This is a genomic window from Microbacterium sp. NPDC055665, from assembly GCF_053618035.1.
In genome coordinates this window covers 787,922-843,303 of sequence record NZ_JBSHGY010000001.1, presented here as the reverse complement: position 1 = coordinate 843,303, position 55,382 = coordinate 787,922, and the positions used below count along the sequence as shown (strand labels likewise).

Genomic DNA, 55,382 nt, shown 5'->3' with positions numbered 1-55,382 from the left:
GGATCGACGACACGTTGTAGGCGATCGCCGACCCCGTGTACCGCACGTTCGTCGGGAACAGTTCGGGGAGCAGGGCGCCCATCGGTCCGAATGTCGCGCCCATCAGCATGAAACCGAACACGAGGAACGCCTGGGCGAGTGCACCGGTGAACTTCGGGTCGACGGCGGGGAGGAGGAAGGTGTTGAACGTGAAGCCGAACACGATGATGGCGCCGGTGACCCAGAGCAGCAGCTTCCGGCGTCCGACCGCGTCGGCGATCGGGCCGGAGAGCAGCGTGAAGATGCCGAAGAACACCACGCCGATGATCTGCATCAGCACGAAGTCGGTGTAGCCGAAGCCGAGGCCGGGATAGAACTGCGCGGCGAACTTGGTCGGGTCGAACGGGGCACCCGTAGCTTCGGCTGCGGCTTTCGCGGCGGCCGACGCGGTCTCGAGCGACGCGGGCTTGGTGCCGTAGGCGAGCGTGAAGTTCGTCATGAGATAGAACAGCACGTACGTCGCCAGCATGATGAACGTGCCGAGGATGAGCTGCTTCCAGTGGTGACGGAACACGGTCGCGAGCGGGAGCTTGCGGATCACGCCCTTCGTCTCCGCCTTCTTGAACGTGTCGGACTCGACGAGCTTCAGTCGCACCCACAGGCCGATGATCACCATGACGGCCGAGAACAGGAACGGGATGCGCCAGCCCCAGGAGAGGAACGCCTCGGACTTGAGCGCCGGGTTCTCGGAGTGCGGCAGCAGCCAGTTGATCGAGAGGAAGAGGAAGTTGGCGATGATGAAGCCGAGCGGTGCGCCTAGCTGCGGGAAGGTGCCGTACCAGGCGCGCTTGCCCTTCGGGGCGTTCTCGGTGGCCACCAGAGCCGCCCCCGACCACTCGCCACCGAGCGCGAAGCCTTGGGCGAGACGCAGGATCAGCAGCAGGAGCGCCGCCCACCAGCCGATGTCCTGGTAGGTGGGGAGCAGACCGATCACGAAGGTCGCGATACCCATCGTCAGCAGCGATGCCACCAGGGTTGCTTTGCGACCGAACTTGTCGCCGAAGTGACCGAACACGACGGCGCCGATGGGACGAGCGACCATCGCGGCGCCGAAGACCGCGAACGACGAGAGGAGCGAGGTGGTGTCGTCCCCGGTCGGGAAGAACAGCACCGGGAAGACGAGCACGGCTGCTGTCGCATACGCGTAGAAGTCGTAGAACTCGATCGTGGTCCCGACCAGGCTCGCCGTGATGACGCGCGAGCGCGGGTTCGCGGGCGCAGTGGCAGTACTCATGAGGCTCCTCCGTTCAGCCCCTTGGTATACCGGGGACTCGGTGAGTTTACGCCTCCCTGAGTGTTGGCTGTGTACGCGTTTCGCGTGTCATCCGGCGAGCGATGCCGTTGCATAGAGTCGGAGGCGGCGAAAGGCGGGGGAACGATGACGACGAAGATGCTGCTTCTGGCCGACACGCACGTGCCGAAACGGGCCCGGCGTCTGCCCGACGCGGTGCTGCAGGCGGTCGACGAGGCCGACGTGGTCGTGCACGCAGGCGACTGGGTCGACGAGGCCACGCTCGATCTGCTCGAGGCGCGGTCGCGGGTGCTGCACGGCGTGTACGGCAACAATGACGGGCCCGAGCTGCGCGCGCGGCTGCCCGAGGTCGCCCGGTTCATGGTCGAGGGTGTCGACATCGCCGTCGTGCACGAGACGGGGGAGTCCCGCAAGCGCGAGGAGCGGATGGACCAGGCATACTCCGGCGTCGATCTCCTGGTCTTCGGGCACTCGCACATCCCGTGGGACACCGTGTCGCCCTCGGGCATGCGGCTGCTCAACCCCGGGTCGCCCACGGACCGCCGTCGGCAGCCGGCGTGCACCATGATGTGGGTCACGATCGACGGCACCTCCGTGGCCGCGATGCGGGTGGCCTTGTGAATCATCCGCCTGTCTACCGCGCTCCGATGCGCTCGCGGGACGACCGGGTCCCCGACGGGCCCGCCGTGGAGCGCGCGCTCGCGGTCGGCGTCTGCGGCGTGGGCGGTGTGCTGGACGCACCGCCCGCCTCCTTCGCGGACGCACTCGTCTCGGTCGATTCCGCCTACGGCGAGCGGATGGCTCGACGCCTCGAGCGATTCGCGGCGGCACCGGATGGGGCGTTCGTCTGGACACGTGACGACGAGGGGCTTGTGTGGCTGGGCATGCTCGACGGGCCGTGGCGCTACGACACCGCCCCGGCAGCGCGAGACGTCGACCTCGTGCACGTCAGGTCGTGCCGATGGCTCGATGCACCGACGCCACCCGCCGACGTCCCCTCCGCCGTGCGTGCGACCTTTGCCAGGGGAGGGCGCAACTGGCAGCGGATCAACGATGCCGATGTCGGGAGAGAATCGATCGGGCTCTGGTCGCGCACCGGAGGTCGCTCCCGGGTCACTCCTCCGTGACGCCGAGTGCCGGTGCGTCGACGAAATAGGCGGTGGGCGTCAGGATCTGCTCGAGCTCCAGCACCACGAGCCGGTTGCCGCCGGGGCGCGTCGCAGGAGCGGGCACGTAGAGCGTGCGCTGCGGCCCGTTGCGCCAGTAGCGGCCGAGGAAGAAGCCGTTGACGAATGCGTATCCCTTGCTCCATGACGCGGTGTCGAGGAAGAGGTCGCTCGCGGTGTCCAGGTCGAACTCGGCGCTCCAGGCGGTGGGGCCACCGGGCAGCTCGCCGCGCGCGGAATCCGAGGTGAGCAGGTCGGCGATGGCGTCGGCGATGGCGGTGACGTCGAGCGGTGTCGAGCGCCACCCGGTCACGGCAACGCCGTCGAGAGTGATCTCGCCGATCAGTCCCTTCTCCTCGCCGAGCCGGTGGTCGTAATTCACCCGGCCCTGGTCCTCGACCAGGATGCTGAGGGTGCGGCCGGCAGGAATCCGGAGCGCACGGTCGTTTCGTGTACGGGAGAGCGTGCCGACGGCCACACCGTCGACGCTGACCCAGGCGAGGTCGCGCACCTCGTCGATGAGGAGGAGACCGCCGTTCCTGTCCGGAAGGTCTACGTCGTACCGCACCAGGGCGCTCAGATGTCCGAGGGCGTCGAAGGTCTGCGGCTGGGCCGCGACCGCACCGGATCCGGCGGCATCCGTCCACGCCCCGGCGGGGGAGAGCGGGACGTCGAAGGCGGGTGCGGTGCTCGCGGGTGCCGGCAGGTCGTCCGGCACTGGGGCGTACTTCGCGATCACCTCTCGGAAGGCGAAGAACTTCTCCGTGGGGTTGCCGGCCTCGTCGAGCGGCGCGTCGTAGTCGTAGGACGTCACGAGCGGCAGGTAGCGGCCCTTGTCGTTCGCGCCGTTGCTGAGACCGAAGTTCGTTCCGCCGTGGAACATGTAGATGTTGACCGAGGCTCCGGCCGCGAGGAGGGCATCGAGATCGGCTGCCGCAGCGGCGACATCGGTCGTGTGGTGTACTCCACCCCACCAGTCGAACCAGCCGTCCCAGAACTCCGAGCACATCAGGGGCCCGGTCGGCTGATGGCGGCGCAGGGTGGCGAGTCGTTCCGCGCTGCGGGATCCGAAGGAGCCGGTCTTGTGGAGTTCGGGAAGGCTGCCGTCGCTCAGCATCTGATCGACGGGTTGATCCACGGTCGTCAGAGGCACCGTGATGCCGGCGTCCCGTGTGACGGCGACCAGAGCTTCGAGGTAGGCCCTGTCCGAGCCGTACGCGCCGTACTCGTTCTCGATCTGCACGAGCACGACGGGCCCGCCCCGGTCGATCTGGCGCGGCGCGACGATGTCGTACACGCGGCGCAGGTAGGCGCTCACCTCGACGAGGAAGTCGGGCGCGGACGACCGCAGATCATCCATGCTCCCGGTCAGCCACACCGGCAGCCCGCCGTTGTGCCACTCGGCGCAGATGTAAGGACCGGGGCGCACGATCGCATCCAGGCCTTCGGCATGAACGAGGTCGAGGAAGCGTCCGAGGTCGTTCCATCCGGTCGCGTCCCACTCGCCGCGCCGGGGCTCATGAGCGTTCCAGGCGACATACGTCTCGATCGTGTTCAGGCCCATCAGCCGCGCCTTGCGGATGCGGTCCTGCCACAGGTCCGGGTGCACGCGGAAGTAGTGGATGGCGCCGGAGATCACCTGGTGCGGCTGACCGTCGCGGAGGAAGTCGGTGTCGCCGAGAGAGAACGTGGTCACGTGTCGGAGTGCTTTCGATCGAGGGGCTGAGCCGGCCCCGCCCGGAGCCGGCTCAGCCGCGGGTGTTACTTGTTGACGGTGAAGCCCTGCGCGTTGCCGTACTCGACCAGCGCGTCCTGCCAGGCTGTGAGGCCCTCGTTCAGGTCGGTGCCGTTCTGGTACGACTGGCCCACGGTGTCGCCGAAGATGCTGTTCGCGTACACCTGGTAGGGCAGGTAGCTCCAGTCCTCGACCACCTCGTCGGCTGCGGCCGCGAGGACCTCATTGATCTTCTGTCCGCCGAAGTACTCGGGTGCATCGGCGAGGAACTCCTCGCTGGAGAGCTCGGCGGTCGTCGACGGGAAGCCGCCGGACTCGAGGAAGATCGAGATGCTCTCCTCCGAGTTGTTCAGCCACCACAGGAAGCCGGCTGCGAGTTCCGGGTTCTTGCTCTGCGACGTGACGGCCTGACCGCCACCGCCGTTCTCGGCGCTGGCCGGGGTGCCGTCGTAGGTCGGCATCGGCGCGACTCGCCAGTCACCGGCCCCGTCGGGGGCGCCGGTGATGAGGTTGCCGGGCATCCAGGCGCCGATCACGAGGGTCGCGAGGCTGCCGTCACCGAGGCCGCGGAACCACTCGTCGCTCCAGCTGCCGTAGGGCGCGACCAGATCCTCCTCGACGAGGCGGTTCCAGTTCTCCGTCCACTTCTTCGATCCCTCGTCCTGCAGGTCGATCGTGACGTCGGTGCCCGAGGTCTCGAACGGCTTGCCTCCGGCCTGCCAGATCATGGAGGTCGCGAAGCCGGCGTCGCCGGTGTCGTTGGTGATGTAGGCGTCCGGGTTCAAGGCGTGGATCTTCTTCGCCGCCTCGTAGTACTCGTCCCAGGTGGTCGGCACCTCGACGCCCGCGGCGTCGAACACGGTCTTGTTGTAGAACAGCGCCATGGGGCCGGAGTCCTGCGGCAGGCCGTAGATCGCGTCACCGCTGGTGACCGAGTTCCAGGTGGACGCGGTGTAGTCGTCCTCGAAGTCGGCGAAGCCGTACTTCGACAGGTCGGCGAACGCGTCGGTCAGCGCGAACTGCGGGAAGGCGTAGTACTCCACCTGCACGACGTCGGGGGCGCCGGAGCCCGCCTTGATCGCGTTCTGCAGCTTGGTGTACTCCTCGTTGTTGGTCCCGGCGTTCACCAGGTTGACCTTGACGTTCGGGTACTCCTTCTGGAACGCCTCGACCTGGGCCTCGGCAGAGGGGGTCCACGACCAGTACGTGATCTCGCCGCCCTTCTCGAGTGCGGCCTCGACGGAGTCGAAGGAGCCGGAACCGCCGTCGGAGCCGGAGCCGCTGCCGGCGTCGCTGCCGGTGCTGCAGCCGGTCAGCGTCAGTGCTGCCACGGTTCCTGCGGCGAGCACCGCGAGGGCGCGCCGTGTCGGTGAGGGAAGGTGCTTCATTGCTGTGTCCTTTCGAGAGGTGCGATCCAGCATCGGATCGCGAGGGGGTGAGGAAGGAGTGCGGGGCTACTGCTTGACGCTTCCCGCGGTGAGACCTGACTGCCAGAAGCGCTGCAGCAGCAGGAAGGCGATGACGATCGGGATGATCGTGAGGAGCGAGCCCATGATCACGAGGTTGTAGATCGGCTGCGAGCCCGCGCCGATGGCCTGCGCGCTCCACTGGTTCAGGCCGACCGTGAGCGGGTACCACGCCGGATCCGAGAGCATGATCAGGGGCAGGAAGTAGTTGTTCCAGGTCGCCACGACCGTGAACAGCGCGACCGTCACGATGCCTGGTGCGAGCAGACGCATCGAGATCGTGAAGAAGGTGCGGAACTCTCCTGCGCCATCGATGCGCGCGGCCTCCAACAGCTCGGTCGGCACGGACTCGGTGGCGAACACCCAGATCAGGTACAGCCCGAAGGGGCTGATGAGTGAGGGGATGATCACGGCCCAGGGGGTGTTGGTCAGGCCCAGCTCACTGAAAAGCAGGAACGTCGGGACGGCGAGTGCCGTGCCGGGCACGGCCACCGCGCCGAGAACGACGGCGAAGACCGCGCGCCTGCCGAGGAAGCGGAACTTCGCGAGACCGTATCCGGCCATGGTGGCGAGCAGCGTCGCACCGCCCGCGCCGACCACGACGTACAGGAGTGTGTTGCCGAGCCAGCGGAGGAAGATGCCGTCGCGGTACGAGAACGTGGCGACGAGATTGTCGAAGAACGCGAAGTCGTCGGCGAACCAGAGGCCGAAGGAGCTGAAGAGCCCGGCCTGGGTCTTGGTGGAGCTGAACAGCAGCCAGACCAGCGGGACGAGCGTGTACAGCGCGTAGACGATCATGACGATCAGCAGCGTGTTGGACTTACGCGGATTCATCGGATCGTGGCGTCGGCGGGAGGGGCGGGCGAGGGGGAGAGCCATGTCAGCGCACCTCCGACTTCGAGCCGCGCAGCTGCACGACGTAGGCGATGACCGCGGTGATGATGCCCATGATGATGGCGATCGTGGCGGCGTAGTTGAACTGCTGTCCGGCGAACGACAGGTTGTAGGCGTACATGTTCGGCGTGAAGAACGTGGTGATCACGTTCGGAGCCAGGGGACGCAGGATGTTCGGCTCGTTGAAGAGCTGGAAACTGCCGATGATCGAGAAGATCGTCGCGATCACGAGCGCGCCGCGCACGGAGGGGATCTTGATGGAGAAGATCGTGCGCCATGCCCCCGCGCCGTCGAGGGAGGCGGCCTCGTACATGTCGGTCGGGATGGTCTTGAGTGACGAGTAGAAGATCAGCATGTTGTAGCCGACGAACTCCCACGTGACGATGTTGCCGATCGAGAGCAGCATCCATTCCTTCGCGAACGGCGTGATGGCGTCGACGCCGAGGAAGTCGTTGATGTTGCTCGTGAGGCCGAACTGATCGCCGTAGATGTAGCCCCACATCAGCACCGCCACGACGGCGGGCACGGCGTAGGGCAGGAAGATCAGGATGCGGAAGAACGATGCACCGCGCAGACGGGCGCTGTCGAGGGCGAGTGCGGCGCCGAGCGCGAGGAGCAGCATGATCGGCACCTGCACCACGAGGAAGATCAGCACGCGGCCGAACGCCTCCCAGAACTGCGGGTCGGTGAGCGCGCGGACGTAGTTGTCCAGCCCGACGAACGCGTTGCCGCCGATGAGCTTCTCCTGGAAGAAGCTCAGGTACAGCGCGTAGGCGAGCGGTGTCAGGAACACCAGGGCGAAGACGACCATGAACGGCCCGACGAAGGCCCAGCCCTTCCAGTCGCGCTTGTCGCGGCGCCGGACGCCGGGGGCGCCCAGGGCTACGGGGGTTTCAGTCGTCATCGACGATTCCTTCTTACGTTCCGGGCGCAGCGTGCGCCGTGTGTCAACGTCAACATATTCGATGCGCTGCTAGTGTGTCAACGTCAACATATGAGGGGATGGGTGATCGTGATCCCAGCGCAACCGACGGAGACGTCGACACGTCGTCGTGAGCCCTCGATGGAAGACGTCGCGCGGGAGGCAGGTGTCTCCGGGCAGACGGTCTCGCGCGTCGTGAACGCCAGGGGCTACGTCGGCGCCGCCACCCGCGAGCGCGTCGAAGCCGCGATGCACAGCCTCGGCTATCGACCCAACAGCGCCGCTCGTGCACTGAGATCAGGGCGATTCCGCACCATCGGCGTCGTGATGTTCTCGTTCAGCTCCTATGGCAACCAGCGCACGCTCGACGCCATCGCCGTGCGCGCCGCGCAACTCGGCTATGCCCTGACCCTCATCCCCGTGGAGTCGAGTGCCGGCGAGACCGTGGCCGGTGCGTTCCGGCGACTGGAGGAGCACGCGGTCGACGGCATCATCATCGTGATCGAGGCGCACCAGCTCGACGAGGCCGACATCGAGATTCCTGAGGCGCTGCCCGTGGTGTTCGTCGACTCGAACCGCGGTGAGACGCATCCGTTCGTCGACACCGACCAGGCTCAGGGGGCGCGACTGGCCACCGAGCATCTGCTCGAACTCGGCCACGACACGGTGTGGCACGTCACCGGCCCCTCGCGGTCGTACTCGGCGGAGCGACGTCGTGAGGCCTGGCAGGAGACCCTCGAGCAGCACGGACGACCCGTGCCCGAGCCGCTGCAGGGCGACTGGTCGGCGGCCTCGGGCTATGCGGCGGGGCTCGCACTCCGGGAGATCGACGGCGTCACTGCGGTGTTCGCGGCGAACGACCAGATGGCGATCGGCGTGCTCCGCGCATTCCGTGAGGCCGGACGCGACGTGCCCGGCGATGTCAGCCTCGTCGGATTCGACGGATTGCCGGACGCGGCGCAGCTGTGGCCGCCCCTCACGACCGTGCAGCAGCACCCGGAACGGGTCGGCGCACTCGCGGTGGACGCGCTGCTCGCCGAGCTCGACGGCACCGGGAGACAGCAGACGCCGCTGGTGAGCACCGAACTCGTCGTCCGGGAGAGCACGGCGGCGCCGCGCAGACGCTGAGACTCAGCGGACTCGGGAGGCCTCAGCAGAGGCGCGGAGGCTCAGCGGAAGCGGGAGGCTCAGCGCCAGATGACGGCGAGGCCCGCGTTCAGGAGCGCCAGGATGCCGATCAGCCAGAACACGGCGGGCGGCACGGTCGCGCCGCGCTTCTGACGGGCGGAGCCGATGCCCAGCAGGGCTCCGATGATGAGCAGCACGACGAGCTTAACGCCGATCTTGACGTAGTTGAGGTCGTACTCGATGCCCCACGGAGCAGCCAGCGCGAGGCCCGCGACACCGGCGATGGCCAGGCCGTAGTCCATGATCTTGGTGATCTGGCGCTTGCCGCCGAACGCCTGAGCCGCCCACGCTCCGAACAGCACGGCGAAGCCGATGAGATGGACGAACAGCACGATGTGGCGCAGAGTCTCCATGCCCTCACCGTAGGAGGTGCGGGTCGGTCCGCGCTAGCAAGGTCAGGCTGGCCTGCGCAGGTGTACGGCGGGCTCGCCTGCGTCCACCTGTCGGGAGATTGCACGGATGTCGGACGGAAACGCCGATTTCGCCCCTACGCCCGGTCATTCTCCCGACAGGTGGACGGCCGACTCAGCCGCGCAGCTCCCGGACCACGAGCGCGGTGCGCAGCGCGGCGTCGGCCGCCTCGGCACCCTTGTCTTCCTTGGAGCCCTCGAGCCCGGCCCGGTCGAGACCCTGCTGCTCGTCGTCGAGGGTCAGCACGCCGAAACCGACCGGCTTGCCGGCGTCGAGCGCGACGCGGGTGAGGCCGTCGGTGGTCGCGGCCGACACGTACTCGAAGTGCGGGGTTCCGCCGCGGATGATGACGCCGAGTGCGACGACCGCATCGGCGCCGCCGGCGAACGCGGCCTGCGCGGCGAGAGCGAGCTCGAAGGAGCCGGGCACCCGCACGAGGCGGTGCGTGGCCTGAGCGTCGTTCAGCACGCGCTCCGCACCGGCGATGAGGCCGTTCGAGATCGTCTCATGCCAGGTGCCGGCGACGATCACGACGTTCAGGCCGCGTCCATCGATGTTGCCGGTCTCGGGTGCTCCTGCGCCGCTCATTTCTCGTCCTTCCCGTGGGCGAGCGCCTCTGCGAGTTCCGCTTCGCCGATGATGTGACCCATCCGGTCACGCTTGGTCTCCAGGTACTGGTGGTTGTTCGGCCCGACGCCCACGATCAGGGGCACCTGCTCGATCACGTCGAGCCCGAGCTCGCGGAGCTGTTCCACCTTGTCGGTGTTGTTGGTCAGCAGCCGCACCTTCGACACGCCCAGATCAGCGAGGATGCCCGCCGCCGCAGCGTAGTCGCGCGCATCGGCCGGCAGCCCGAGCGCGAGGTTCGCGTCGACCGTGTCGAGGCCCTCCTCCTGCAGGCTGTACGCCCGCAGCTTGTTGATGAGGCCGATGCCGCGCCCCTCGTGACCGCGCATGTAGATGACGACGCCGCCCTGCTCCTCGATCGCATCGAGCGCCGAATCCAGCTGCGGTCCGCACTCGCACTTCAGCGAGCCGAACGCCTCGCCGGTCAGGCACTCCGAGTGCACGCGCACGAGAGCCGTCTCGCCCAGCTCACCCGAGACGACGGCGATGTGGTCGGTGCCCGTGACCCGGTCCTTGTAGGCGAGGAAACGGAAACTCCCGTGGGTGGTGGGGACCGTGGCGTCGGCGCGCAGACTCACACGGCGCCCGCGGTGCGCCGAGGGGGTGGCGCCTTCGGGGTCGATCTCGTTGAGGTGCGCGATGAGCTGCTCGATCGTGATGACCGGCACCCCGTCGCGAGCGCCCAAGTCGATCAGGCCGGGCAGGCGCATCATGCTGCCGTCTTCGGCGACCACCTCGGCGATCGCGCCGACCGGCCGCAGGCCCGCGAGCTTCATCAGCTCGACGGCGGCCTCGGTGTGCCCGCTGCGCTCCCGCACGCCGCCGTCGACCGCGCGCAGCGGCAGCACATGGCCCGGACGGATGATGCTGGTCGCCGTCGAGCCCGGGTTCGCCAGCACGTTCAGCGTGTGCGCGCGGTCGTGGGCGCTGATGCCGGTCGTGACGCCCTCGGCGGCGTCCACGCTCACGGTGTAGGCGGTGGAGCGGGCGTCTTCGCTGGCGGCCACCATCGGCGGCAGGTTCAGGTGATCGGCGAGATCGGTCGGCATCGGGGCGCAGATGAAGCCGGACGACCAGCGCACCGTCCACGCCACCCACTCGGGCGTGGCGAGTTCGGCCGACAGGATCACGTCGCCCTCGTTCTCGCGGTTCTCGTCGTCGGCGACGAGCACGGGGCGCCCGGCGCGCAGCGCCTCCAGGGCCTCGGCGATGGTGGAAAGGCTCATCGCGAGCCTCCTTCCGGTGCGGCACGGAACGCGAGCAGGCGCTCGACGTGGCGGGCGAGGATGTCGGTCTCGAGGTTGACGCGGTCGCGGACCGCGCGACTGCCCAGAGTGGTCGCGGCGAGGGTTTCCGGGATGAGCGAGACCTCGAACCAGGGGGAGGGGTCGGCGGGCTCGCTGACGGCACTCACGGTCAGCGATGTCCCATCGACCGAGATGGAGCCCTTGTCGACCACGAGCGGGGCGAGGTCGGACGGCAGGCTGATGCGCAGGACGCTCCACTGGGCGCCGGGTCGCACCTCGAGCACCTCGCCGACTCCGTCGACGTGCCCCTGCACGATGTGTCCGCCCAGTCGCGCGCCGACCGGCATGGCCTTCTCGATGTTGACGCGCGTGCCGATCATCGCCGACCCGATCGCGGTGACGTCGAGCGTCTGCTTCATCACGTCGGTGTCGAAGGTGTCTGCGGTGGAGCCGACGACCGTGAGGCACACGCCCGAGACGGCGATCGACTCTCCGTGCACGGCGTCCGCTGCCGCGCGGGGGGCGCGCACGGTCAGGCGCCAGCCGTCGCCGGCGGGCGCGATCGCGGTGATCTCGCCGATCTCCTCGATGATTCCTGTGAACATCAGGCGGCTCCTTCGTTCTGAGGGTCTGTCGGTGCTGCGGGGTGTGCGATCGCGAGCAGATCGGACCCGAGGGGTACCCACTCGTCGATCGTGAGGCGGCGCGCCTGGTCGATCGACGCGACGCCGATGTCGCGAAGGGCGAGCATGTCACCGCCGAGCAGCACCGGCGCGATGTAGGCGAGCACGCGGTCGGCCAGACCCGCCTCGATGAACGCGCTGGCCAGGGTCGGCCCGCCCTCGACGAAGACGCTCTGGATGCCGCGCGCGTGCAGATCCGCGGTCACCGTCTGCAGATCACGGGTCTCGTAGAAGAGGGGGGAGTGCGGATGCCGGTGCACGGCGGCGTCCGTCGGCGTCGGGCGCGCACCGATGACCACCGGGATGGGCTGGTGCGGCAGCAGCTCGTCGCCGTCGCGGGCGGTGAGCGCGGGGTCGTCGGAGAGCACGGTGCCGGTGCCGACGACGATCGCGTCGGCCTCCGCGCGGCGGCGGTGCACGTCGGCGCGGGCGGCCGGCCCGGTGATCCACTGGCTCGAACCGTCGGCAGCAGCAGCGCGGCCGTCGAGGCTCTGCGCCCACTTGACCGTGATGTGCGGGCGTCCCAGCCGCTGCGCCGTGAGCCAGCCGTCGATGAGCGCCTGCGCGGCATCCGCCTGCTCACCCGATTCGACGTCGACGCCGGCGGCGCGCAGGCGTTCCGCCCCGCCTCCCGATTCGGCGCCGGGATCGTCGAGGGCGTACACGACCCTGGTGACCCCCGCCTCGATCAGGGCGACGGCACAGGGACCGGTGCGGCCGGTGTGGTTGCAGGGCTCGAGCGTCACGACGGCCGTGGCGCCGCGGGCATCGCCGGGCGCGAGCTTGGACAGCGCGTCGACCTCGGCGTGCGGGGTGCCGGCTCCGTGATGCCAGCCCTCGGCGAGGACGGTGCCGTCGGGGGAGAGGATGACCGCTCCGACCTGCGGGTTCGCCCCGCGGGGTCCGCGCGTGGCGAGCTGGAGCGCGCGATCCATCGCGCTGCGCTCTGCCGCGTTGACTGCCATCCCTCGTCCTCCTCTGAGGCTTCGGGGTCAGACAGGGATGGCGGAACGGACGCACGGATGCGTCTCGTGCTGCCTCCCTTCCGGACTAGCGAGGTCTCCCTCGCATCACCGTCGGTCCCGGAATTCCACCGGATCGGCATCCCGATCTCTCGAGACGCTCGCGGACTGTCACCGCCGGTTCGGATTCCCACCGACCCCGGAGCACGTTGTTGCTCTGAGTGTACTCAACGCATCTGCGCACATTTCATTCCAAGACATGGACCGGCAGGGGCGCGATCACTTCAGCAGTCGAGAGAGTCGCCGATCGGCGAGCACCTTGCCGCCGGTCTGGCAGGTGGGGCAGTACTCCAGCGAGCGGTCGGCGAAGAACACGCTGCGGACCGTGTCACCGCACACGGGGCAGGGCTCGCCGCGGCGCGCGTGCACCTGCATCCCGCGGCGCTTGGCGTCTTTGAGGTCGGCCGGAGGTTTGCCCGATGCTTCGGCGACCGCCTCGGTGAGTGTCTCGCGCATCGCCCCGTACAGGCGGTCGATCTCCGTATCGTCGAGCTTTCCGGCGATCGCGTACGGCGACATCCGGGCGGCATGCAGGATCTCGTCGGAGTAGGCGTTGCCGATCCCCGCGAGCACCGCCTGGTCACGCAGCAGCCCCTTGATCTGCATCCGCCGATCCTCCAGCAGCGCGGCGAACGCGTCACGGGTGAACGAGTCGTCGAGCGGATCGGGGCCGAGCCGTGCGATGCCGGGAACCTCGCGCGGATCACGGACGACGTACACGGCCAACGACTTCTTCGTTCCGGCCTCGGTCAGATCGAACCCGCTGCCGTCGTCGAGCGCGATCCGCACGGCGATCGGCGACTTGCCGGGTTTGATGAGCGTTGTCGGGAGTACCTCGTACCAGCGCAGCCACCCGGCCTTCGCGAGGTGGAACACGAGGTGCAGCTCGTCGCCGCAGGACAGCACGACGAACTTGCCGAGCCGAGCGGATGCCGTGATGGTGGCGCCCTGCAACGCGGTGATCGGGGGATCGTACGTCTTCAACGCGGCGATCGCCGACACGGTCGCGCGGGTGATCGTGCGCCCCACGGCACGGTCGGCGAGGAACATGGTCAGGCCCTGGACTTCCGGCATCTCCGGCATGCGTTCATCCTGTCACCGGCCGCCGACACTGTCACCTGGCGCCGACGCTCCGGGCCGCGGCGATCGCGCCTCAGAGGATCGGCCAGTCCACCGGTGCGCGGTCGTCATCGTGCAGCAGACCGGCGATCCAGCCGTCGTCGCGACCGCGCGGGCTCGTGAGGGCTTGCCGCTGCAGGCCCTCGTAGCGGAAGCCGAGCGCGCGGGCGGCACGCGCCGAGGGGACGTTCCCGGCGACGGCCCGCCAGCGGATGCGGACCAGGCCGAGGTCGGCGAAACCCCAGTCGATCACGGCGCGGGCCGCTTCGGAGAGATGACCCTTGCCCCGAGCGGCCGGGGTCACCCAGTGCCCGAGCTCGGCGGATGCGCCCGTGAAGTGGGCTGCGATGCCGTGCAGACCGATCATGCCCACGAGCTCGTCGTCGGCGTACATGCCCCAGACGGCCTCTGAGCCGTCGGCCCACGATCCCGCGACGAGACGCACGAAGTGCTCGGCATCCTCGCGGTTGTAGGGGCTCGGAACCGTCGTCCAGCGCGCGATCTCCGGGTCCTGGCACGCCTCCGTGATCGCATCGATGTCCGCCTCCGTCGGTGCATGCAGGACGAGGCGTTCGGTGGTCAGGGTGACGGATTCCATCCCGACAGCCTATTGAGATCGGCGCCTCGGAACGGGGCGCAGCCGGAGTGTCCGTGGGCGCGACTAGTCTTATCCGGTGACTGTTCCGGGGATTCTGCGCGCCTTGGAAGAGGCGTCTCTGTACCGTGACGCCCTGCAGTGGGCGCACACCGATGCCGACCTCGGGCTGGTCGACGGGCTCGATGCACCGGCGCTCGCGGGCCTGCTCGGCAAGCGCGCGGCGGCCGGGCACCCCCCGGCGCTCCTCGCCGTCGTCCCCACGGGGCGCCGTGCCGAGAGCCTGGCGCTGGCGATGCACGCCTACCTGCCCGATGCCGACATCCTGACGTTCCCGGCCTGGGAGACGCTGCCGCACGAGCGCCTGAGCCCCAGCGTCGACACGGTCGGCCAGCGCCTGCAGACGCTGCGCCGCATCGCCGAGTGGTCGGGCGACCACCCGCTCGTGATCGTCGCCTCGGTGCGCGCGGCGCTGCAGCCGATCGCGGGCAACCTCGGGGAGGTCGCGCCGCTCGAGCTCTCCGTCGGCAGCAGGGGCAACGAGCTCGACCGCGTGGTCGAGCAGCTCGTGGAGCGCGCCTATTCCCGCGTCGACATGGTGTCCCGCCGTGGTGAGTTCGCCGTGCGCGGCGGCATCCTCGACGTCTTCCCTCCCGTCTCGGAGCACCCGTTCCGCGTCGAGTTCTTCGGCGACGAGATCGACCAGATTCGCGCCTTCTCCGTCGCCGACCAGCGCTCGCTCCCGGGCGACGTGCCCGGCGTCGACCTTCCGCCCAGCCGCGAACTGCTGCTGACCGCCGACGTCCGCGACCGAGCACGCGGTCTGATCGAGGGTTTCCCGGCGATAAGGGGCATGCTCGAGAAGATGGCCGAGGGCATCCCGGTCGAGGGCATGGAATCGCTCCTGCCCGCGGTCGCAGGCCCGCTGAAGTCCCTGGCCGAGTACCTGCCGGCGGGCGCGGCGACGGCCGTCGTCGACCCCGACCGCTCCACCGCGCGCGCGATCACTCTGGGCGACACGAACCGCGAGTTCCTCGATGCCGCCTGGAGCGCGGCCACCTCCGGCGCGTCGGCGCCCATCGACCTCGGGGCGGGCGACTTCCTCACGATCGCCGAACTGCGCGAGGTCGTGCGCGACCGGGGTGGTGTCTGGTGGCAGCTGAGCCCCTTCGGCATCAGCGTCGGCGACGGCGATGCGGCCTCCGATGCGGATGCCGCCACCCTCGGCGCCGCCATCATCCCGTCGTTCCACGGCAACGTCGACGGGGCGATCTCGTTCGTCGAGGCCAAGGTCACCGACGGCTGGCGCGTGGTGGTGATCGCCGCCGGCAGCGGCCTGGTCGACCGCGCACGCGACGTGCTGTCCGATCGGGGCCTCGCGGCTCGCGTCGTCGAGAGCCTCACCGATGCGCCGGAGGCGGGTGTCGCGACCCTGGTCACGGGGTCCGTCGAAGCCGGATTCCAGGTGCCGGAGGCGAAGCTCGCCGTCCTCACCGACAACGAGTTCTACGGACGCACGATCGGTGGCGACCAGCGGGTCGTCAAGAAGCTCGCCTCACGGCGGAAGAACGTCGTCGACCCGCTGCAGCTGAAGCAGGGCGACTTCGTGGTGCATGCCACCCACGGCATCGGGCGGTTCGTCGAGATGACGCAGCGCGAGGTGTCCACCGGCGGCCGCAACGCCACCAAGTCCGTGCGCGACTACCTCATCCTCGAATACGCGCCGTCCAAGCGCGGCTATCCGGGCGACAAGCTGTACGTCCCCACGGATCAGCTCGACTCCCTCTCGAAGTACGTCGGCGGTGAGGCCCCGACCCTCTCGAAGATGGGCGGCAGCGACTGGTCGCAGGCCAAGGGCAAGGCCCGCAAGGCCGTGCGCGACATCGCCGTCGAGCTCGTCAAGCTGTATTCGGCGCGCATGAGCGCCAAGGGTCACGCATTCGGCCCGGACACGCCCTGGCAGCGCGAGCTCGAAGAGGCATTCCCGTTCGCCGAGACGCAGGACCAGCTGCAGACGATCGACGAGATCAAGGCCGACATGGAGCGGCCGATCCCGATGGACCGGTTGCTCTCCGGCGACGTCGGCTTCGGAAAGACCGAGGTCGCCGTGCGCGCGGCGTTCAAGGCGATCCAAGACGGCAAGCAGGTCGCGATGCTCGTGCCGACGACCCTCCTGGTCAAGCAGCACATGGAGACCTTCACCGAGCGCTTCGCCGGCTTCCCGGTGAAGGTGCGTGCGCTGTCGCGGTTCCAGACCGACAAAGAGGTCCGCCTCACCCTCCAGGGGCTGCTGGAAGGCTCTGTCGACATGATCATCGGCACCCACCGCATCCTGACGGAGGGGGTCATCTTCAAGGACCTCGGGCTGATGATCATCGACGAGGAGCAGCGGTTCGGCGTCGAGCACAAGGACGCGCTGAAGAAGCTGAAGACCAACGTCGACATCCTCGCCATGAGCGCCACCCCGATCCCGCGCACGCTGGAGATGGCGGTCACGGGTATCCGCGAGATGTCCACACTCGCGACGCCGCCCGAGGACCGGCATCCGATCCTCTCGTTCGTCGGACCCCGCAGCGACAAGCAGATCGCCGCGGCCATCCGGCGGGAGATCCTGCGCGAGGGTCAGGTCTTCTTCGTGCACAACCGCGTGCAGTCGATCCAGCGCGTCGCGGCGCAGCTGGCGGAACTCGTGCCGGAGGCGCGCATCGCCGTCGCGCACGGGCAGCTGGGCGAGCATCAGCTCGAGCAGGTCGTCGACGACTTCTGGGAGCGCAAGTTCGACGTGCTCGTCTCGACCACCATCATCGAGACCGGCCTCGACATCTCGAACGCGAACACCATCATCATCGACCGTGCCGACAAGTACGGGCTCAGCCAGTTGCACCAGCTCCGCGGTCGGGTCGGGCGAGGGCGTGAGCGGGCGTACGCGTACTTCCTGTACGACGAGATGAAGCCGCTCTCCGAGACCGCGGCCGACCGTCTGCAGACCATCGCGGTCAACAACGAGCTCGGTTCGGGCATGCAGGTCGCGCTGAAGGACCTCGAGCTCCGCGGCGCGGGCAACATGCTCGGCGCCGAGCAGGCCGGGCACATCGCCGGCGTCGGCTTCGACCTCTACCTGCGCATGATCGGCGAGGCCGTGGCGACGTTCCGCGGCGACGAGGTCGAGACGGGGCAGGAGCTGCGCCTCGAGCTGCCGCTGGACGCGCGCATCCCCGAGTACTACATCGACAGCGAGCGGCTGCGTCTCGAGGCGTACCAGAAGCTGTCGGCGGCCTCGGCGGCCACCGCGAAGGACGGCGCCATCGACCTCGTGATCGAAGAGCTCGTCGACCGCTACGGCACGCCGCCGGAAGAGGTCGAGGGACTGCTGGCGATCTCGCGGTTGCGTCGTCGGGCTGCGCGGGCAGGCCTGACGGACGTGGTCGTGATGGGGTCGAACCTGCGCATCGCGCCGGCGCGGCTCGAGGACTCGATCAAGGTGCGACTGCAGCGGCTGTATCCGAAGGCGAAGCTCGTGGCCGGGGGAGAGGCGCTGGTCGTGCCGATGCCGACCGTGCCCGCCGCTGTCGGGGTCGGGCTCGAGCCGCTGCCCGACACGCAGCTCCTCGAATGGGTCGAGCAGCTTTTCACCGCGATCTTCCCTGAGCCGGTCAAAGCCGAGTAGCGTGCGGCGGCTGCTTTCGCGGCTGTGGCGGGACTAGTCTGGCCGCATGTTGTACGAGCACCTCGGGGCTCGCCCCCGCATCCATGACACCGCCGTCATCGCCCCCACCGCCGTCATCTCCGGCGATGTGGAGGTGGGGCCGGGCTGCCAGGTGTTGCACGGCGCCGTGATCACGGCCGAGGGCGGACCGATCACCCTCGGCGAGAACGTGATCGTGATGGAGAACGCGCTGATCCGCGCCACCGCGGCCAATGCGGTCCATATCGGCGCGCACACGCTGATCGGCACGCTGGCGAGCATCGCCGGGGCGACGGTGGGCGAGGAGGTCTTCTTCGCGTCCGGCGCCCGTGTCTTCAACGGCGCCCTCGTGGGGGCCCGCTGCGAGGTGCGGGTCAACGCGATCGTGCATCGTCGCGCCGTGCTCCCCGAGGGAACAGTGGTCCCGATCGGGTGGGTGGCCGTCGGCGACCCCGTGCAGCTGCTCTCACCCGACCGGGATCAGGAGATCGCGGCGGCGCAGCCCGAGCTCGACTTCCCCGGTCATGTGTTCGGCGTCGACCGCGACACCCCCGACCTGATGGTGCAGCTCACCGAGCGCTACGGGAGCTCGCTCGCCCGGCATGCCAACGACCGCGAGGTCACCGGCTGAGCCACTCCGGATACGACGAGGCCGGGCACCCCTGCGGATGCCCGGCCTCGTGTCGTGCGGATCAGATGACGCCCTGAGCGAGCATCGCGGCGGCGACGCGCTCGAAGCCCGCGATGTTAGCTCCGGCGACGTAGTCGCCGCCGACGTCGTGACGCTCTGCGGCGTCGAAGGCGGCATCGTGGATGTCGGCCATGATCTCGCGCAGCTTGTTCTCGCTGTCGGCGAAGGTCCAGCGCTGCCGCGAGGCGTTCTGGCTCATCTCGAGCGCCGAGGTCGCGACACCGCCGGCGTTCGCGGCCTTGCCCGGGGCGAACAGCACGCCCGCCTTCTGGAAGGCCTCGACGGCGTCGGGAACGCAGGGCATGTTCGCACCCTCGGACACGGCACGGACGCCGTTGGCGATCAGTGCCTCGGCATCCGCGAGACTCACCTCGTTCTGCGTGGCGGAGGGGACGGCGATGTCGACCGGGACCTCCCACACACTGCCACCCTCGACGAAGCGCGCGCTCGGACGACGGTTGGCGTACTCGACGATGCGGGCGCGCTCGACCTCCTTGAGCTGACGGAGCAGGTCGACGTCGATGCCGGCGTCGTCGATGACGTAGCCGGACGAGTCGGAGGCCGTGACGGCGGTCGCTCCGAGCTGGGTGGCCTTCTGGATCGCGTAGATGGCGACGTTCCCCGAGCCCGAGATGCCGACGCGCTTGCCGGTGAGGGAGTCGTTGTGCACGGCGAGCATCTCCTGCGCGAAGAACACCGCCCCGTAGCCGGTCGCCTCGGTGCGCACCTCGGCGCCGCCCCAACCGGTGCCCTTGCCGGTGAACATGCCCGACTCGTGACGGTTGGTGACCTTGCGGTACTGGCCGAAGAGGTAGCCGATCTCGCGGCCGCCGACGCCGATGTCGCCCGCGGGGACGTCGGTGTGCTCGCCCAGGTGGCGGTAGAGCTCATTCATGAACGACTGGCAGAAGCGCATGACCTCGGCGTCGGAGCGGCCGTGCGGATCGAAGTCGGACCCGCCCTTGCCGCCGCCGATGCCCTGACCGGTGAGGGCGTTCTTGAAGATCTGCTCGAAGCCGAGGAACTTGATGATCGACAGGTTCACCGAGGGGTGGAAGCGCAGTCCGCCCTTGTACGGGCCGAGCACCGAGGAGAACTGGATGCGGTAGCCGCGGTTGACCTGCAGCTTGCCGGCGTCGTCGATCCACGGCACGCGGAAGAGGATCTGCCGCTCGGGTTCGACCAGGCGCTCGAGGATGCCGCCGTCGACGTACTCCGGGCGTCGCTCCAGGACGGGTGCGATCGAGTGCAGCACCTCGTGGACGGCCTGGTGGAACTCCGGCTCGTACGGGCTGCGGGACAGCACCGTGTCGAACACGGGCTGCACGGAGGCGGCGAGCGGATGGAAGTCGGCGGGAGTCGTAGCGGTCACGCGGAAGGGACTTTCTGATGGGGGATTGTGGTGCAGGCGATCGTGTCGCGTGAGGCGTCGCCGGAGTCGGCGGAGGTTTCACTCTAGCGGCCGGCCGAATGCGGATCGCGCACCCGGCCAGACGGCATATCGGTCACCCGGTGTTCTGCAGGCCGGCGGCGACACCGCTGACCGAGAGCAGAAGCAGGCGCTGCTGTTCGGCATCGGCGCCGGACCCGGTGGGCTCCTCGGCCGAGCGCAGTGCCCGCAGAGCGCGCAGCTGCAGCAGCGAGAGTGCGTCGACGTACGGGCTGCGCAGCTGCACGGCACGCTGGAGAACCGGCTTGTTCTCCAGCAGGCGCTCGCCGCCGGTGAGACGGATCACCCAGTGTCGCGTGATGGCGAGCTCGTCGAGGACGAGCTGTGCCAGGTCATCGCGGTCGCCCAGTGCCAGGTACTGGCGGGCGATGCGCTCGTCGGTCTTGGCGAGGCTCATCGCGACGTTGTCGATCATGGTACGAAGCAGCGGCCATTCGCGGTAGGCCTCGATGAGCAGCTCCTCATCGCCCACGGCGTCCAGAGCGGTGCCCAGACCGAACCAGCCGGCCAGGTTGATGCGGGCCTGCGTCCACGCGAACACCCACGGGATCGCCCGCAGATCCTCGAGGGACTCGACCGACAGTCCGCGACGAGCGGGACGCGAGCCGAGCGCGAGCAGGCCGATCTCCTCCATCGGGGTGACCGTGGCGAACCAGGGCGCGAACCCCTCGGCCTTCACGAGCGAGAAGAAGCGCTCGCGGGAGGCGGCATCCATGGTCGAGGCGACCTCGGCGTAGCGCTCGGCCGCGCGGCTGGTGCGCTGCTCCTCAGTGGGCGACGACGCGAGCAGAGTCGCGGCGGCGACCTGGTCGATGTGCCGCATCGCGATGGCCGGCTCGCCGTAACGCGCGAAGATGACCTCACCCTGCTCGGTGAGCTTGAACCGGCCGTCGACCGAATGCGGCGGCTGGGCGAGGATCGCGGAGTTGGCGGGGCCGCCGCCGCGTCCGAGGGCGCCGCCGCGACCGTGGAAGAGCGTCAGCTCGATCTCGGACTCCTGCGCCCAGCGTGCGATCTTCTCCTGCGCCTCGTACAGCGCGAGGTTCGCGGCGACGGGACCGACATCCTTCGACGAGTCCGAGTACCCGAGCATGACCTCGAGGCGGTTGCCGGTGGCGGCCATGCGCTCGCGGAACTCCGGGAACGTCACGGCCTCGGCCAGGATCCCGGGCGCCGCCTGGAGGTCGGCGAACGTCTCGAACAGCGGCACCACGTCGAGCACCGGCGCATCATCGCCGAGCGCGTACCGGGCGAGACGGTGGACGTTCGCCAGATCCGAGGCGGCCTGGGTGAACGAGACGACGTAGCGTCCGGCCGCCCGCAGGCCGCGGTCGCGCTGGATGTCCGCGATCGCGCGGAAGACCTCCAGCACCTCTTCGGTCTGGGCGCTGATGGCCTCACCCGCGTCGAGCTCGGCCAGGGCCTTCGCGTGCACCTGCGAGTGCTGACGCACCTCGAGCTCGGTGAGGTGGAAGCCGTACGTCTCGACCTGCCAGATCAGATGCTGCACGCCGCCGAACGCATGACGCTTCGCGCCGGCGGCAGCGAGCGAGGACTGCACGGTCCGCAGGTCTTCGAGCAGCTCCTCGGGGCGGGCGTAGCCCTGCGTGGAATCTCCGTGGCGGGTCGCGGCGACGCGGCGGGAGAGGACGAGCAGCACGCGGCGGTGGGGCTCGTCCGGGGAGCGGGTCGCGAGTTCGGCAGCGAGCTCCGGCTCGGCCGACGCGAATCGCTCCCAGAGTGCAGTGACCTCGGCGCTCGGCGGGGTGTCGTCCGCGGAGAGAGTGAGGGTCCGGCCGATGCGGTCGAGCGCACGCTCGAGCCCGCGGAGGACGTGGTCGGCCGCGATCTGCGAGGCCTCGCGTGTGACGGATGCCGTGACGAACGGGTTACCGTCGCGGTCGCCGCCGACCCAGGAGCCGATGCGCACGAAGGCGGGCACCACCGGGGCGCTGGCTCCGGAATCCTCGCCGCGGAGGGCGTCGTCGATGCGGCGGTACACGTGGGGCACCGTCGTGAACAGAGTCTCGTCGAACACGCCCATCACGGTGCGGACCTCGTCCGTCGGGGAGGGCTTCTGCGACCGCAGTGGTGCGGTGCGCCAGAGCGTGTCGATCTCCTCCAGCATCCGGCGGCGGGCGCGGTGCTCCTCGGACCCTCCGGCGCTCGCCGCGTCGTGCTGGGTCAGCAGCTCGGACAGGCGGCGGATGCTCGAGGACACGGCACGGCGGCGGGCCTCGGTCGGGTGCGCGGTGAACACCGGGTGGAAGCGGAGGCCGTCCAGGCGGCGGCGGGCTTCGTCATCACCGACCTCGCTGCGCAGCCGAGCGTAGGCGGTAGCGACGGTGTCGGCCGTCTGACCCTGGGTCCCTGAGCCCGTCGAAGGGACCGGCTGACCGGCGCGCTCGCGCAGCACTCGCACGCGCTGATGCTCCTCGGCCAGGTTCACGAGGTGGAAGTAGCAGGTGAAGGCGCGGGCGACCTCGTCGGCCCTGGCGATCGTGAACGATTCGGCGATGGCCGCGGCGCGCTCGAACGCGTCGGGCGTCTCCTCGTCGTACGCCTGGATCGTCGCGAGTCGCAGACGCTCGACGTCTTCGAAGAGTCCGTCGCCACCGGCTTCGCGCAGGACCTGCCCGAGCAGCTGCCCGAGCATCCTGACGTCGGTGCGCATCGCGTCCGGCGTGCCGCGACCGGCTTCGAATCGGCCGATCACGCGGATCGCCTCGGTGTTCGTGGGCTCGGAGAAAGAGTGTGCGGGGGTCACCCTTCGAGAGTATCCCGGGCGATGGGGGTGTCCTGCACGCATGACGCCCGGCGCGGGCGGGACGCCGCGAGACCGCAAGCGCGGCGATATCGCGGCGACCTACGATGGAGGGGATGCGCATCTCAGCGAACCCCCTCCGCGGTCAGCAGTTCCCCGCCGTCCTCCTTCTCATCGCCGCCGGCCTCGGCCTGCTGCTCGCGAACCTGCCGACGCACGACGCGTTGGCGGCGTTCCTCGACTTCCACATCGCGGTGCCGGGCACCGACCTCGACCTGTCGATCTCGCACTGGGTGTCCGACGGTCTTCTCGCGGTCTTCTTCCTCGTGGTGGCCATCGAGCTGCGTCATGAACTCACGCATGGTGAGCTCGATTCGCCGCGCAAGGCCGTGCAGCCCGCGATCGCCGCGGCCGGCGGAGTGCTCGTGCCGATCGCGGTGTACCTGCTGATCGCGGGTGGCGACAGCTCCACCGCATCCGGGTGGCCGATCCCGACCGCGACCGACATCGCCTTCGCGCTCGGCGTGCTGGCGATGTTCGGCAAGGGGCTGCCCTCTCGGGTGCGCGTCTTCCTCCTGGCCCTGGCGATCCTCGACGACATCATCGGCATCATCTTCATCGCGGTGCTTTTCGCCGACGACGTGCAGTGGCTGCAGCTGGGTCTCGCGGTCGTCGGTGTCGCCGTGTTCTGGGCGCTCAGCCGCCTCCTGCACGCGAAGGGGCACCCGCTGATCGCGGTGGCCATGGTCGTGGTCGGCCTCGTCACCTGGGGCCTCGTGGCATCCTCCGGCATCCATGCCACGATCGCCGGCGTCCTGCTCGGGCTCGTCATGTCGCCCGTCCCCGCGGGGCGTACCCGCCACGCGCTGGAGCCGACCGTGAACGGCGTGATCCTCCCGGTGTTCGCGTTCGTCGCTGCGTTCGTCGTGATCCCCGCCCTCTCGCTCACGCAGCTGTCGCCGGCGTTCTGGGCGATCGTCGTCGCACTGCCGGTCGGCAAGATCGTCGGCATCTCGCTATTCGGCTGGATCGCGATGCGCATCCGCCCGAAGGGGGCGGAGCCAGCGCTCCCCTTCGCCGACATCCTCGCGGCCGGAGCGCTCGGCGGCATCGGCTTCACGGTCTCGCTGCTGCTGGCCAACCTCGCCTTCGCGAGCGACGGCGGCATCCGTGATCAGGCGATCCTCGGCGTGCTCGTCGGCTCGCTGATCGCCCTCGTGCTCTCCGCGTTCATCGTGTCGCTGCGGGCACGCTGGTACCGTCGGGTCGCATCCGCCTCGTCGTGAACGCGGCGCGGAGCCCGGACCGATCGAAGGAGGACGCGTGAACGCGCAGCCCGAGCCTGAGTCCCGTGCACAGGGGGCTGACCCGCTCCGCGCGGCCGCCGACACCATGCACGCGGTCCGCGACCGCTGCGTGTGGTCGCAGCAGATCACGCACCGCGACCTCGTGCCGTATCTGATCGAGGAGTCGCACGAGGTGATCGATGCGGTCGAGTCGGGCACCCGCGACGACCTCCGTGAAGAGCTCGGCGATCTGCTGTGGCAGGTGCTGTTCCACGCGGCGATCGCGGCGCAGGACCCGGAAGACCCGTTCGACATCGACGACGTGGCACGCACTATGACCGAGAAGATGGTGCGACGGCATCCGCACGTCTTCGCGGGAGAGGTGGCCGAGACGCCCGAGCAGGTGCTGGTGCACTGGAACGCCGCGAAGGCTGCTGAGAAGCACACGCGTCGCAGCGTGCTCGACGGGGTGCCGCGGGGGATGCCGGCACTCGCGCTCGCGCAGAAGCTCTCCGGGCGCGCGGCCGGTGTCGGTGTGACGGTCGCGCCGGTTCCGACCGCCGTGCCCCCGGCTTCCGAAGCCGAGCTCGGCGATGCGCTGCTCGCGCTCGTGGCGACAGCCCGCGCCGAGGGGTGGGACGCGGAACGGGCACTGCGCGAACGGCTCCGCGTGCTCGAAGACGAGGTGCGGGCGGCCGAAGCAGGCTCCTGAGGCGCGGGCGCACGGACGAGCTGGGCGACCTGGGAAGATGGAGTCGTGGCTACTGTGAACCCGCCGCGCGGCATGCGCGACATCCTCCCCGCCGACAAGGCCCGCCGTGAGCGTGTGCTCTCCGTCATCCGCGACCGCTACCTCGCGCACGGATTCGACGAGATCGAGACGCCCGTCGTCGAGGACTACGACCGTCTGCATGCCGGGATCGGCGGCGACAACGAGAAGCTCTCGTACAACATCCTGCGCCGCGGCCTCGACGCCGACGCGATCCGCGCGGCCGCCGACGACCCGGCTGCACTCTCGGACCTCGGCCTCCGCTACGACCTCACCGTGCCGCTCGCGCGTTTCTACGCGAGCAACCGCGGACAGCTGCCCACCGTCTTCCGCTCGATCCAGATCGGTCCGGTCTGGCGTGCGGAGCGTCCGCAGAAGGGCCGCTACCGGCAGTTCGTCCAGTGCGACATCGACATCATGGGCGACGACTCCGCGCGGGCCGAGGCCGAGCTGATGGTCGCGTCGCTCGACGCGGTGGACGCGCTGGGCCTCGAGGGCGCGACGGTGCGCATCAACGATCGCCGCGTGCTGGACTGGATGCTGGACAGCTTCGGTTTCACGGCAGAGGAGCGCCCGGGGGTGCTCATCACGATCGACAAGCTCGACAAGATCGGCCCCGAGGGCGTGGCGACCGAGCTGCGTGAGCGCAGTGCGTCGACTGCGGCCGCCGACGCGTTCGACGCATTCCTGCGTCGCCCGCAGACGATGGAGTACAACCCGTTCGGCGAGCGCCAGATCCGCAAGGCGCTGCCCGATGGTGCGCCGGCCGAACTCGTCGAGCACCTGGTCGGCATCGGCGAGGCGGTGGCTGCGGGGCGTGGTCAGTCCGACATCCCGCTCGTCTTCGACCCGTTCCTCGTGCGCGGCATGGGCTACTACACGGGCACGATCTTCGAGCTCGCGCACCCCTCCGTCGGGTACTCGCTCGGCGGGGGCGGGCGCTATGACGGCATGATCGGGCGTTTCCTCGGGCAGCAGGTTGCGGCGGTCGGGTTCTCGCTGGGCTTCGAGCGCCTGGTCGATCTGATCGCCGATGACGACGCCGCCGCCGCGCAGGCGGTCGTGCTGATCCACGACGCCGACGTGCCGGTGCACGAGCTCGTCCGCCACAAGGCAGCGCTCATCGCGGGCGGTGCCCGGGTTCGGCTCGAGCGACGCACGAAGAACGTCAAGGCGCTGCTCGAGCGCTCGGCGGCCGACGGGTACACGGCGTTCGCGACCGTGTCCGCGGGCGCCGGCGAGCTGGAGGTCAAGCCGCTCTCCTGACGCGGGCCTGTCGCGCCCGCTCCGGTCCAGTCCGGTCCACCCGGTCCACCTGTCGGGAGAATGCACGGTTGTCGGGAGAATCGCCGAGGTTTCGTCCGACATCCGTGCGATCTCCCGACGAATGAACCCGGACGGACGGAAAGCCCCCGCGACGCGTTCACGGCGCGTTCACTCCGGCGGGGTGGAATCGGGGCGTGAGCCGCATCCGCATCATCGCCCTCGTGACGCTCGTCCTCGCGGCCGTGCTCGGCGGAACTCGTTTCGCCCTGATGCAGCAGGCCGCCATCGCGCGGAAGCGGATCGGGAAGCCGCTGGGGGAGGAGTCGCTCGATGCCGACCGCGTCTGGCGGCGCGCACTCGACGGTGAGCCCCTCGATCTGCTCATGCTCGGCGACTCCATCGCGGCCGGCCTCGGCGCGGAGCACCGCAAAGAGACGCTCGGCGGTCGTCTGGCGAAGGCGACGGGACGTCGGATGCACCGTCCCGTCCGGCTGCGCACCGCCGCGGTCGTGGGGTCGGAGTCGCCCGACCTTCCCGCGCAGCTCGATGCGCTCCCCGCCGACTATCGCCCGCACGTGGCCGTGATCGTCGTGGGTGGGAACGATGTCACGCACCGGCTGCCCGTGGCGCTGTCGGCACAGCATCTGCACGAGGCGATCCGGCGACTGCGGGAGACCGGTACCGAGGTCGTCGTCGGCACCTGCCCCGACCTCGGTGCTCTCCGCGCCGTTCCGCAGCCGCTCCGCCGGATCGCGTCGAGCCTGTCACGCCGTCTCGCCGAGATTCAGGACGAGACGGCGCGACGGGCGGGCGCCGAGCCGGTCGATCTGCGCCGCGCGGTGGGGCCGATGTTCTTCGACGAGCCGGAGGCGATGTTCAGCCTCGACCGCTTCCACCCGAGTGCTCTCGGCTACCGGCGCACCGCCGATGCCCTGCTTCCCGCCGTGTGCCGTGCGGCGGAGGCGTCGCTCAGCTCGCGCCGTCGGCGGGCGGCGCGCTGAACGAGGCGGCCCATTCGGCCACCCGTCGGCTGCTCTCCTCTTCGGAGATGTCCTCGACACGGGTCATCACCGACCAGCGCACGCCGAAGGGGTCGCGGATGCTCGCGAACCGGTCGCCAGAGACGAACGGCGCCGGTGCCTCGCGCACGGTGGCTCCGGCGGCGACGGCCTTCGCCACGACCGCATCGACGTCGGGCACGTACAGGCCCATCGAGTAGCAGTCGTCATCGCCTTCGGGGGAGCGGACGAGGTGGTACTCGGGGTTCGGTTCGCCGAGCTGGAGGATGCCGAGCCCGAAGTCGAGGTCTGCGTGTGCGACCACGCCGCCGAACTCGGTCAGGTCGATGACCCTGGCGCCGAACACGTCGCGGTAGAACTCGATCGCCTGTTTCGCATCGGGGATCGCCAGGAACGGCGTGAGCGAGGTCGCGCTGTTCGGGCGCCCGTCGGTCGTGTACGTTCCGGTCGCGCCGGTCATGGGGGTATCTGTCAGGGGGGTGTCGTTGCTCATGTCGCCACGTTAGGCCGGGGGGAGCACCCGCGACTTGAACATCCGCGACAACCTCTCGACGTCGGTGCCGGAGCCTACGCTGGGCGCATGGTGAACCCGACCCGTGGCGTGCTCTACCCCGCCCGCCTGCCCGAGTTCCACCGCCTTCCGGCACCGGCCGCAGTGGCGGATCTGGTGGCCTGGTTCTGGATCCCGGAGTGGGACATCGAGCCCGGCCGATCGTCGCGCCAAGAGGTCGTCGCCTATCCGGCGCTCAATCTCGTCGTCGACGCCGAGGCCGTGACATTGTCGGGGGCGACGACCCGCCTGTCGCACCGCGACCTGCGCGGAGAAGGTTGGGCCGTGGGGGCCCTGTTGCGCCCCGCCGCTGTCGCTGCCCTGATCGATGACCCCACCGCGCTGGTCGACGGCGGGCGAGCCCTGGAGCCCCGGGCCGGCGATGTCGCCGAACTGCAGGCCGCCGTGGTGGTCGCGATGGGTTCCGGAGACGGGTATCGCGAACGGGCGGTCGAGGTCTTCGCCGGGTGGCTCGCGGAGCGCGTCGGTCCGGTCGGGGAGCCGGCCGGCCAGGCCAACGCGCTCATGGAGGTCCTGATGGGGGAGGGAGCCGCGCTCACTCCGGAGGAGGCAGCCGCGCGCCTCGCGGTGTCGGTTCGCACTCTCCAGCGGATGACCCACCGTCACGTCGGCCTCTCCCCGGGCGCGATGATCCGACGACGGCGACTGCAGGAGGCGGCCGTGCGCGTGCGGGAGCAGCCGGACGTCGACCTCGCGTCGATCGCCGCTGATCTCGGGTACGCGGATCACGCCCATCTCACGCGCGACTTCCAGGCCGTCCTCGGGATCGCGCCTCGCACGTACCGTTCGGAGTCGCGCCTCTGACCTCAGACGCGCGCGAGTCGCAGCCGCAGCATCCGGTATCCCGCTCCGAGCAGGACCACGCCGGCTCCGATGGCGGAGGCCAACACGGGGAGGGTTGCGACCAGCACGAGGCACCCGAGCGCGCCTACGACCTGCAGCGCGCGGGGGTAGCGGCGTGCCGATCCCCGCTGCCGGAAGGCCGACGCGTTGGCGATGAGGTAGTACAGCAGCACTCCGAATGACGAGAAGCCGATCGCGCCGCGAAGGTCGGCGAGCAGCACGATGACGATCACGATGACGGCGATCGCGATCTCGGCGCGCTGCGGCACGTGATGGCGCTCATCGATCTTCGCAAGGAACCTCGGGAGGTCGCCCTCCCTGGCCATCGCCAGCGTCGTGCGCCCGATGCCGGTCAGAAGTGCCAGCAGCGCACCCAGTGAGGCGGCGGCCGCCGCCACGCGGATGACCGGGGCCCACGCCGAGGCGTCGACCGCATCGAGCAGGTCGACCAGCGGCGCCGTCGATCCGATCGCATCGGCGCCGAGGACCAGGACGACCGCGACGCAGACCAGGGTGTAGACGACGACGGCTCCGCCGAGGGCGAGGATGATTGCGCGCGGGATGGTCTTCGCCGGGTCGACCACCTCCTCGCCCATGGTCGCGATGCGCGCATATCCGGCGAATGCGAAGAACAGCAGCCCGGCCCCCTGCAGCACGCCGTAGACGGTGGCGTCGGGCAGCGGGCCGGGAGTGGCTGAGGGTGCGGCGCCGAGCCCGAATCCGACCGCGACGGCGATCCCGAGCAGCGAGCAGACGACCAGGATGCGCGTGAGCAGCGCGGTCCGGGTCACGCCGAAGCAGTTCACGACCGCCAGTGCCGCGACGGCGATGACGGCAACGGGCACCTGCCATCCTTCGGGTGCGGCGTAGGCGGCGAAGGTCATCGCCATGGCGGCGCAGCTCGCGATCTTGCCGATCACGAAGCTCCAGCCGGCGACGAATCCCCACCACGGGCCGATCTCGGCGCGGGCGTACGCATACGTGCCACCCGCGACGGGATGCACCGCGGCGAGCTGCGCCGATGCGGTCGCGTTGCAGTAGGCGACGACGGCGGCGATCGCGAGTGCGATGAGGATGCCGCTGCCGGCGGCCCCGATCGCCGGAGCCCACACGGCGAACACACCGGCGCCGATCATGGATCCGAGGCCGATGGCGACGGCGTCTCCGAGCGTCAGTCGGCGAGCGAGGGGCATCCGTCCATGGTGACAGTCCGCGGTGAACGGCGGGTGACAGACGCACCGCGGCCGGTCGCTTATGCTGGCTTCCACGTCCTCCCTCGGGCGGGGAAGCCATGGGGGAAGGTGATTTTGGATGGATACCGGGGGGTGTCTTCATGTCGGAAGTACAGGTGTTCTATGACGAATTGCGGGCGGCGGCTTTCGATCTCGCCGACGCTGTGTTCGTCTTGCAGGCGGACGCTTCGAACCTGGCGGGTGATACCGGCGTCGACGCACCGCTCGGCCGCTATTCGCTGAAGTCTGCGTTGGACAGGCAGGTAGACGCACTCCGTGAGGCGACGCTTGCACATCAAGACGCGAGTGAGGCCCTGAGGACGACTCTTACGAACATCACCGACCGGCACTCCGACCTCGACGTCGAGCTCACCGGTCAGGAACAGCCATGAGTCTTGGTTCGCCGAACCGTGGATACCCGCTCGAGAAGATCAAGGGCGATGTGGGCACGATGTCTCGGTGGGTCGCTCAGTTCGAGGTCGTCGCCGAGCATCTCAGCGCGCTTCGCGGGGCGGCGGCGCGGACGACGGGGTGTGCCGGCGTGGGAAAGGCCGTCTCCGGCGCCCGCGAGGACGCTGCGGCGATCCTGTCGGTGATCGGCCCGGACGTCGCGCTCGCTCAGACGCTCGCCGAGGCCCTGACGGCGTATGCGAAGGCGCACGACGCGCACGCCCCGAAGGCGAACGCGCTGATCGAGGAGATCGAGAATGCGCACGCCCAGCATGAAACGCTGGGAAGGGCCGCTGACAGTGCCGGGCGCGGTGCGGTGGCCGCGTCGAGGCTCGACGACCCCGCGGCCCTGGAAAAGGCGGAAGATGAGGCGACGGAGCAGATCGGAGCACGCGATCGAGCCGAGGAGGAGTTGAACGAGCTCTGGGTCGAGTACGAACGACACTTCGGGGCCTGGGAAGAGGCGTACGACGCTGCCGTGCGGGCACTGGTCCCGTCAGAGAGCGTGCCGGTCACCCTCGAGGCGAGGGACTTCCTCGACGCGCTCCTCTCCGCCGACACGCCGGAGGAGGTGCTGCGCCTGTGGCTGTCCCGGCCGGAACTGCAGGACGAGGTGATCAACGCGCATTCGGAGATCGTGGGCGCGATGGACGGGATTCCCGCGCTCGTCCGAGTGGCCGCCAACCGCCTCAACGCGCCCGGCTGGATCGCGGAGGCCGAGGCGGATCTCGCCGTCGAAGGGATCTCGCACGAGCGCGCGGCTTTCCTGCGCAGCGAGATCGCCTATCTGAAACAGGTGATGAGCGATGTTGCTCCCGTACAGCTCTACCTCTACGATCGCGATTCCTCGCGGATCGTCGAGATGATCGGAACACCCTCGCCCGAGACGGAGAAGGTGATCACGTACGTGCCGGGAACCTTCACGAGTCTTAGGGATTTCTACCGGGGTGGCGCGCAGCAGATCGCTGGATACCTCGCTGGCCAGGTGCCGGGCACCGTCGCGTTCGTCTATAAGGATGGACCATTCCCGGGGGAGAACACCGACGCCGGCGGCATCGACATGTTCCGCATCGGCGAGGCGAACGATGCGGACCGCGCGCTCGCGGCAGGGCGGCAGCTTGCGCGGTTCGAGGCGGGGATGCGTGCGGATCCGCTCCTCGCGGCGGCGGAGCAGGATGCGCTCGGGCACAGCTGGGGGCTGTCGAACGTCACGAGTTCCGAGGTCGCTGGGGCAGACTACGACAAGGTGATCTCGCTGTCGGGGGCCGGGATGCCCGAAGCGTGGAAGCCGGGGCGTGACACGACGTACACCGCCCTCTCCTACAACGACATCCTGCAATCCGGGCAGGGGCTCGGGATCGTGTGGGACGGGAACAATCCACGTGAACACCCGGCTTTCGAGCACGGCGAATACTACGAAGGGCCGCATGATGACGAACTGGCAGAGTCGGCAGCTGTGCCATCCAGCGGATATCCATCGGTGTATGTGCCGCTCGATGACATCGGGGTGCTGATGGACAATCACAACCTGATCGCGACGAACAGTGACGCCAATGATGAGGCCTTGAAGTATCTGAAGAAGCTGGTGGCCAGATGAGAGGCAGCGGGTGGCGGGCTGTTGCCGTCGCGTTGCTTTGCGCGACGGTGCTCTCAGGTTGTGCGCCCGCCGCTCAAACGCCTGCTGACGATGGGAGTCCCGTGACGTTGGAAGAAGCGAAATCTGAGGCGCAGGCGATGGAGCTTGAGATTGCGGCGTTGATTCCTGCGGATGTTGTGGAAAATGTCGTCCAGAAGCCAGAAGGAACGCTGTTCTCTTGCGACGATGCGCAACACCGGTGGAAAGGTCTCACAACGGTTGCTCTGGTGCCAGGCACGGACGTCGAAATGGTCGTCAAGGGCGTTGAGGCTCAAATGGCAGACGACGACCGCTTCGAGATGAGGAGCTGGTTCGACCCTGCCGGCGAGTACACCGTGCAGCTGACGTCCCCCGAGACCGCTGCGAACTTCATCTTCGGTGAAGGTATTGAAGAGGGGACTATCGACATCGATTCAGGTTCCAAGTGCTTCACGCTGCCGGAAGGCGTGTATCCCGGAGGGACGTTCTGATGTCCGTCTCACATCCATGACCTGAGATCGCTCCGAGTCGGCGGCCTTCTCGCGCTGTCCGGGTCGGGGATGCCGAGGCGATGTACGTGCCGCTCGATGACATCGGGATGCTGATGGATAACGACAAAGCCCTGAAGTACATGGAAGAGCTGGTGCGCGGATGAGAGCGTCGTGGTGGCAGGCCATTGGCGTCGTTGCGGTGTGCTCGGCGATCTTGGGTGGATGCGCTTTCCTGGCGGAGCGACCCGGACAGGAGAGCAAAGAGACGGCAGATAAGGCAAAGGCCGACGCGCAGGCGATGGAGTTGGAGATCGCGTCGTTGATTCCTGATGACGTCGTCGCCAGCGTCGATCAGAAGCCGGACGGAACGCTGTTCTCCTGTGACGAAGCGCGGCACCATTGGGCAGGATCTACGACCGTGGTGCTCGTCTCCGAGGCTGATGCGACTGAGGTGGTGAAGCAGTTGGAATCAGATGTGAGAGATGAAGGCCGGTTCCCCGTCGAGTCTTGGGTCGATGTCACTGACACGTACAGCGTGCAACTGACGCTGCCTGGTTCGGTGGAGAACTACATCTTCAGCGAGGGAGAGCCGCACACGATCCGCATCGCTTCGGGTTCGGAGCGCTTCACGCTGCCGGAGGGTGTCTACCCAGGCGGCACGTTCTGATGGCCGACCCGCCGGCGCCTCCACGCCCCGGTCAGCCCCGGGACGACGCGGTGACCCGCTTCTTCTCCCGGATGTACACCTCGCGGCGGACCTTCGCGACCACGTCGCCCTCGCGGTCCGTGATCACCGTCTCGAACCACTCGAGCACCTTGGCGCCACCGCGGGCGCGCTCACGGATCTCCTCCGCCTTCTCCTTCGACACCTTGAACTCCGCCGTCAGCACGCCGCGGCCGGGCTTCAGGAACTCGATCTCGCCACGGGTATCCCACACCACGTGGTCGCGCCCGAGCTGGTGCATGACGAGCATGAAGAAGTAGGGATCCGTCATCGCCGACATCGACCCGCCGAACGCGGTCTTGACGTAGTTGCGGGTGAAGACGTTCACGTGCAGCTCGACGGTGGCGTGGGTCCAGTCCTCGCTGAAGCGGCGGATGCGGATACCGCTGAAGAGGTTCGGGATCCAGAGGCTCATACCGAGGGCGAGGCGGCGGGGCGTGATGCGCATCCCGCCAGTGTGGGGGAGACAGGGCCGGGGGACGAAGACGTCTGGAGGGTAGCTACAGTTGTTCTAGTTCGTATAGAATAACTAGCGATACCGGAGAAGGAGAGTCGGATGCTGATCCGCGTCGATCCCGACAGCCCCCGCGCGCTGTACGACCAGGTGGCGGCGTCCGTGCGCTCGGACATCCTCGCCGGAGTGCTCGCGCCCGGAGACCGCCTTCCCGCGGCGCGAGATGTCGCCGAGGCGCTGGAGATCAACCAGCACACCGTTCTGCACGCCTATCAAAGGCTGCGCGACGAAGGTCTCGTCGATCTGCGTCGAGGCAGGGGGGCCGTCATCGCGACCTCGGCTGCGCCGCTCGCCGAGCTCGCGCACGACATCGATGAGCTGGTGCGTCGGGCCGCAGCTCTCGGGGTGTCTGCCGACACGCTCGCCGGCATCGTCCAGGCGCATCGCCAAGCCCGCACCGTCATGAACCCGATCGAGAACCCCGAGGAGGATTCGCCATGACCGCCCACGACCTCACCCGCACGCCGCCTCCGCTGCTGCGACGTGCACGGCTGACCTTCTTCGTCGTCGCGGTGATCGCGCCGATCACGATCACTGCGATCGCCGTCGTGGTCATGCTCACGTGGCTGCCCACGATGCCGGAGCAGGTCGCGACTCACTGGGGCGTCGGCGGTGCCGACGGCTTCGGGGCTCCGTCCACCTATCTCTGGCTCCTCGTCGGGATCGGACTCGGGTTGCCGTTGCTGATGGCGATCACCACCCTCGCCTCGGTCGGCGCGCACTGGGGCGGCGCGGGACGCCTGATGGGTGCTCTGGCGGCGGGCATGTCACTCTTCGCCGCGATCATGAGCCTCGGCTCGCTCGCGATCCAGCGTGATCTCACCGATATCGCGGACGCGCCGGGCATCGGCGGGATCATGGCGCTGGCGTTCGGGGGGCTCATCGCGGCTGGGGGCATCGCCTGGGCCGTGCAACCCCGCGTGAGAGCGGAGCAGGGACGCACGCTGGAGCCCCGGCATGCCGTCCGTATCGCGAACGGTGAACGCGTCGTGTGGGTCGCCACGACGACCATGCCCCGCGGAGCGCTGGCCTTCCTCTTCATCGTGCTTCTCGGCCTCGTCGCGCTCGCCGCGTACATGCTGGGCACCGGCGTCGCGGGCGGTTGGATCGTGGCCGTGGTCGTGCTCGTCGTGGGCCTCGCACTGGCAGCGACCGCATCCTTCCGCGTCAAGGTCACTCCGGAGGGCTTCGCCGCGCGGGCTCTGTTGGGCTGGCCGCGCATCCGCATTCCGCTCGACGAGATCGAGTCCGCTCGTGCGGTGGAGATCTCGCCGTTCGGTGAGTTCGGCGGTTGGGGCTGGCGTATCTCGGTCGACGGGCGGACCGGCATCGTCATGCGGCAGGGATCCGCGATCGAGGTCAGCCGTCGGGGTCGGCGGCCCTTCATCGTCACCATCGACGGAGCCGAAGAGGCAGCAGCACTGCTCCAGGCCTATGCGGACCGTACTCGAACGCCGGGCGCGACGCCCGCAGAACCCGGAAAGGCCGACTCATGACCGAATCGACTCCACACCCCCGCGCCGTGCACTGGCCCGCCGTCATCGTCTTCGTGGTCGTCGCCTGCGCGCTGGCGTGGCTGGTGGCGCTGCCCCTCTGGCTGGGGGCCGGTCTCGCCGAGCCGATGTCCGTGTTCCTCCTGCCGATCATGATGTTCACTCCTGCCATCGCGGTGCTGGTCGTGACCTTCGCGATGGGGGTGCCCGCCCGGGGCCAGCGTGCACGCTTCCTCGGACTCTGGCCGCTGCGGCCCGCGAAGCGCGTGGTCTGGCTCATGGTCGCGGCCTGGCTGGCACCGCCGGTGCTGGTCGGACTCACGATCGTCGTGTCCGCGGCGCTCGGGTTCGTGCAGCTCGATCTGACCTTCGCCGGTTTCGCGGCGGAACTCGCGAAGGCACTGCCCGCGGGTGCCCCCGTGCCGCCGGTCGAGGTCGTGGTGTTCGCCCAGATCGCGATGGTTCCGCTCGGGGCGCTGTTCAACAGCATCTTCGCTTTCGGGGAGGAGATCGGATGGCGAGGCTGGCTGCTTCCGGCGCTGCGACCGCTCGGCACCTGGCCCGCCCTGATCCTCAGCGGCGCGATCTGGGGCCTGTGGCACAGCCCGATCATCCTGCTCGGCTACAACTTCGGGCGCACCGACATCACGGGCGTCCTGTTCATGGTGGGCGGCTGCGTCGCCTGGGGTGTCCTGCTCGGCTGGCTCCGACTGCGCTCCGCATCCGTCTGGCCGGCGGTGATCGCGCACGGATCGCTGAACGCCGCGGCCGGGCTCATCGTCCTGTTCGCGGCCTCGCAGCCCGATCTCGCTCTCGCCGGGCCGCTCGGCGTAGCGGCGTGGATCGTGGTCGCGGCGGTGGTCCTGGTGCTCGTGCTGACCGGCCAGTTCCGGAAGCAGCCCGAGCTCGCCGACGCCCCCGGTCGTCTGCTCTCGCCGCCGCGGGGCTGATGCCGCGGGGGTTGACGGCGATCCGAGGCGGCGGTTGGCTGAGGTCATGGACTCCACCCCCGCCGCCTGGTCGCAGGCCGATTCGTATCTCGCCGACACGCTCGTCGGGCCCGACGCCGACCTGGAGTCGGCTCTCGTCGCACAGCGCGAGGCGGGGCTGCCCGAGATCGAGGTCGCGCCCGTCGCGGGCAAGCTGCTGAACCTGCTCGTCCGCATCAGCGGCGCGAGGCGGGTGCTCGAGATCGGCACCCTCGGCGGGTATTCGACGATCTGGCTCGCCCGGGCCGTCGGACCGGAGGGCCGCGTCGTGACGATCGAGGCGGAGGCCGAGAACGCCGCCGTCGCCCGGGCCAGCATCGACGCCGCCGGAGTCGGCGACCGCGTCGACATCCGCATCGGCAGGGGTGCCGACGTGCTGCCGACGCTGGTCGGCGGGTTCGATCTGGTGTTCATCGACGCCGACAAGGAGTCCAACACCGTCTATCTCGACTGGGCCGCGAGGCTCGGTCACGCGGGCACGGTCGTCGTGCTGGACAACATCGGGCGCGAAGGCGAGATCGTCCGTGACGACAGCAGCGACCCGAAGGTGATCGGCACCCGCGATGGCCTCCGGATGCTGGGGGAGGATCCGCGCTTCGACGCCACGGCTCTGCAGACGGTCGGGGCGAAGGGTTGGGACGGCTTCGCGATCGCCGTCGTGGTCTGAGCCCGCTCCATGCGGAATGCCCGGACGCGTCCCTGGTCCGGTCGCACGGCCGGGCTAGACTGGGCGCGGATCGACGACGCTCCACACCACGTTTTCCCCCTGAGCAAGGAGCACATCAGTGGCACTGATCGAGGCTGTAGGCGCACGCGAGATTCTCGACTCGCGCGGAAACCCGACCGTCGAGGTGGAGGTCCTCCTCGACGACGGCATCGTGCAGCGGGCGGCCGTTCCGTCCGGTGCATCCACCGGCGCGTTCGAGGCGTACGAGCTCCGCGACGGCGACAAGAGCCGCTACGGCGGCAAGGGCGTGCTCAAGGCCGTCGAGGCCATCATCGACGAGCTCGGCCCGGCCATCGAGGGTGTCGAGGCGAGCGAGCAGCGCATCGTCGACGAGATCCTCATCGAGGTCGACGGCACCGAGAACAAGAAGCGCGTCGGCGCCAACGCCATCCTCGGCGTGAGCCTCGCCGTCGCCAAGGCGGCCGCGGATTCGGCCGACCTCCCGCTGTTCCGCTACCTGGGTGGCCCCAACGCCCACGTGCTGCCCGTTCCGCTGTTCAACGTCATCAACGGCGGCGAGCACGCCGACAACGGCATCGACATGCAGGAATTCTTCCTCGCTCCGATCGGCGCCGAGACCTACTCCGAGGCACTGCGCTGGGGCGTCGAGACCTACCACGTGCTGCGTGCCGAGCTGAAGGCCGCGGGCTACGCGACCGGCCTCGGCGACGAGGGCGGCTTCGCCCCCGACCTGCCCAGCAACCGCGAGGGCCTGGACTTCCTGGTCAAGGCGATCGAGAAGGCCGGCTTCACGCCCGGCACCGACATCGCCCTCGGCCTCGACGTCGCAGCGACCGAGTTCTTCAAGGACGGCGTCTACCGCCTCGACAACAAGGACTGGGACGCCGCCGCGCTCACCGAGTACTACGTGGGCCTCGTCAACGACTTCCCGATCGTCACGATCGAGGACGCGCTGGCCGAGGACGACTGGGACAACTGGAAGCACCTCACCGACGCCCTGGGCTCCAAGGTGCAGCTGGTCGGCGACGACCTGTTCGTCACCAACCCGCAGCGCCTCGCCGACGGCATCAAGCGCGGCGTCGCCAACTCGCTGCTCGTCAAGGTCAACCAGATCGGCACGCTCACCGAGACGTTCGATGCGGTCAGCCTGGCGCAGCGCTCCGGCTACACGGCCATGCTGTCGCACCGCTCCGGCGAGACCGAGGACACGACCATCGCCGACCTCGTCGTCGCGACGAACTCCGGCCAGATCAAGGCGGGCGCACCCGCTCGCAGCGAGCGCGTCGCCAAGTACAACCAGCTGCTGCGCATCGAGGAGGAGCTCGGCGACGCCGCGGTCTTCGCCGGTCGCTCGGCTTTCCCGCGCTCGCAGGCTTGAGCGCGGCTGACACACGAAGAAGCCGCGGAAGCGGCGGCTGAGACGGCCGTCATCCGCGGAGCAGGACGCCGCTGAAGCGGCACGACGAAGGAGGGGCCGTGGCACGACGACCGGCTCCTCCTTCGTCGGTTCCGGCCGCGAAGGCGGCCGGAAAGGGCGCCGGCAGATCGAGGGCGTCATCCGTGACCGCCCCCGCGCCCCGAGCCTCGCGCAGGAACCGCGGTGATGCACCGCGCGTCGATGTCCGCGAGTGGGCCTCCGGCATCCGTCTCTCGGCGTTCTCGGTGATCATGTTGTCGCTGGTGGTGTTGGGTGCCTGGGTCCTCGTGCCCACGCTCGGCACGTTCATCGACCAGCGTCAGAAGATCGCGGCGCTGGAGGCATCGGTCCAGGTGAGCGAAGACGAGATCGACGCGCTGATCGCCGAGCGCGAGCGGTGGAACGACCCCGCATACATCACGACTCAGGCGCGCGAGCGCCTCTACTACGTCAAGCCCGGCGAGGTCGTGTATCTGATCGACAACGACCTCGATCCATCGGCGCTCCCGCGCGAGCAGGCACCGGTGAGCGACACGCTCGAGGAGAAGCCGTCGGACTGGATGCCGCAACTCCTGCGCACCCTGGTCGCGACAGGACTCAGCGACACGGCAGTGACCGCTCCCTGAGCGCTCCCTCCGAGCATCCTCTCGGGCGGCTCCCCTACGCTGGAGGGGTGACCACGCCGCCGTTCCCTGCCCCCACGTCCGCCGAGCTCGCCGTCGTCTCGGCCCAGCTCGGCCGTCCCGCCCGTGGTGTGGTGGGTATCGCGGCTCGCTGCGCGTGCGGCAACCCCACGGTCGTCGCCACGACGCCGCGCCTTCCGGACGGCACGCCGTTCCCCACGTTCTACTACCTGACGCACCCGGCGGCCACGGCGGCGATGTCGACCCTCGAGGCCACGCAGGTGATGCCCGAACTCGCGGCGCTCCTGGCCGATGATGAGGAGACCGCTGCCGCCTACCTCGCCGCGCACGAGGCGTACCTCGCCGACCGGACGCAGTTCGGGGAGGTCCCCGAGATCGACGGGATCTCCGCCGGAGGCATGCCCACGCGCGTGAAGTGCCTGCACGCGCTCGCGGGACACGCCCTCGCTGCCGGTCCCGGCGTGAACCCGATCGGCGATGCCGCGCTGGCGCGGTCGTCCTGGTCGCCCGAGGTGTGCCGGTGCGAAGACCCCGGCGCCGCACTGCGAGAAGCGGCGGCGTCACCCGAATGACAGCCCGCCGGACGCTGCGCAGCGCTGCCGCCATGCTGGTGGTCGCGGCGTCTGTGCTGCTCCTCGGCGCCACGGCGACGCCGCCGCCGATCCCTGACGATCCATCCGATCCGACCCGCGCGTCGGAGTATTGGCTCGACGGCGCGAGGATCCGCGAGGCGTGGCAGACGACCCGCGGCAAGGGCGTGACGATCGCCGTGATCGACACGGGCATCGGCAAGGTGCCCGAGGTGTTCGGCGACGCGGTGGTCGGCGGCACGGATGTGTCCGGTGCCGGCACCCCGGATGGACGGACGCCGCTGGGCGCGATCGACGGGAATCACGGCTCGTGGGTGGCGTCGCTCGCGGCCGGACGCGGTGCCCCCGACGGGACCGGCATGATCGGGGTCGCGCCGGAGGCCAACCTCCTCTCCATCTCGGTCGGCTTCGGCGCAGCCGCCGCCGTGCCGTTCACAGAGCAGGTCGCGAAGGGCATGCGCTGGGCGGTCGACAACGGCGCCGACATCATCAACCTCTCCTTCACCACGAACACGCTCGACTGGGATGAGAGCTGGGACGACGCGTTCCTCTATGCGTTCGAGCACGACGTGGTGGTCGTCGTCGCCGCGGGCAACCGGGGGAGCGGCACGAACATCATCGGTGCTCCTGCGACGATCCCCGGCGTGCTCACCGTGGGTGGCGTGGACCAGACGGGAACCGCGAGCGTCGAGGCTTCCACCCAGGGCATCACGATCGGGATCTCGGCACCCAGCGAGGGACTGATCGGTGTCTCCGCCGACGGCAAGGTCGAGCACTGGCGTGGGACGAGCGGCGCGGCGCCCATCGTCGCGGGAGTCGCCGCACTGATCCGCTCCGCGCATCCCGACATCAAGGCGATCGACGTCATCAACCGCATCATCAAGACGGCGATACCGGTCCCGGACGCCACCAAGCCGCAGGATCCGCTCTACGGCTACGGGCTGGTGGACGCCGCCGCGGCGATCTCCGCAGACATCGCGCCGGTGAGCGCGAACCCCATGGGCGACTTGGCGGAATGGGTGCGCTACTTCCGTCGCGCGGAGTCGGAACCGCAGCCCGTTCCCTCGATGACACCGGTCGCCGTGCCGCCGCTGCCCGCGGCCGATGCGCCGAGCGAGGCCGCTTCACCGTTGCTTCCCAGCGCCGATTCACTGCGCTACGGTACCCTGCCGCTCATTGCGCTCACCGTGCCTGGTATCCTGGTAGCGCTTGGCGTCACCGCAGCTGCCCGGCGCATCCGATCGGCGCGCGTTTCCGTACGCCAAATCCCCGACTCCGAGGAGTAGTTCTTCTGTGCCTCAGAACAGCACTGTGCCCAAGATTCTGATCGTCGGCGGAGGGTACGCAGGTTTCTACACCGCGTGGAAGCTCGAGAAGCACCTCCGCAAGGGTGAGGCCGACGTGACCATGGTCGACCCGCTGCCGTACATGACGTACCAGCCGTTCCTGCCCGAGGTGGCCGCCGGCTCCATCGAGGCGCGCCACTCGGTCGTCGCGCACCGTCGTCACCTCAAGCGCACCCACGTCCTCACCGCCAAGGTGACGAACATCAACCACGCGCAGAAGGTCGCGACGATCACGCCGCCCGTCGGCGAGCCGTACGAGTTCGCGTACGACCAGATCGTCGTCACCGCGGGAGCCGTCTCCCGCACCTTCCCGATCCCCGGCATCGCCGACAACGCGATCGGGCTGAAGACGATCGAGGAAGCCGTCGCTATCCGCGACAAGGTCATGTCCAACTTCGACAAGGCCGCGGCTCTTCCCGCCGGTCCCGAGCGCGACCGTCTGCTGTCGGTCGTCGTCGTCGGTGGCGGTTTCGCGGGTATCGAGGTCTTCGCCGAGCTGCGCTCGCTCGCCTCGTCGCTCGTCGGCAAGTACCCGCAGCTCAGCTTCGAGGACACGCATTTCCACCTCATCGAGGCCATGGGGCGCATCATGCCCGAGGTCTCGCTGAAGACCAGCGAGTGGGTGCTGAAGGATCTCGCTAAGCGCGGTGCCAACGTTCACCTCGACACCCAGGTCACCGGCGCCATCGACGGTAACGTCGAGCTCTCCACGGGCGAGGTCATCCCGACCGATGTCATCGTCTGGACCGCGGGTGTCATGGCGAACCCGACCGTGGTTCGTGGCGGAGACCTCCCGGTCGAGGAGCGCGGTCGCATCCAGACCCGTGCCGACCTGCGCGTCGGCACGCCTGAGGCCTTCGTCGAGGGCGCCTGGGCTGCGGGTGACGTGTCCGCCGTTCCCGACCTTTCGGGCGGCGGCGTCGGCGGCTTCTGCGTGCCGAACGCCCAGCACGCTGTCCGTCAGGCCAAGCTCCTCGCGAAGAACCTGGTCGCCGTGCTCCGTGGGGAGAACCCGAAGGAGTACTTCCACAAGAACCTCGGTGCCGTCGCGGGTCTCGGCCTGTACAACGGCGTCTTCCAGTCCGGCAAGATCGCACTCAAGGGCTTCGTGGCCTGGGTCGCGCACCGCGGCTACCACGGCCTCGCGATGCCCACGTGGGAGCGCAAGTTCCGTGTGATCTGGGGCTGGTGGAACAACCTGTGGCTCGGCCGCGACCTGGTGAACCTCGAGACGGTGCAGAACCCGCGTTACGTCTTCGAGGAGTTCGCCGCCCGTCCGCGTCCGGCAGCTCCCGCGGCGCCTGTCGCGGACGCCGCTCCTGCCGCGAAGGCTGCTCCGGCGGCATCGGCTGAGGCACCGGAGGCGACTGCCGCCGCGAAGAAGCCCGCGGCCAAGAAGCCGGCCGCGAAGAAGCCTGCGGCGAAGAAGCCTGCCGCCGAGAAGGCTCCTGAGCCGGCCGAGGCTGCAGCCAAGTAGCTGACTCTCGAACCGATGGATCGGCCCCGCGCGCTCTGCGCCGGGGCCGATCTTCGTTTCTTCGGGCCGGCTCCGAGGCGAAGCACAGGTGCAGCCGCTAGCGTGGAGGCAGCAAGGGGAGTACTCCCGTCTGCAGCGTCGTCGTCATTACGAGCATGAGATCGTGCTCCGGCCCGCTGGCCCGCGAGGGTGGAGGAGACCTTGGCACCCGCATCGCGGGGTGCCGAGAAACCCCTGCCGTCGCTTCGACCTGGGAATCCCCGGTGGCCCGCACCACGAAAGGGACACCCATGGGAAAGCTCTCCCGCCTGATCGGACTCGCCACGGACGCGCTCGACAAGAGTGCCGGGTCCGGACGCAACGACCATTCGGCGGGCGGATCCCGCTCGACGGACTGGGGCGGCATGCTCCGCGGAGCCGTGGACGCGGTCCGAGGCCCGGCCGACGGCGGCCCGCGAGTCGAGCAGAGCGCACCGCCCGCGGCTGCAGACCCGTATGCACCGCCGGCGTCCGGCGCTCGGAGCGGTGCGGCCGGTTCCCCTCGTCCGAGGGATGCATACGCACCCCCGGCTGCGCCGGCGTCCCGTTCCTCGAACGTGGCGTCCGACGCCGACCGGGCAGCGATCGCCCGGTATGACTATCTGCTGCAGACGGCCGACCCGCAGCGTGTCGAGCAGATCCACCGGGAGGCATTCGCCCGTCTGACGCCCGAGCAGCGCACGCTCGTCGAGGCACGGATGCGGCAGGAGCTCGAGCCGGGGGAGCGTCCGAGGTCTTCGTCGCCGGACGACCTCGCCCGCGCTGCCGGACGCGCCGAGGCCATGAAGCCGGGGCGGATGCGCGGACTCCTGTCGCGGGTGCGTGGTGCCGGCGCCGGTGGTGCTGCGGTCGCCGCAGGCGGCGCGGCGGTGGGACTCCTCGGCGTGGTCGCCGGGGGTGCGGTGCTCAGCACGGTGGCCGGTCCGCTTCTCGAGCAGGCCGCGAACATCGGCGTCGACTTCGGTGCTCTGGCGGAGGGCATCGACGTCGAGTCGCTCGCCGCCGGAATCGACGTCGAGTCGATCGCCGGCGGGGCAGGCGACCTGATGGGTTCCGCGGGGGAGGCGGCGTCCGGACTCGGCGAGGCGGCCACCGGGTGGGGAGAACGACTCGGAGACCTGGGCATCCCGGGCATCGGCGATCTCTTCGGACGCTGAGCGCGGATGTTCTTCGCAACCGACGCTCAGCACGGCTTCAGCGGCCTCACCGGGTTCGCGGCCGATGTGCTCACCTCCCTCGGCGACGTCGGGGTCGGTGTGCTCGTCTTCCTCGAGGTGCTGATCCCGCCGATCCCGAGCGAGGTGATCCTGCCGTTCGCGGGCTACCTCAGCCAGAGCGGAGAGCTGAATCTGGGCTGGCTCATCTTCTGGAGCACCCTTGCCTCCTGGTTGGGAGCACTGTTGCTCTACGGGCTCGGCGCGGCGATCGGCATGCAGCGCGCAGTGCGACTGCTGGCGTCGACCCGACTGGTGAGCCGCTCGGATCTGGAGCGCGGAGCGGACTGGTTCACGCGCAGCGGGGGCTGGACTGTGCTCGTGGGGCGGATGGTCCCGGGCGTGCGCAGCCTCATCTCGATCCCGGCCGGGGCATCGCGCATGAATCTCGTCACCTTCAGCGTCTACACGGTCGTCGGCAGCGGCGCCTGGAACACTCTGCTCCTCGGCGTCGGTGCGGCGCTCGGCACGCAGCACGAGCAGCTGGAGCAGTACCTCGGATACCTCGACTACGCCGTCTACACGGCGATCGCGGTCGCCCTCGTGGTGCTGGTCGCTCGCCGGGTGCGAGAAGCGGCGGGAGAGCGGAGAGCTGTTGCGGACGGCGAGGAGTGAGAAGCCGAAGTGCCCCCGCTGGGACTCGAACCCAGACTGAAGCGATTTTAAGTCGCCTGCCTCTGCCATTGGGCTACGGGGGCCGCGTCGTCAGCCTATCGCCGCGCGGCGGCTGCGACCGGGTGCCGCGGGGGATGATCCGGAGTATGGGGAGGCCTTAGGGTGGGGGAGTGCTCGACCTCATCGACGAACTGAGCCCCGTTCAGGGTGCGCCCGCGATCGCCCCGGAGTGGGAGGATCCGGCCCGTTACTGGCCACGCCTCTCCGCCGCGACCGGACACCTGCCGGCGCCAGTCGGGGTGATCGACCGAGACGCGCTCCGCTACAACGCGATGGACCTGCTGGTGCGCGCAGGCGGACTCCCCATCCGTGTCGCCTCCAAGTCGGTGCGCGTGCGGGCCGTGCTCGACGCAGTGCTGAAACTCCCCGGATTCCGTGGCATCCTCGCGTTCACGCTCGAGGAGGCGCTGTGGCTGGCCGAGACGCACGACGACATCATGCTCGGCTATCCGACGGTGGATCGCGCGGGTCTGGAGCGGCTCTTCGCCGACGAGCAGGCGGCGCAGCGCATCACGCTGATGGTCGACGATCTCGTCCACCTCGACCTGATCGACAGTGTCGCCGGTCCCGCAGCCCGCCCCGAGATCCGGGTCGCGATCGACGTCGACGCGTCCTGGCGATCCTCGATCCTCGGCCACATCGGAGTCCGACGATCGGCGCTCTTCACCGCCGGCGAGGTCGCCGGCTTCGCCCGCAAGGTCGTCGCTCGGCCCGGGTTCCGGCTCGTCGGACTGCAGATGTACGACGCGCAGATCGCGGGTCAGGGCGACGATGCCGGGCCCGACGCGCCACTGATCCGCATGGTGCAGGCGCGCTCGAGGAACGAATTGCGGGAGCGTCGGGCGGCCATCGTCGCCGCCGTGGGGGCGATCGCTCCGCTGGAGATCCTCAACGGCGGCGGCACCGGCTCGCTCGAGTTCACGGGCAGCGACGAATCACTCACCGAGGCGAGCGCGGGGAGCGGGCTGCTCGGCGGCCATCTGTTCGACGGATACCGGTCGTTCCGCCCCGCCCCGGCCTCGGCCTTCGCGTTCGATGTGGTGCGCCGGCCGGCCGACGACATCGCCACGGTGCTGGGCGGAGGGTGGATCGCCTCCGGCCCTGCTCTCGCCTCCCGTCAGCCGCGCCCGGTGTGGCCCGAGGGACTCCGCACGCTCGGGCGTGAGGCCGCCGGCGAGGTGCAGACGCCGCTGCAGGGGCCTGCCGCGACGTCGCTGGGAGTGGGGGATCGCGTCTGGTTCCGGCATGCGAAGAGCGGAGAGCCCGCGGAGCGCATCGAGCGCTATCACCTGGTGTCGGGGGAGCAGGTCATCGACGAGCTTCCCACCTACCGCGGCGAGGGAAAGGCGTTCCTGTGACGAGAATCGGCGGCTCCTGGCAGAACTGGGGCCGGTCGGCCTCGGTGCGTCCCGTGCGCGTGGAGCGTCCGCGCAGTCCCGAGGGTGTGCAGCGCGCGGTGATCGCGGCGGTGAAGCACGGTCTCAGCGTGAAGGCCGTGGGCGCGGGGCACAGCTTCACCGGCATCGCCGTCGCGCCCGGCGTCCTGTTGGAACTCGACGACCTGCAGGGTCTCGTCTCGGCGGATGCGGCCAGCGGACGGGTCACCCTTCTCGCGGGTACGAGGCTGCATCGCATCCCCGGCCTGCTCGCCCCCTACGGGCTGGCCATGGAGAACCTCGGTGACATCGACCGTCAGTCCATCTCCGGGGCGATCTCCACCGGAACCCATGGCACCGGCGCGCAGTTCGGCGGCCTGGCGACACAGGTCGTCGGCATCACCATGGTCACGGCCGAAGGAGAACTCCTCCGCATCGACGACGAGCACGAGAGCGAACTGCTGCCGGCCGTCGCGCTCGGGCTCGGTGCGCTCGGCATCATCGTCGAGGTCACGCTGCAGTGCGTCCCGGCTTTCGTCATGCACGCCATCGATGAGCCCGCCCCTCTCGACGACGTGCTCGCCACGCTCGATGAGCGCGTGGCCGCCTCGGATCACTTCGAGTTCTACTGGTTCCCGCACACCGACGTCGCGCTGACGAAGCGTCAGACACGGCTGCCGGAGTCGACGGTGCGCAAACCGCTCCCCGTGGTCGGCAGATGGATCGACGAGACGCTCCTCTCCAACGGCGTCTACCGGGTTGTGTGCGCCGCGGGGCAGGTCGTTCCGGCGATGACGCCGCCGTTCAGCAGACTGGCCGTGAAGCTCACCGGAGACCGTGAGTACACCGAGCTGTCGCATCGGGTGCTCATCCAGAGCCGGACCGTGCGGTTCCGTGAGATGGAGTATGCGCTGCCGGCCGAGAATGTCGTGCCGGCGTTCCAGGCGGTCCGCGCCCTGATCGCTCAGCGCGGGTGGCGCATCGAGTTCCCGATCGAAGTGCGCTTCGCGGCGGAGGACGACCGGTGGCTGTCGACGGCGCATGGGCGCTCGAGCGCCTACATCGCGGTGCACCGGTATTGGCGCGCCGACCCGTCGGAATACTTCAACGCGGTGGAGGAGATCATGCTCGAGTTCGGTGGCCGCCCGCACTGGGGGAAGCTGCACACTCTGACGGACGAGACGCTCCGCGAGCGCTATCCGCGATTCGACGACTTCGTCGCGCTCCGCGACCGCCTGGATCCGGAGCGGCGCTTCACGAATCGCTATCTCGATCGCGTGCTCGGAGCCTGACACGGTCCGAGACCGCGGCCCCGGCATGCGCCCAGTCCACGTGCAGGGTGCGCGTCTAGGATGAGAGAAACACGAGGAAGGGTGGGCCTCTGATGGAATGGCTCGTGCCGGTACTGATCGTTGTCGGAGTGATCCTGCTCGCCGGCATCTATCTGTGGGCCACGTACAACTCGCTGGTGCAGCTGAAGGTCCGCGTCGACGAGGCGTGGAGCGGCATCACGGTGCAGCTGAAGCGACGAGCCGACCTCATCCCCAACCTCATCGAGACGGTCAAGGGGTACGCCTCCCACGAGAAGGCCGTCTTCGAGAACGTCACCCGTGCGCGCGCCGAGACGCTGTCCGCCGGCGGGCCCGGTGAGGCCGGAATCGCCGAGGGACACCTCCAACAGGCACTTCGCAGTCTTTTCGCGGTCGCCGAGGCGTATCCGCAGCTGCAGGCGAGCACGAACTTCCTCCAGGTACAGCAGGCGTTGGTCGATACGGAAGACAAGATCCAGGCCGCGCGTCGCTTCTACAACGGCGGCGTTCGCGAGCTCAACACCAAGATCAAGGTCTTCCCGAACAACCTGTTCGCCAAGGGACTCGGCTTCACCGAGCGCGAGTTCTTCGAGGTCGCCGACAACAGCGCGATCTCCGAGCCGCCCCGCGTGCAGTTCTGATCCGACGCGCGCTCACCAGGCGGTCAGCACCACGTCGTCCGCGGTGAACGACACGTCGCCGCGCACGGCCCACGTGTCGGTCCGATAGGTGGTCTCGCGCTTCGCGCCGTCTTGACCGGTTCCGGCGACGGTCGCGACGAGCCCCCCATCTTCTGCGCTGAACCCGGTAGCCGACAACGTCATGGTCGGCAGCTCCTCCACGCGGTATCGGATGTCGGTGACCGCGCGGAACTCCGTGCCCCAGGGGATGCGGATGCCGCAACCGTCGGGCGGGGCCGCGGCGCCCGGTTCCGTACAGGTCGCGAGGTGCTCGTCGAGCTGCTTCTGAGCCGCGCCCGTCGCCTCGGCGCGGACGGACACGTCGACATCGACGGCTGTCTCGTGGCCGGGGAGCACGGTCACCGACTTCTCGCCGTTGAGCAACGCCACCGGCGCGGCGGTGACGGTGTAGGTCGCCGGCAGCAGCGCCGTCGCCTCGCCGGCGGGCAGGATCTGCTCCCCGACGGCGACGAATGTGCCGACCGATGGAGTGGCGCTCACGCTGCCCCGCCCGGAATCGTCCACGACCCATCGTCCGTCGATGGGGGAGAGCGTCACCTCTGCCGTGTGCTCTTCATCGGCCAGGCGGAAGGAGATCTCGGCCACCGCCGTCGCTCCCCCGATCGGGGCGCTGTCATCGCCCGTGACGGAGGTCACCTCCGCATCCTCGACGAGTGCCGTCGCGCCGGAGAACGCCTCCAGGGTCTCCGGTGAGACCACGGCGCCGGTCTTCTCCACCGCTGCCGGGTCACCGGATTCGAGCGCGCGCAGGTACGCGACAGCGGCCTCCTGCGCAGTGGCAGGACGACTCGTCGCCTGCAAGATCCACACACCGGTGACGACGGCCGCAACGACTCCCGCAACGCTGCCGATCAGCCACCAACGGCGCCGACTCATGGGGCGCTCTCTCTGGCGTGCACGTGGCGATGCACACTGCCACCCGCCCCGGTCAGCGCGCCGTGCAGCGCCGAGGTGGCATCGCCCCAACCCGAGATCGAGACCCGTTCCAGGCCCTGCCAGGCGGCTGCCAGGGCCAGTTCCGCGGCGACGGGCTCGGCATCGCCGGGCCGAGCCTGCGGCTCCCACCACGCGGACTGCACCTGCAGAGTGGAGCTGGCGCGGTCGGCCTTGAGATCGACGCGCGCCACGATGCGGTCGCCGACGAGCACGGGTAGCGAGTAGTAGCCGAACCGACGCTTCTCGGCCGGCACGTAGATCTCGATGCGGTAGTCGAGATCGAAGATGCGGAGCGCCCTGTCGCGGAACCACACCACCGGATCGAACGGCGTCAGAACGGCCGCGGTGTCGACCTTGCGCGGCAACACGGCGTCGCGATGCCGCCACGCGGGCAGCGGACGGCCGCCGCGCTCCCACCCGCGCACCTGGACAGGGAGCAGTTCGCCGGCGTCGACGAGCTCGCTGATCGAGCGTGCGACTGTGGCGCGGTCGCGGATCCGGTAGTAGTCGGCGAGGTCGGACTGCGTCGCGACACCGCTCGAGCGGGCCGCACGTCGCGTCAATTCCAGGATCGCCTCGTCGCGGGAGATCTCCCGCGATCGGATCCCGTCGGGGATCACCTGCTCGGCCAGCGCGTATGTGCGCTCGAAGCCCCTGCGGCCGCTGACGGCGACATCCCCTGTGCGCCAGAGGTGCTCGAGTGCGAGCTTGGCCTCGTCCCAGTCCCACCAGGTGCCGCGCTCTCGAGGCGCGTCGTCACGCAGGTCGGCGGGACGCAGCGGCCCCCTGGCGCGCAGCTCGTCCTGCACCCACTGCACCGTGCGCGCGTTGTTGCTCATCCACGAATCTTCACCCGCCCACTTCCGCCGGAAGTCGTCCATGCGGAATCGCCACAGCGGCCAGTCCGCGACCGGGATGAACGTCGCCTCGTGGGCGAGGTACTCGACGTAGTGGGTGGTGCGGGAGAGGAAGACCCTGTCGAGGAGCGCCGGGTCGTACGAGCCCAGACGTGAGAACAGGGGCAGGTAGTGCGAGCGTGCGAACACGTTCACCGAGTCGATCTGAAGCACGCCCAGGCGGTCCATCACCCGGTGCACGTGGCGCGCGGCGACGGAGGCGGGCCTCGCGCGGGTGAACCCCTGCGCTGCGAGGGCGATTCGCCGGGCCTGCGTCGAACTGAGGGTCTCGGTCACGTCGCCAGCGTATCGCCGGACGCCGACATCGCTCCCGCTCGGCGATGGATGCGTCGAACGGCATACCGCTTGACCGTAGACTTGGGCGATGAGCGAGGACCAGCGCCCCCGGCTGCGAGATCTCTTCCGTCCGCGCCCGGTCTCCACAGACCGCACCGTGACGACCGATGCCGATGAGGCGGTGCCCTTGCCGCTGAGGATCACAGCGAGCTATTCGTGGCGGCTGCTGATCATCGCGGCCGCGATCGGCGTCTTCATCTGGCTGGTGATGCTGCTGAAGCTCCTGGTCATCCCGCTGATGGTCGGCATCCTCATCACGGCGCTCCTGTGGCCGGCCTTCTCGTTCATGCTGCGACACGGACTCCCCCGCTGGCTGGCGATCGCCATCTCGCTCATCGGAACGGCCGCCATCGTGACCGGGCTGATGTGGCTGGTCGTCTGGCAGGTTCGTGCCCAGCTGCCCGACGTGCAGGCTCGCTCGACCGAGGCGTTCGACCAGTTCCAGGTCTGGCTGCATGAAGGCCCCCTGAACCTCTCCGACACCCAGATCGCCGACTACCTGCAGCAGGGCCTCGACTTCCTCAATGAGCAGACGCAGGCCCTCTGGACGGGTGCGCTGGCCATCGGAACGACGGTGGGACACGTCGCCACCGGCGCGCTGCTGTCGCTGTTCATCCTCATCTGCCTGCTCGCCGACGGCGCAGGCATCTGGCGGTGGACCGTCAAGATCTTCCCGCGCAAGGCCCGCCCGGCGGTCGACGGGGCCGCGCGAAACGGCTGGGCGACGATCGTGAATTACGCCCGCACGCAGTTGTTCGTGGCCACCATCGACGCGATCGGCATCGGCCTCGGGGCCTTCCTGCTGCAGGTGCCGCTCGCGCTTCCGGTCGCCGTCCTGGTGTTCCTCGGCTCCTTCATCCCGATCGTGGGTGCGGTCGCGACCGGCGCTGTCGCCGTGTTCCTCGCCCTCGTCTACAACGGACCGTGGATCGCGCTGTGGATGCTCGTGGTCGTGCTGGCGGTGCAGCAGATCGAGGGGCACATCCTGCAGCCGATCATGATGGGCTCTGCGGTGAAGGTCCACCCGCTCGCCGTCGTCCTCGTCGTGGCGGGCGGCGCGATGATCGCCGGCATCCCCGGGGCGCTCTTCGCCGTTCCGTTGGCCGCTTTCGTCAACGTCGCGGCCGTGACCATCAGCTCCGGCTCCTGGCGCACCGGCGTCGGGCCCAGCGGAGACCTTATCTGGAGCACAGTACCGCGCGAGCGGAGACGGAGGAATCGATGAGCGAAGTCCCCAGCCTGACCGAGTTCGAGCTAGCGGCTCAGAGTCTGGCTGAGGTGATCTCGCACACGCCGACGCTGCCGTCGCGAGCCCTCTCCGACATCCACGGAGGCACCGTCCTGCTGAAGATGGAGAATCTTCAGCGCACCGGCTCGTTCAAGATCCGCGGTGCCGCGTATCGCCTGTCGCGGCTGAGCGCCGAGGAGCGCTCGCGGGGCGTCGTCGCCGCATCCGCGGGCAACCACGCCCAGGGCGTCGCACTCGCGGCTCAGGCGCTCGGCATCCCCGCGACGATCTTCATGCCGCTGGGGGTTCCGGTTCCCAAGCTCCTCGCCACCCGCGGGTACGGCGCAGAGGTCGTGCTGGAGGGCGAGACCGTGGCCACCTCGCTGCGGCTCGCAGCGGAGTTCTCCGAGCGCACCGGTGCCGTGCTGATCCACCCGTTCGACCACCGGGACATCGTGATCGGGCAGGGGACCCTCGGGCTCGAACTGCTCGATGATGCGCCGGACGTCGACACCGTGGTCCTCGGCATCGGCGGTGGAGGGCTGATCGCCGGAGTCGCCGCCGCGGTGAAGGCGCGTGCCGCCGAGCTCGGGCGCACCGTGCGCGTCATCGGCGTCCAGGCCGAGAACGCCGCCGCTGTGCCCCCGTCTCTCGCTGCGGGGGAGCCCGTCGACATCGTCACGCGACCGACCATCGCCGACGGCATCCTGGTCGCCCGTCCCGGCGCCATCCCGTTCGACATCATCAAGGACCTCGTCGATGAGGTCGTCACCGTGTCCGACGACGATCTCGCGCGGGCGATCCTGATCCTGCTGGAGCAGGCGAAGGTCGTGGTGGAGCCTGCCGGCGCGGCGGGCGTCGCGGCGATCCTGGCGGGCAAGGTCTCCGGCACCGGCACGACCATGGCGGTGCTCTCGGGCGGCAACATCGATCCGCTGCTGCTGCAGCGCGTGGTCTCGCACGGGCTCGCGGCCTCCGGGCGATACCTCACCATCCGCGTCCCGTTGCCCGACCGCCCCGGCCAGCTGGCCCGGGTGTCCGAGCTCATCGCCGAGGCAGGGGCCAACGTCATCGAGGCGATGCACACCCGTCACGGTCACGGTCTTCAGATCAGCGAGGTCATCCTCGAGCTCAGCGTCGAGACGCGAGGGCCCGAGCACTCGGAGCACACGCTCGACACGTTGCGCCGCGCAGGCTTCGAGCCCATCCTCGTCGCGGACTGACCGTCGAAACCACGCAGAAGCGCCCCGCCTCCGAGAGGATGCGGGGCGCTTCTCCGTGAGGTGTCAGCCCGAGTAGGTCTCGACATTCACGATCTCGACGCTGATGGAACGCCCGTTCGGCGCTTCGTATGCCGACTTCTCGCCGACCTTGAGTCCGAGGATCGCCTGACCGAGCGGGCTGGCCTCGCTGTAGACGTCGAGGTCGCTGCCGACGGCGATCTCGCGGCTGCCGAGGAGGAAGACCTCTTCGCCCCCGGCGACGAGCGCAGTGACGACGGTGCCCGGCTCGACGATCCCGCGGCTGGCGGGAGCCTCTCCGACCTTGGCGGTCTTCAGCAGAGCTTCGAGAGTGCGGATGCGGGCCTCCTGCTTGCCCTGTTCATCCTTCGCGGCGTGATAGCCGCCGTTCTCCTTGAGGTCGCCCTCTTCGCGGGCCGCCTCGATGCGCTTGGCGATCTCATCGCGACCGACGGTGGACAGGTGCTCCAGCTCGGCGACGAGCCGGTCATATGCTTCCTGCGTGAGGAAGGGAACCTGAGCATCGGTGGACATGACGAAGCTCCTTCTTTCGGGATCCCTCCGGCGTGCTGCGGGGGATATGCCAAGACGCCCCGGCACGGTGCCGGGGCGTCGTCTGTCTGGCACGAGTCTAGGCGACCCAGCAGGTGTTCACCAAACCTGTGGTCGCCTCCGCCACGGTGGGAATGGTGACCGATCGGGTCTGCGAGTGGCTGTCTCCGGCGGGGATCTCGACGATCTTCCAGCCGACCACGCCGAACTCCTCATCGAGTGCTTCGAGCGCGCACACGACCTCTCGACCCTGTACGCCGGTCACCTGGAAGCTCACTTCCACCGAGTGCTCGTCGACCAGCGTGAAGCCCAGATCGTCGGCGTCCACGGAGGCCATCGACTGCGCGACCGTCATCCAGCTGAAGGTGCCGACGACGAGCAGCGCGAGGCCGCCGCCGACGATCCACGGCCATCGACGTCGTCGCGTTCGGCCGTAGCGTTCGTCGAGCTGTTGTGCGGTCGTCACAGGTGGGTCTTCCCGGTCGTTAGGCTGGTGATACCAGGTTATGCGACCTGCGTACGAAAGGCCGATTCATGCTCGCTCTGACCGAGACCCCGATGCCGACACCGTCGATGACGGTGGATCCGGAGGCTGTCTCTCCCGGGTTCGTCGGCTTCGCCGTGATCGTGGTGATCGTGCTCGCCGTGATCCTGCTGATCTGGGACATGAATCGGCGCATCCGCCGCGTCCGATACCGCGATGAGGTGCGCGAGGAACTCGACGCCGAGGAAGCCGCCCGTGCCGCCGCCGACGGCGCGTCGGGGTCGCCGGTGTCGCCGGAGGCCGAGGGCTCGAGTCGTCCGGACGCCGGCGACGAACCGCCCACTCGCTGAGCGCATCGCGGCCTCTCTCGTGGGCACTCGCCGGTGAGGTCGCGGTAGGCCCCGACTACGGCGCGCCGAGCGACGGCGACAGCGGCGCGAGGGCGATGAGCAGGCACGCGGTCCAGTGGCACAGGAACGCGAGCACGGTGCACACATGGAAGATCTCGTGGAAGCCGAAATGGCCCGGCCACGGGTTCGGCTTCTTCAGTGCGTAGACCACCGCGCCTCCGGTGTACAGAAGCCCGCCGACGATCACGAGCACCATCATCGCGACGTTGGCAGCGAGAAGATCGCCCATGTACATGACGGCCGCCCAACCGAGCAGCAGATACAGGGCGACGTAGAGCCAGCGCGGTGCGTTGATCCAGAAGACGCGGAAGAGGATTCCGATCACGGTTCCGCCCCAGACGAGGCAGAGCAGCAGCAAGCCCTTCGCCGGCGGCAGCGCGAGAACCGCCAGCGGCGTGTAGGTGCCGGCGATCAGCAGCAGGATGTTCGCGTGATCGATCCGCTTCAGGAGCACCTTCACCTTCGGCTTCCAGTCGAACCGGTGGTAGAGCGCGGAGTTGCCGAACAGCAGCATCGAGGTGAGCATGAACACGGCGGATGCCCATTTCGCTGCGGCGCCGTCGGCCAGGAGGATCAGGACCGTTCCGGCGACCACCGCCACCGGGAAGGTGCCCGCGTGGATCCACCCTCGCCAGCTGGGCCGGATCTCCACCGCGGCATCGACCTCGCCGGCGGCATGCAGCGGGAGCTCGGGGACGTCGGGACCGGAGTGTTCGGGAGTGCTCACGTGCTCACTCTAAGCCGCCGCGCATACCTCGACGAGCACATGATCCTCAGCATCCGCACACGGTGGCGAAAGTCTCGACACGGTAGCGTAGGGAGGTGATATCACGCGAGAATCCGGTGAGAGGGCCGCTGTATCGGCTCTACACCAGTCGACTGCGTCGCCACCTCGATCCCGCCTCCGTCCCGCATCACGTGGCGATGATGATCGACGGCAACAGGCGATGGGCGCGCCAGCTCGGGTTCGACAGCGCAGCCGAGGGCCACCGGGCCGGCGCTGCGAAGATGCACGAGTTCCTCGGTTGGTGCGACGAGCTGGGCGTGCGGGTGGTGTCGCTTTATCTGCTCTCCAGCGACAATCTGCGAAAGCGGGACTCCGCAGAGCTCGCCGACCTCATCGAGATCATCGCCGAACTGGCGGAGGCGTTGTCGCAGGAGGGCAACTGGCGGGTCAAGCACGTCGGGCGCTCCGACATCCTCCCGGCCGAGCTCGCCAGAGTGCTCGCCGATGCCGAGGAGCGCACCAAGGACCACAGCGGCCTGCATGTGAATCTCGCCGTCGGGTACGGCGGCCGCAACGAGATCGTCGACGCCGTTCGCAGCATCATCACCAAGCACGAGGCCTCGGGCGGAACCCTGGAGGACCTCGCCGCCCACCTCACGCCCGAGATGATCGGCGAGCACCTGTACACCGGGGGACAGCCGGATCCGGATCTCGTCATCCGCACGAGTGGCGAGCAGCGACTCAGCGACTTCCTGCTCTGGCAGAGCGCACACAGCGAGTTCTACTTCGTCGAGGCGCTCGGACCTGACCTGCGACAGGTCGACTTCCTCCGCGCGATCCGCGACTACACGGATCG

The 55,382-nt window shown here is 69.1% G+C and carries 54 protein-coding genes, 1 tRNA gene and 1 riboswitch (2 of these 56 running past the window's edge); of the genes, 32 read left to right on the top strand and 23 right to left on the bottom strand.

The annotated features are described in order from the left end of the window. Nucleotides 1-1,273, bottom strand: partial view of an MFS transporter gene (locus tag ACWGO6_RS04055; protein ID WP_136043472.1) — the 5' portion only. 188 nt of this gene lie to the left of the window's left edge; 1,273 of the gene's 1,461 nt are visible here — the first part of the coding sequence; the start codon lies at nucleotides 1,271-1,273; its stop codon lies beyond the left edge, outside the window. 144 nt (nucleotides 1,274-1,417) lie between these two features. On the opposite strand from ACWGO6_RS04055, the gene ACWGO6_RS04050 reads away from it, so the two are divergent. Then, nucleotides 1,418-1,912 carry a metallophosphoesterase family protein gene (locus ACWGO6_RS04050; protein ID WP_452325894.1) on the top strand — a complete coding sequence of 165 codons (495 nt, stop codon included), beginning with the start codon at nucleotides 1,418-1,420 and terminating at the stop codon, nucleotides 1,910-1,912. A gap of 26 nt (nucleotides 1,913-1,938) precedes the next feature. Further along, nucleotides 1,939-2,418, top strand: coding sequence for a GAF domain-containing protein (locus ACWGO6_RS04045; protein ID WP_136043474.1), 480 nt, complete (start codon nucleotides 1,939-1,941; stop codon nucleotides 2,416-2,418). On the opposite strand, the gene ACWGO6_RS04040 is transcribed toward ACWGO6_RS04045, so the two are convergent. From ACWGO6_RS04040 to ACWGO6_RS04025, 4 genes are all read right to left on the bottom strand, one after another. Next, on the bottom strand, nucleotides 2,405-4,153 hold the full coding sequence (locus ACWGO6_RS04040; protein WP_452325893.1) for a glycoside hydrolase family 35 protein: 1,749 nt from the start codon (nucleotides 4,151-4,153) through the stop codon (nucleotides 2,405-2,407). The two genes, ACWGO6_RS04045 and ACWGO6_RS04040, sit on opposite strands and share 14 nt — an antisense overlap. A 65-nt stretch (nucleotides 4,154-4,218) precedes the next feature. Beyond that, a complete protein-coding gene (locus tag ACWGO6_RS04035) occupies nucleotides 4,219-5,580 on the bottom strand; it encodes an ABC transporter substrate-binding protein (RefSeq protein ID WP_452325892.1) in 1,362 nt (453 codons plus the stop codon). 66 nt (nucleotides 5,581-5,646) lie between these two features. After that, nucleotides 5,647-6,492 carry a carbohydrate ABC transporter permease gene (locus ACWGO6_RS04030; protein ID WP_136043646.1) on the bottom strand — a complete coding sequence of 282 codons (846 nt, stop codon included), beginning with the start codon at nucleotides 6,490-6,492 and terminating at the stop codon, nucleotides 5,647-5,649. Nucleotides 6,493-6,538: 46 nt separating this feature from the next. Next, a complete protein-coding gene (locus ACWGO6_RS04025; protein ID WP_136043477.1) occupies nucleotides 6,539-7,456 on the bottom strand; it encodes a carbohydrate ABC transporter permease in 918 nt (305 codons plus the stop codon). 159 nt (nucleotides 7,457-7,615) lie between these two features. On the opposite strand from ACWGO6_RS04025, the gene ACWGO6_RS04020 reads away from it, so the two are divergent. Beyond that, on the top strand, nucleotides 7,616-8,602 hold the full coding sequence (locus ACWGO6_RS04020; protein WP_452326111.1) for a LacI family DNA-binding transcriptional regulator: 987 nt from the start codon (nucleotides 7,616-7,618) through the stop codon (nucleotides 8,600-8,602). Nucleotides 8,603-8,661: 59 nt separating this feature from the next. Here ACWGO6_RS04020 and ACWGO6_RS04015 read toward each other — a convergent pair whose 3' ends face one another. From ACWGO6_RS04015 to ACWGO6_RS03985, 7 genes are all read right to left on the bottom strand, one after another. Then, nucleotides 8,662-9,015 (bottom strand): Fe-S protein, encoded by a 354-nt coding sequence (locus tag ACWGO6_RS04015; RefSeq protein WP_452325891.1) that lies wholly within the window; start codon nucleotides 9,013-9,015, stop codon nucleotides 8,662-8,664. 172 nt (nucleotides 9,016-9,187) lie between these two features. Further along, nucleotides 9,188-9,661: a 6,7-dimethyl-8-ribityllumazine synthase gene (gene ribH / locus ACWGO6_RS04010; protein WP_136043479.1), complete on the bottom strand. Its 474-nt coding sequence runs from the start codon at nucleotides 9,659-9,661 to the stop codon at nucleotides 9,188-9,190. Then, the gene (ribA, locus tag ACWGO6_RS04005; protein WP_452325890.1) at nucleotides 9,658-10,926 is read right to left on the bottom strand and encodes a GTP cyclohydrolase II; all 1,269 of its coding nucleotides are present in this window, start codon (nucleotides 10,924-10,926) and stop codon (nucleotides 9,658-9,660) included. Before ribA ends, ribH begins: the two co-directional genes overlap by 4 nt. Next, nucleotides 10,923-11,552, bottom strand: a complete 630-nt coding sequence (locus ACWGO6_RS04000) for a riboflavin synthase (RefSeq protein WP_452325889.1) — start codon at nucleotides 11,550-11,552, stop codon at nucleotides 10,923-10,925. Before ACWGO6_RS04000 ends, ribA begins: the two co-directional genes overlap by 4 nt. Further along, nucleotides 11,552-12,595: a bifunctional diaminohydroxyphosphoribosylaminopyrimidine deaminase/5-amino-6-(5-phosphoribosylamino)uracil reductase RibD gene (gene ribD / locus ACWGO6_RS03995; RefSeq protein WP_452325888.1), complete on the bottom strand. Its 1,044-nt coding sequence runs from the start codon at nucleotides 12,593-12,595 to the stop codon at nucleotides 11,552-11,554. Before ribD ends, ACWGO6_RS04000 begins: the two co-directional genes overlap by 1 nt. A gap of 63 nt (nucleotides 12,596-12,658) precedes the next feature. Further along, nucleotides 12,659-12,803: riboswitch (FMN riboswitch) on the bottom strand. A gap of 68 nt (nucleotides 12,804-12,871) precedes the next feature. Further along, nucleotides 12,872-13,735 carry an Fpg/Nei family DNA glycosylase gene (locus ACWGO6_RS03990; RefSeq protein ID WP_452325887.1) on the bottom strand — a complete coding sequence of 288 codons (864 nt, stop codon included), beginning with the start codon at nucleotides 13,733-13,735 and terminating at the stop codon, nucleotides 12,872-12,874. Between the two features lie 70 nt (nucleotides 13,736-13,805). Further along, nucleotides 13,806-14,369, bottom strand: coding sequence for a GNAT family N-acetyltransferase (locus ACWGO6_RS03985; protein ID WP_452325886.1), 564 nt, complete (start codon nucleotides 14,367-14,369; stop codon nucleotides 13,806-13,808). Between the two features lie 76 nt (nucleotides 14,370-14,445). Here ACWGO6_RS03985 and mfd point away from each other — a divergent pair, with 76 nt between their 5' ends. Further along, nucleotides 14,446-18,033, top strand: coding sequence for a transcription-repair coupling factor (mfd, locus tag ACWGO6_RS03980; RefSeq protein ID WP_452325885.1), 3,588 nt, complete (start codon nucleotides 14,446-14,448; stop codon nucleotides 18,031-18,033). 46 nt (nucleotides 18,034-18,079) lie between these two features. Continuing rightward, a complete protein-coding gene (locus ACWGO6_RS03975; protein ID WP_452325884.1) occupies nucleotides 18,080-18,682 on the top strand; it encodes a gamma carbonic anhydrase family protein in 603 nt (200 codons plus the stop codon). A 61-nt stretch (nucleotides 18,683-18,743) separates the two neighbouring features. Here ACWGO6_RS03975 and gdhA read toward each other — a convergent pair whose 3' ends face one another. Both gdhA and ACWGO6_RS03965 read right to left on the bottom strand, forming a co-directional pair. Further along, nucleotides 18,744-20,114: an NADP-specific glutamate dehydrogenase gene (gene gdhA / locus ACWGO6_RS03970; RefSeq protein ID WP_452325883.1), complete on the bottom strand. Its 1,371-nt coding sequence runs from the start codon at nucleotides 20,112-20,114 to the stop codon at nucleotides 18,744-18,746. Between the two features lie 133 nt (nucleotides 20,115-20,247). Continuing rightward, nucleotides 20,248-22,959, bottom strand: a complete 2,712-nt coding sequence (locus tag ACWGO6_RS03965) for a phosphoenolpyruvate carboxylase (RefSeq protein ID WP_452325882.1) — start codon at nucleotides 22,957-22,959, stop codon at nucleotides 20,248-20,250. Between the two features lie 113 nt (nucleotides 22,960-23,072). On the opposite strand from ACWGO6_RS03965, the gene nhaA reads away from it, so the two are divergent. From nhaA to ACWGO6_RS03945, 4 genes are all read left to right on the top strand, one after another. After that, nucleotides 23,073-24,242 carry a Na+/H+ antiporter NhaA gene (gene nhaA / locus ACWGO6_RS03960; protein ID WP_136043489.1) on the top strand — a complete coding sequence of 390 codons (1,170 nt, stop codon included), beginning with the start codon at nucleotides 23,073-23,075 and terminating at the stop codon, nucleotides 24,240-24,242. Nucleotides 24,243-24,348: 106 nt separating this feature from the next. After that, the gene (locus tag ACWGO6_RS03955; protein WP_452326110.1) at nucleotides 24,349-24,954 is read left to right on the top strand and encodes a MazG family protein; all 606 of its coding nucleotides are present in this window, start codon (nucleotides 24,349-24,351) and stop codon (nucleotides 24,952-24,954) included. Between the two features lie 72 nt (nucleotides 24,955-25,026). Next, nucleotides 25,027-26,277: a histidine--tRNA ligase gene (locus ACWGO6_RS03950; RefSeq protein ID WP_452326109.1), complete on the top strand. Its 1,251-nt coding sequence runs from the start codon at nucleotides 25,027-25,029 to the stop codon at nucleotides 26,275-26,277. Between the two features lie 194 nt (nucleotides 26,278-26,471). After that, nucleotides 26,472-27,278, top strand: a complete 807-nt coding sequence (locus ACWGO6_RS03945) for an SGNH/GDSL hydrolase family protein (RefSeq protein ID WP_446724497.1) — start codon at nucleotides 26,472-26,474, stop codon at nucleotides 27,276-27,278. Here the strand turns inward: ACWGO6_RS03945 and ACWGO6_RS03940 are convergent. Beyond that, complete coding sequence (locus ACWGO6_RS03940; RefSeq protein ID WP_205820409.1) at nucleotides 27,247-27,789, bottom strand: VOC family protein; 543 nt, start codon at nucleotides 27,787-27,789, stop codon at nucleotides 27,247-27,249. The two genes, ACWGO6_RS03945 and ACWGO6_RS03940, sit on opposite strands and share 32 nt — an antisense overlap. Before the next feature lie 87 nt (nucleotides 27,790-27,876). Between ACWGO6_RS03940 and ACWGO6_RS03935 the strand changes: the two genes are divergently transcribed. After that, nucleotides 27,877-28,671, top strand: a complete 795-nt coding sequence (locus tag ACWGO6_RS03935) for a helix-turn-helix domain-containing protein (RefSeq protein WP_452325881.1) — start codon at nucleotides 27,877-27,879, stop codon at nucleotides 28,669-28,671. Nucleotides 28,672-28,673: 2 nt separating this feature from the next. Here the strand turns inward: ACWGO6_RS03935 and ACWGO6_RS03930 are convergent, their stop codons facing one another. Beyond that, nucleotides 28,674-29,903: an APC family permease gene (locus tag ACWGO6_RS03930; protein WP_452325880.1), complete on the bottom strand. Its 1,230-nt coding sequence runs from the start codon at nucleotides 29,901-29,903 to the stop codon at nucleotides 28,674-28,676. 140 nt (nucleotides 29,904-30,043) lie between these two features. Between ACWGO6_RS03930 and ACWGO6_RS03925 the strand changes: the two genes are divergently transcribed. From ACWGO6_RS03925 to ACWGO6_RS03910, 4 genes are all read left to right on the top strand, one after another. Beyond that, nucleotides 30,044-30,334 (top strand): hypothetical protein, encoded by a 291-nt coding sequence (locus tag ACWGO6_RS03925; protein ID WP_452325879.1) that lies wholly within the window; start codon nucleotides 30,044-30,046, stop codon nucleotides 30,332-30,334. After that, on the top strand, nucleotides 30,331-31,989 hold the full coding sequence (locus tag ACWGO6_RS03920; RefSeq protein ID WP_452325878.1) for a hypothetical protein: 1,659 nt from the start codon (nucleotides 30,331-30,333) through the stop codon (nucleotides 31,987-31,989). The genes ACWGO6_RS03925 and ACWGO6_RS03920 overlap by 4 nt, the downstream gene beginning before the upstream one ends. Nucleotides 31,990-32,090: 101 nt before the next feature. Then, on the top strand, nucleotides 32,091-32,498 hold the full coding sequence (locus tag ACWGO6_RS03915) for a hypothetical protein (RefSeq protein ID WP_452325877.1): 408 nt from the start codon (nucleotides 32,091-32,093) through the stop codon (nucleotides 32,496-32,498). A 160-nt stretch (nucleotides 32,499-32,658) separates the two neighbouring features. Then, nucleotides 32,659-33,165: a hypothetical protein gene (locus ACWGO6_RS03910; protein ID WP_452325876.1), complete on the top strand. Its 507-nt coding sequence runs from the start codon at nucleotides 32,659-32,661 to the stop codon at nucleotides 33,163-33,165. A 31-nt stretch (nucleotides 33,166-33,196) separates the two neighbouring features. Here the strand turns inward: ACWGO6_RS03910 and ACWGO6_RS03905 are convergent, their stop codons facing one another. Then, nucleotides 33,197-33,670 (bottom strand): PaaI family thioesterase, encoded by a 474-nt coding sequence (locus tag ACWGO6_RS03905; protein ID WP_452325875.1) that lies wholly within the window; start codon nucleotides 33,668-33,670, stop codon nucleotides 33,197-33,199. Between the two features lie 108 nt (nucleotides 33,671-33,778). Here ACWGO6_RS03905 and ACWGO6_RS03900 point away from each other — a divergent pair, with 108 nt between their 5' ends. The 11 genes from ACWGO6_RS03900 to ACWGO6_RS03850 all read left to right on the top strand — a co-directional run bounded on the left by ACWGO6_RS03900 (nucleotide 33,779) and on the right by ACWGO6_RS03850 (nucleotide 44,248). Further along, nucleotides 33,779-34,177 carry a GntR family transcriptional regulator gene (locus ACWGO6_RS03900; protein ID WP_136043498.1) on the top strand — a complete coding sequence of 133 codons (399 nt, stop codon included), beginning with the start codon at nucleotides 33,779-33,781 and terminating at the stop codon, nucleotides 34,175-34,177. Beyond that, nucleotides 34,174-35,232 carry a DUF1648 domain-containing protein gene (locus tag ACWGO6_RS03895; RefSeq protein WP_452325874.1) on the top strand — a complete coding sequence of 353 codons (1,059 nt, stop codon included), beginning with the start codon at nucleotides 34,174-34,176 and terminating at the stop codon, nucleotides 35,230-35,232. The genes ACWGO6_RS03900 and ACWGO6_RS03895 overlap by 4 nt, the downstream gene beginning before the upstream one ends. Beyond that, complete coding sequence (locus tag ACWGO6_RS03890) at nucleotides 35,229-36,179, top strand: CPBP family intramembrane glutamic endopeptidase (protein ID WP_452325873.1); 951 nt, start codon at nucleotides 35,229-35,231, stop codon at nucleotides 36,177-36,179. Before ACWGO6_RS03895 ends, ACWGO6_RS03890 begins: the two co-directional genes overlap by 4 nt. A 46-nt stretch (nucleotides 36,180-36,225) precedes the next feature. After that, complete coding sequence (locus ACWGO6_RS03885) at nucleotides 36,226-36,885, top strand: O-methyltransferase (protein WP_136043501.1); 660 nt, start codon at nucleotides 36,226-36,228, stop codon at nucleotides 36,883-36,885. A 118-nt stretch (nucleotides 36,886-37,003) separates the two neighbouring features. Further along, nucleotides 37,004-38,284 carry a phosphopyruvate hydratase gene (gene eno, locus ACWGO6_RS03880; RefSeq protein ID WP_136043502.1) on the top strand — a complete coding sequence of 427 codons (1,281 nt, stop codon included), beginning with the start codon at nucleotides 37,004-37,006 and terminating at the stop codon, nucleotides 38,282-38,284. A gap of 182 nt (nucleotides 38,285-38,466) precedes the next feature. Further along, the gene (locus tag ACWGO6_RS03875) at nucleotides 38,467-38,949 is read left to right on the top strand and encodes an FtsB family cell division protein (RefSeq protein WP_240745166.1); all 483 of its coding nucleotides are present in this window, start codon (nucleotides 38,467-38,469) and stop codon (nucleotides 38,947-38,949) included. 47 nt (nucleotides 38,950-38,996) lie between these two features. After that, nucleotides 38,997-39,539 carry a DUF501 domain-containing protein gene (locus ACWGO6_RS03870; RefSeq protein WP_136043504.1) on the top strand — a complete coding sequence of 181 codons (543 nt, stop codon included), beginning with the start codon at nucleotides 38,997-38,999 and terminating at the stop codon, nucleotides 39,537-39,539. Beyond that, nucleotides 39,536-40,843, top strand: a complete 1,308-nt coding sequence (locus tag ACWGO6_RS03865; protein ID WP_136043505.1) for a S8 family peptidase — start codon at nucleotides 39,536-39,538, stop codon at nucleotides 40,841-40,843. Before ACWGO6_RS03870 ends, ACWGO6_RS03865 begins: the two co-directional genes overlap by 4 nt. A gap of 25 nt (nucleotides 40,844-40,868) precedes the next feature. Then, nucleotides 40,869-42,380, top strand: coding sequence for an NAD(P)/FAD-dependent oxidoreductase (locus tag ACWGO6_RS03860; protein ID WP_136043506.1), 1,512 nt, complete (start codon nucleotides 40,869-40,871; stop codon nucleotides 42,378-42,380). A gap of 290 nt (nucleotides 42,381-42,670) precedes the next feature. Then, nucleotides 42,671-43,576, top strand: coding sequence for a cation-transporting ATPase (locus tag ACWGO6_RS03855; protein WP_136043507.1), 906 nt, complete (start codon nucleotides 42,671-42,673; stop codon nucleotides 43,574-43,576). A 6-nt stretch (nucleotides 43,577-43,582) separates the two neighbouring features. Further along, nucleotides 43,583-44,248: a DedA family protein gene (locus ACWGO6_RS03850; RefSeq protein ID WP_136043508.1), complete on the top strand. Its 666-nt coding sequence runs from the start codon at nucleotides 43,583-43,585 to the stop codon at nucleotides 44,246-44,248. Between the two features lie 10 nt (nucleotides 44,249-44,258). Here the strand turns inward: ACWGO6_RS03850 and ACWGO6_RS03845 are convergent. Next, nucleotides 44,259-44,331: transfer RNA gene (locus ACWGO6_RS03845), tRNA-Leu, on the bottom strand. A gap of 87 nt (nucleotides 44,332-44,418) precedes the next feature. Here ACWGO6_RS03845 and ACWGO6_RS03840 point away from each other — a divergent pair. The 3 genes from ACWGO6_RS03840 (at nucleotide 44,419) to ACWGO6_RS03830 (ending at nucleotide 47,635) form a co-directional block, all read left to right on the top strand. Beyond that, a complete protein-coding gene (locus ACWGO6_RS03840; protein ID WP_136043509.1) occupies nucleotides 44,419-45,666 on the top strand; it encodes an alanine racemase in 1,248 nt (415 codons plus the stop codon). Continuing rightward, entirely contained in the window at nucleotides 45,663-46,976 is a 1,314-nt protein-coding gene (locus ACWGO6_RS03835; protein ID WP_452325872.1) for a D-arabinono-1,4-lactone oxidase, read from the top strand. The genes ACWGO6_RS03840 and ACWGO6_RS03835 overlap by 4 nt, the downstream gene beginning before the upstream one ends. Before the next feature lie 92 nt (nucleotides 46,977-47,068). Further along, nucleotides 47,069-47,635 (top strand): LemA family protein, encoded by a 567-nt coding sequence (locus ACWGO6_RS03830; RefSeq protein WP_136043511.1) that lies wholly within the window; start codon nucleotides 47,069-47,071, stop codon nucleotides 47,633-47,635. Between the two features lie 12 nt (nucleotides 47,636-47,647). Here ACWGO6_RS03830 and ACWGO6_RS03825 read toward each other — a convergent pair whose 3' ends face one another. Both ACWGO6_RS03825 and ACWGO6_RS03820 read right to left on the bottom strand, forming a co-directional pair. Further along, nucleotides 47,648-48,571 carry a hypothetical protein gene (locus tag ACWGO6_RS03825; RefSeq protein WP_452325871.1) on the bottom strand — a complete coding sequence of 308 codons (924 nt, stop codon included), beginning with the start codon at nucleotides 48,569-48,571 and terminating at the stop codon, nucleotides 47,648-47,650. After that, entirely contained in the window at nucleotides 48,568-49,824 is a 1,257-nt protein-coding gene (locus ACWGO6_RS03820) for a winged helix-turn-helix domain-containing protein (RefSeq protein ID WP_136043513.1), read from the bottom strand. The genes ACWGO6_RS03825 and ACWGO6_RS03820 overlap by 4 nt, the downstream gene beginning before the upstream one ends. 88 nt (nucleotides 49,825-49,912) lie before the next feature. Between ACWGO6_RS03820 and ACWGO6_RS03815 the strand changes: the two genes are divergently transcribed. Both ACWGO6_RS03815 and ilvA read left to right on the top strand, forming a co-directional pair. Next, nucleotides 49,913-51,109 carry an AI-2E family transporter gene (locus ACWGO6_RS03815; protein ID WP_205820410.1) on the top strand — a complete coding sequence of 399 codons (1,197 nt, stop codon included), beginning with the start codon at nucleotides 49,913-49,915 and terminating at the stop codon, nucleotides 51,107-51,109. Next, nucleotides 51,106-52,335, top strand: coding sequence for a threonine ammonia-lyase (ilvA, locus tag ACWGO6_RS03810; RefSeq protein ID WP_136043514.1), 1,230 nt, complete (start codon nucleotides 51,106-51,108; stop codon nucleotides 52,333-52,335). The genes ACWGO6_RS03815 and ilvA overlap by 4 nt, the downstream gene beginning before the upstream one ends. Before the next feature lie 63 nt (nucleotides 52,336-52,398). Here the strand turns inward: ilvA and greA are convergent, their stop codons facing one another. Continuing rightward, nucleotides 52,399-52,887, bottom strand: coding sequence for a transcription elongation factor GreA (gene greA, locus ACWGO6_RS03805; protein WP_136043515.1), 489 nt, complete (start codon nucleotides 52,885-52,887; stop codon nucleotides 52,399-52,401). 97 nt (nucleotides 52,888-52,984) lie between these two features. Further along, the gene (locus ACWGO6_RS03800; protein WP_136043516.1) at nucleotides 52,985-53,371 is read right to left on the bottom strand and encodes a DUF4307 domain-containing protein; all 387 of its coding nucleotides are present in this window, start codon (nucleotides 53,369-53,371) and stop codon (nucleotides 52,985-52,987) included. A gap of 68 nt (nucleotides 53,372-53,439) precedes the next feature. Between ACWGO6_RS03800 and ACWGO6_RS03795 the strand changes: the two genes are divergently transcribed. Further along, nucleotides 53,440-53,739 (top strand): hypothetical protein, encoded by a 300-nt coding sequence (locus ACWGO6_RS03795; protein WP_136043517.1) that lies wholly within the window; start codon nucleotides 53,440-53,442, stop codon nucleotides 53,737-53,739. A gap of 55 nt (nucleotides 53,740-53,794) precedes the next feature. Here ACWGO6_RS03795 and trhA read toward each other — a convergent pair whose 3' ends face one another. After that, nucleotides 53,795-54,526 (bottom strand): PAQR family membrane homeostasis protein TrhA, encoded by a 732-nt coding sequence (gene trhA, locus ACWGO6_RS03790; protein ID WP_136043518.1) that lies wholly within the window; start codon nucleotides 54,524-54,526, stop codon nucleotides 53,795-53,797. A gap of 98 nt (nucleotides 54,527-54,624) precedes the next feature. Here trhA and ACWGO6_RS03785 point away from each other — a divergent pair, with 98 nt between their 5' ends. Continuing rightward, nucleotides 54,625-55,382: the 5' portion of an isoprenyl transferase gene (locus tag ACWGO6_RS03785; protein WP_452326108.1), read on the top strand. 22 nt of this gene lie beyond the right edge of the window; the window shows 758 of its 780 coding nt (coding positions 1-758); its start codon is at nucleotides 54,625-54,627; the stop codon falls past the right edge of the window.

Excerpts from the sequence above, each read along its gene's own strand:
- ACWGO6_RS04035 (WP_452325892.1), bottom strand. The coding sequence starts at position 5,580 with ATGAAGCACCTTCCCTCACCGACACGGCGCGCCCTCGCGGTGCTCGCC.
- ACWGO6_RS03950 (WP_452326109.1), top strand. The coding sequence starts at position 25,027 with ATGCGCGACATCCTCCCCGCCGACAAGGCCCGCCGTGAGCGTGTGCTC.
- ACWGO6_RS03865 (WP_136043505.1), top strand. The coding sequence starts at position 39,536 with ATGACAGCCCGCCGGACGCTGCGCAGCGCTGCCGCCATGCTGGTGGTC.
- ribA (WP_452325890.1), bottom strand. The coding sequence starts at position 10,926 with ATGAGCCTTTCCACCATCGCCGAGGCCCTGGAGGCGCTGCGCGCCGGG.
- ACWGO6_RS04020 (WP_452326111.1), top strand. The coding sequence starts at position 7,616 with ATGGAAGACGTCGCGCGGGAGGCAGGTGTCTCCGGGCAGACGGTCTCG.
- ACWGO6_RS04050 (WP_452325894.1), top strand. The coding sequence starts at position 1,418 with ATGACGACGAAGATGCTGCTTCTGGCCGACACGCACGTGCCGAAACGG.
- ribD (WP_452325888.1), bottom strand. The coding sequence starts at position 12,595 with ATGGCAGTCAACGCGGCAGAGCGCAGCGCGATGGATCGCGCGCTCCAG.
- greA (WP_136043515.1), bottom strand. The coding sequence starts at position 52,887 with ATGTCCACCGATGCTCAGGTTCCCTTCCTCACGCAGGAAGCATATGAC.
- ACWGO6_RS03825 (WP_452325871.1), bottom strand. The coding sequence starts at position 48,571 with ATGAGTCGGCGCCGTTGGTGGCTGATCGGCAGCGTTGCGGGAGTCGTT.
- ACWGO6_RS03815 (WP_205820410.1), top strand. The coding sequence starts at position 49,913 with ATGAGCGAGGACCAGCGCCCCCGGCTGCGAGATCTCTTCCGTCCGCGC.
- ACWGO6_RS03855 (WP_136043507.1), top strand. The coding sequence starts at position 42,671 with ATGGGAAAGCTCTCCCGCCTGATCGGACTCGCCACGGACGCGCTCGAC.
- ACWGO6_RS03890 (WP_452325873.1), top strand. The coding sequence starts at position 35,229 with ATGACCGAATCGACTCCACACCCCCGCGCCGTGCACTGGCCCGCCGTC.
- ACWGO6_RS03910 (WP_452325876.1), top strand. The coding sequence starts at position 32,659 with ATGAGAGCGTCGTGGTGGCAGGCCATTGGCGTCGTTGCGGTGTGCTCG.
- ACWGO6_RS03935 (WP_452325881.1), top strand. The coding sequence starts at position 27,877 with ATGGTGAACCCGACCCGTGGCGTGCTCTACCCCGCCCGCCTGCCCGAG.
- ACWGO6_RS03885 (WP_136043501.1), top strand. The coding sequence starts at position 36,226 with ATGGACTCCACCCCCGCCGCCTGGTCGCAGGCCGATTCGTATCTCGCC.
- ACWGO6_RS03955 (WP_452326110.1), top strand. The coding sequence starts at position 24,349 with ATGCACGCGGTCCGCGACCGCTGCGTGTGGTCGCAGCAGATCACGCAC.
- ACWGO6_RS03940 (WP_205820409.1), bottom strand. The coding sequence starts at position 27,789 with ATGAGCAACGACACCCCCCTGACAGATACCCCCATGACCGGCGCGACC.
- ACWGO6_RS03920 (WP_452325878.1), top strand. The coding sequence starts at position 30,331 with ATGAGTCTTGGTTCGCCGAACCGTGGATACCCGCTCGAGAAGATCAAG.
- ACWGO6_RS03990 (WP_452325887.1), bottom strand. The coding sequence starts at position 13,735 with ATGCCGGAGATGCCGGAAGTCCAGGGCCTGACCATGTTCCTCGCCGAC.
- ilvA (WP_136043514.1), top strand. The coding sequence starts at position 51,106 with ATGAGCGAAGTCCCCAGCCTGACCGAGTTCGAGCTAGCGGCTCAGAGT.
- ribH (WP_136043479.1), bottom strand. The coding sequence starts at position 9,661 with ATGAGCGGCGCAGGAGCACCCGAGACCGGCAACATCGATGGACGCGGC.
- ACWGO6_RS03900 (WP_136043498.1), top strand. The coding sequence starts at position 33,779 with ATGCTGATCCGCGTCGATCCCGACAGCCCCCGCGCGCTGTACGACCAG.
- ACWGO6_RS04045 (WP_136043474.1), top strand. The coding sequence starts at position 1,939 with ATGCGCTCGCGGGACGACCGGGTCCCCGACGGGCCCGCCGTGGAGCGC.
- ACWGO6_RS04030 (WP_136043646.1), bottom strand. The coding sequence starts at position 6,492 with ATGAATCCGCGTAAGTCCAACACGCTGCTGATCGTCATGATCGTCTAC.
- ACWGO6_RS04000 (WP_452325889.1), bottom strand. The coding sequence starts at position 11,552 with ATGTTCACAGGAATCATCGAGGAGATCGGCGAGATCACCGCGATCGCG.
- ACWGO6_RS03975 (WP_452325884.1), top strand. The coding sequence starts at position 18,080 with ATGTTGTACGAGCACCTCGGGGCTCGCCCCCGCATCCATGACACCGCC.
- ACWGO6_RS03895 (WP_452325874.1), top strand. The coding sequence starts at position 34,174 with ATGACCGCCCACGACCTCACCCGCACGCCGCCTCCGCTGCTGCGACGT.
- ACWGO6_RS04025 (WP_136043477.1), bottom strand. The coding sequence starts at position 7,456 with ATGACGACTGAAACCCCCGTAGCCCTGGGCGCCCCCGGCGTCCGGCGC.
- ACWGO6_RS03850 (WP_136043508.1), top strand. The coding sequence starts at position 43,583 with ATGTTCTTCGCAACCGACGCTCAGCACGGCTTCAGCGGCCTCACCGGG.
- ACWGO6_RS03925 (WP_452325879.1), top strand. The coding sequence starts at position 30,044 with ATGTCGGAAGTACAGGTGTTCTATGACGAATTGCGGGCGGCGGCTTTC.
- ACWGO6_RS03830 (WP_136043511.1), top strand. The coding sequence starts at position 47,069 with ATGGAATGGCTCGTGCCGGTACTGATCGTTGTCGGAGTGATCCTGCTC.
- ACWGO6_RS04015 (WP_452325891.1), bottom strand. The coding sequence starts at position 9,015 with ATGGAGACTCTGCGCCACATCGTGCTGTTCGTCCATCTCATCGGCTTC.
- ACWGO6_RS03905 (WP_452325875.1), bottom strand. The coding sequence starts at position 33,670 with ATGCGCATCACGCCCCGCCGCCTCGCCCTCGGTATGAGCCTCTGGATC.
- ACWGO6_RS03930 (WP_452325880.1), bottom strand. The coding sequence starts at position 29,903 with ATGCCCCTCGCTCGCCGACTGACGCTCGGAGACGCCGTCGCCATCGGC.
- ACWGO6_RS03985 (WP_452325886.1), bottom strand. The coding sequence starts at position 14,369 with ATGGAATCCGTCACCCTGACCACCGAACGCCTCGTCCTGCATGCACCG.
- nhaA (WP_136043489.1), top strand. The coding sequence starts at position 23,073 with ATGCGCATCTCAGCGAACCCCCTCCGCGGTCAGCAGTTCCCCGCCGTC.
- ACWGO6_RS03795 (WP_136043517.1), top strand. The coding sequence starts at position 53,440 with ATGCTCGCTCTGACCGAGACCCCGATGCCGACACCGTCGATGACGGTG.